Origin of the sequence: Roseateles chitinivorans, assembly GCF_002761755.1 — a bacterium.
In the GTDB taxonomy this organism is placed as follows: Bacteria; Pseudomonadota; Gammaproteobacteria; order Burkholderiales; family Burkholderiaceae_C; genus Roseateles; species Roseateles chitinivorans.
Genome location: NZ_PEOG01000046.1, coordinates 1 through 46,678, shown reverse-complemented (window position 1 = coordinate 46,678; position 46,678 = coordinate 1). Strand labels below are relative to the sequence as shown.

The 46,678-nt window shown below is 69.4% G+C and carries 38 protein-coding genes and 2 pseudogenes; 25 read left to right on the top strand and 15 right to left on the bottom strand.

Annotated elements, in window-relative coordinates; genetic code table 11:
- The 5 genes from CS062_RS16735 to glk form a co-directional block, all read left to right on the top strand.
- A partial coding sequence (locus tag CS062_RS16735; RefSeq protein WP_199174269.1) for an extracellular solute-binding protein occupies nt 1–1,167 on the top strand: 1,167 nt, incomplete at its 5' end.
- Between the two features lie 12 nt (nt 1,168–1,179).
- Nucleotides 1,180–2,187 carry a carbohydrate ABC transporter permease gene (locus CS062_RS16730; RefSeq protein WP_099862724.1) on the top strand — a complete coding sequence of 336 codons (1,008 nt, stop codon included), beginning with the start codon at nt 1,180–1,182 and terminating at the stop codon, nt 2,185–2,187.
- On the top strand, nt 2,174–3,064 hold the full coding sequence (locus tag CS062_RS16725; RefSeq protein WP_233218102.1) for a carbohydrate ABC transporter permease: 891 nt from the start codon (nt 2,174–2,176) through the stop codon (nt 3,062–3,064). Before CS062_RS16730 ends, CS062_RS16725 begins: the two co-directional genes overlap by 14 nt.
- Nucleotides 3,065–3,210: 146 nt before the next feature.
- Nucleotides 3,211–4,587, top strand: coding sequence for a GH1 family beta-glucosidase (locus CS062_RS16720; RefSeq protein WP_099862723.1), 1,377 nt, complete (start codon nt 3,211–3,213; stop codon nt 4,585–4,587).
- A gap of 152 nt (nt 4,588–4,739) precedes the next feature.
- Nucleotides 4,740–5,735 carry a glucokinase gene (glk, locus tag CS062_RS16715; RefSeq protein ID WP_099862722.1) on the top strand — a complete coding sequence of 332 codons (996 nt, stop codon included), beginning with the start codon at nt 4,740–4,742 and terminating at the stop codon, nt 5,733–5,735.
- 112 nt (nt 5,736–5,847) lie between these two features.
- On the opposite strand, the gene CS062_RS16710 is transcribed toward glk, so the two are convergent.
- Both CS062_RS16710 and CS062_RS16705 read right to left on the bottom strand, forming a co-directional pair.
- On the bottom strand, nt 5,848–7,869 hold the full coding sequence (locus CS062_RS16710) for a M13 family metallopeptidase (RefSeq protein WP_099862721.1): 2,022 nt from the start codon (nt 7,867–7,869) through the stop codon (nt 5,848–5,850).
- A gap of 135 nt (nt 7,870–8,004) precedes the next feature.
- Nucleotides 8,005–8,979: a DMT family transporter gene (locus CS062_RS16705; protein WP_233218101.1), complete on the bottom strand. Its 975-nt coding sequence runs from the start codon at nt 8,977–8,979 to the stop codon at nt 8,005–8,007.
- Between the two features lie 137 nt (nt 8,980–9,116).
- Here CS062_RS16705 and CS062_RS16700 point away from each other — a divergent pair, with 137 nt between their 5' ends.
- From CS062_RS16700 to CS062_RS16690, 3 genes are all read left to right on the top strand, one after another.
- Nucleotides 9,117–9,995 carry a LysR family transcriptional regulator gene (locus tag CS062_RS16700; protein WP_099862720.1) on the top strand — a complete coding sequence of 293 codons (879 nt, stop codon included), beginning with the start codon at nt 9,117–9,119 and terminating at the stop codon, nt 9,993–9,995.
- Nucleotides 9,996–10,104: 109 nt separating this feature from the next.
- On the top strand, nt 10,105–10,899 hold the full coding sequence (locus tag CS062_RS16695; protein WP_099862730.1) for an enoyl-CoA hydratase-related protein: 795 nt from the start codon (nt 10,105–10,107) through the stop codon (nt 10,897–10,899).
- Nucleotides 10,900–11,009: 110 nt separating this feature from the next.
- Nucleotides 11,010–12,542, top strand: coding sequence for a 3-hydroxyacyl-CoA dehydrogenase (locus CS062_RS16690; protein ID WP_099862719.1), 1,533 nt, complete (start codon nt 11,010–11,012; stop codon nt 12,540–12,542).
- 111 nt (nt 12,543–12,653) lie between these two features.
- Here CS062_RS16690 and CS062_RS16685 read toward each other — a convergent pair whose 3' ends face one another.
- The gene (locus CS062_RS16685) at nt 12,654–13,490 is read right to left on the bottom strand and encodes an IclR family transcriptional regulator domain-containing protein (RefSeq protein ID WP_099862718.1); all 837 of its coding nucleotides are present in this window, start codon (nt 13,488–13,490) and stop codon (nt 12,654–12,656) included.
- A 582-nt stretch (nt 13,491–14,072) separates the two neighbouring features.
- Nucleotides 14,073–15,272, bottom strand: a complete 1,200-nt coding sequence (gene pcaF, locus CS062_RS16680; RefSeq protein ID WP_099862717.1) for a 3-oxoadipyl-CoA thiolase — start codon at nt 15,270–15,272, stop codon at nt 14,073–14,075.
- Between the two features lie 198 nt (nt 15,273–15,470).
- On the opposite strand from pcaF, the gene CS062_RS16675 reads away from it, so the two are divergent.
- The 6 genes from CS062_RS16675 (at nt 15,471) to CS062_RS16650 (ending at nt 22,299) form a co-directional block, all read left to right on the top strand.
- The gene (locus CS062_RS16675) at nt 15,471–16,772 is read left to right on the top strand and encodes an HD-GYP domain-containing protein (protein WP_099862716.1); all 1,302 of its coding nucleotides are present in this window, start codon (nt 15,471–15,473) and stop codon (nt 16,770–16,772) included.
- Nucleotides 16,773–16,789: 17 nt separating this feature from the next.
- Nucleotides 16,790–18,931, top strand: coding sequence for a putative bifunctional diguanylate cyclase/phosphodiesterase (locus CS062_RS16670; RefSeq protein WP_099862729.1), 2,142 nt, complete (start codon nt 16,790–16,792; stop codon nt 18,929–18,931).
- A gap of 104 nt (nt 18,932–19,035) precedes the next feature.
- Entirely contained in the window at nt 19,036–19,359 is a 324-nt protein-coding gene (locus CS062_RS16665; RefSeq protein ID WP_099862728.1) for a DUF1840 domain-containing protein, read from the top strand.
- Entirely contained in the window at nt 19,360–20,037 is a 678-nt protein-coding gene (locus tag CS062_RS16660; RefSeq protein ID WP_099862715.1) for a histidine phosphatase family protein, read from the top strand.
- 94 nt (nt 20,038–20,131) lie between these two features.
- A complete protein-coding gene (locus tag CS062_RS16655) occupies nt 20,132–21,208 on the top strand; it encodes a sterol desaturase family protein (RefSeq protein ID WP_099862714.1) in 1,077 nt (358 codons plus the stop codon).
- A 125-nt stretch (nt 21,209–21,333) separates the two neighbouring features.
- On the top strand, nt 21,334–22,299 hold the full coding sequence (locus tag CS062_RS16650) for a porin (RefSeq protein ID WP_099862713.1): 966 nt from the start codon (nt 21,334–21,336) through the stop codon (nt 22,297–22,299).
- Between the two features lie 138 nt (nt 22,300–22,437).
- Here the strand turns inward: CS062_RS16650 and ruvB are convergent, their stop codons facing one another.
- The 4 genes from ruvB to CS062_RS27300 all read right to left on the bottom strand — a co-directional run bounded on the left by ruvB (nt 22,438) and on the right by CS062_RS27300 (nt 26,580).
- Entirely contained in the window at nt 22,438–23,502 is a 1,065-nt protein-coding gene (ruvB, locus tag CS062_RS16645) for a Holliday junction branch migration DNA helicase RuvB (RefSeq protein WP_091731215.1), read from the bottom strand.
- A gap of 28 nt (nt 23,503–23,530) precedes the next feature.
- Nucleotides 23,531–24,100 (bottom strand): Holliday junction branch migration protein RuvA, encoded by a 570-nt coding sequence (ruvA, locus tag CS062_RS16640; protein WP_091731218.1) that lies wholly within the window; start codon nt 24,098–24,100, stop codon nt 23,531–23,533.
- Between the two features lie 108 nt (nt 24,101–24,208).
- Nucleotides 24,209–24,862, bottom strand: coding sequence for a response regulator (locus CS062_RS16635; protein ID WP_099862712.1), 654 nt, complete (start codon nt 24,860–24,862; stop codon nt 24,209–24,211).
- A gap of 239 nt (nt 24,863–25,101) precedes the next feature.
- Nucleotides 25,102–26,580 (bottom strand): sensor histidine kinase, encoded by a 1,479-nt coding sequence (locus CS062_RS27300; RefSeq protein WP_303645160.1) that lies wholly within the window; start codon nt 26,578–26,580, stop codon nt 25,102–25,104.
- 92 nt (nt 26,581–26,672) lie between these two features.
- Here CS062_RS27300 and CS062_RS16625 point away from each other — a divergent pair.
- Together CS062_RS16625 and ybeY are read left to right on the top strand one after the other, a co-directional pair.
- A pseudogene (locus CS062_RS16625) lies at nt 26,673–27,620 on the top strand (PhoH family protein); the annotation flags it as partial.
- Nucleotides 27,621–27,916: 296 nt separating this feature from the next.
- A complete protein-coding gene (gene ybeY, locus CS062_RS16620) occupies nt 27,917–28,465 on the top strand; it encodes an rRNA maturation RNase YbeY (RefSeq protein ID WP_099862711.1) in 549 nt (182 codons plus the stop codon).
- A 15-nt stretch (nt 28,466–28,480) separates the two neighbouring features.
- Here ybeY and CS062_RS16615 read toward each other — a convergent pair whose 3' ends face one another.
- Complete coding sequence (locus CS062_RS16615; protein ID WP_099862710.1) at nt 28,481–29,575, bottom strand: magnesium transporter CorA family protein; 1,095 nt, start codon at nt 29,573–29,575, stop codon at nt 28,481–28,483.
- Between the two features lie 31 nt (nt 29,576–29,606).
- The gene (gene hemB / locus CS062_RS16610; protein ID WP_099862709.1) at nt 29,607–30,614 is read right to left on the bottom strand and encodes a porphobilinogen synthase; all 1,008 of its coding nucleotides are present in this window, start codon (nt 30,612–30,614) and stop codon (nt 29,607–29,609) included.
- Between the two features lie 218 nt (nt 30,615–30,832).
- Between hemB and CS062_RS16605 the strand changes: the two genes are divergently transcribed.
- The 7 genes from CS062_RS16605 to CS062_RS16575 all read left to right on the top strand — a co-directional run bounded on the left by CS062_RS16605 (nt 30,833) and on the right by CS062_RS16575 (nt 35,938).
- The gene (locus CS062_RS16605) at nt 30,833–31,261 is read left to right on the top strand and encodes a CopD family protein (RefSeq protein WP_099862708.1); all 429 of its coding nucleotides are present in this window, start codon (nt 30,833–30,835) and stop codon (nt 31,259–31,261) included.
- Nucleotides 31,262–31,268: 7 nt separating this feature from the next.
- Complete coding sequence (locus CS062_RS16600; protein ID WP_099862707.1) at nt 31,269–32,468, top strand: VanZ family protein; 1,200 nt, start codon at nt 31,269–31,271, stop codon at nt 32,466–32,468.
- Nucleotides 32,468–32,800 carry a (2Fe-2S) ferredoxin domain-containing protein gene (locus CS062_RS16595; protein WP_091731244.1) on the top strand — a complete coding sequence of 111 codons (333 nt, stop codon included), beginning with the start codon at nt 32,468–32,470 and terminating at the stop codon, nt 32,798–32,800. Before CS062_RS16600 ends, CS062_RS16595 begins: the two co-directional genes overlap by 1 nt.
- Nucleotides 32,801–32,815: 15 nt before the next feature.
- Nucleotides 32,816–33,451: an alpha/beta hydrolase gene (locus CS062_RS16590; protein ID WP_099862706.1), complete on the top strand. Its 636-nt coding sequence runs from the start codon at nt 32,816–32,818 to the stop codon at nt 33,449–33,451.
- A 13-nt stretch (nt 33,452–33,464) separates the two neighbouring features.
- A complete protein-coding gene (locus CS062_RS16585; RefSeq protein ID WP_099862705.1) occupies nt 33,465–34,634 on the top strand; it encodes a D-alanyl-D-alanine carboxypeptidase family protein in 1,170 nt (389 codons plus the stop codon).
- A 107-nt stretch (nt 34,635–34,741) separates the two neighbouring features.
- On the top strand, nt 34,742–35,623 hold the full coding sequence (locus CS062_RS16580) for a D-amino acid aminotransferase (protein ID WP_099862704.1): 882 nt from the start codon (nt 34,742–34,744) through the stop codon (nt 35,621–35,623).
- A gap of 24 nt (nt 35,624–35,647) precedes the next feature.
- Nucleotides 35,648–35,938 (top strand): DUF493 family protein, encoded by a 291-nt coding sequence (locus CS062_RS16575; RefSeq protein ID WP_099862703.1) that lies wholly within the window; start codon nt 35,648–35,650, stop codon nt 35,936–35,938.
- Here the strand turns inward: CS062_RS16575 and CS062_RS16570 are convergent, their stop codons facing one another.
- Nucleotides 35,939–36,634 carry a tetratricopeptide repeat protein gene (locus CS062_RS16570; protein WP_099862702.1) on the bottom strand — a complete coding sequence of 232 codons (696 nt, stop codon included), beginning with the start codon at nt 36,632–36,634 and terminating at the stop codon, nt 35,939–35,941.
- Nucleotides 36,635–36,702: 68 nt separating this feature from the next.
- On the opposite strand from CS062_RS16570, the gene lipB reads away from it, so the two are divergent.
- A complete protein-coding gene (lipB, locus tag CS062_RS16565; protein ID WP_099862701.1) occupies nt 36,703–37,371 on the top strand; it encodes a lipoyl(octanoyl) transferase LipB in 669 nt (222 codons plus the stop codon).
- 31 nt (nt 37,372–37,402) lie between these two features.
- Nucleotides 37,403–38,413 (top strand): lipoyl synthase, encoded by a 1,011-nt coding sequence (lipA, locus tag CS062_RS16560; protein ID WP_099862700.1) that lies wholly within the window; start codon nt 37,403–37,405, stop codon nt 38,411–38,413.
- A 90-nt stretch (nt 38,414–38,503) separates the two neighbouring features.
- Here the strand turns inward: lipA and CS062_RS16555 are convergent, their stop codons facing one another.
- The 4 genes and pseudogenes from CS062_RS16555 to CS062_RS26250 form a co-directional block, all read right to left on the bottom strand.
- Nucleotides 38,504–39,877: an efflux transporter outer membrane subunit gene (locus CS062_RS16555; protein WP_438270482.1), complete on the bottom strand. Its 1,374-nt coding sequence runs from the start codon at nt 39,875–39,877 to the stop codon at nt 38,504–38,506.
- Nucleotides 39,878–40,015: 138 nt separating this feature from the next.
- Nucleotides 40,016–43,192 carry a multidrug efflux RND transporter permease subunit gene (locus tag CS062_RS16550; RefSeq protein WP_099862699.1) on the bottom strand — a complete coding sequence of 1,059 codons (3,177 nt, stop codon included), beginning with the start codon at nt 43,190–43,192 and terminating at the stop codon, nt 40,016–40,018.
- The gene (locus CS062_RS16545) at nt 43,189–46,410 is read right to left on the bottom strand and encodes an MdtB/MuxB family multidrug efflux RND transporter permease subunit (protein ID WP_099862725.1); all 3,222 of its coding nucleotides are present in this window, start codon (nt 46,408–46,410) and stop codon (nt 43,189–43,191) included. Before CS062_RS16545 ends, CS062_RS16550 begins: the two co-directional genes overlap by 4 nt.
- 25 nt (nt 46,411–46,435) lie before the next feature.
- Nucleotides 46,436–46,678: pseudogene (locus CS062_RS26250) on the bottom strand (hypothetical protein); the annotation flags it as partial.

Below are 46,678 nucleotides of genomic sequence, written 5' to 3'. Positions count from 1 at the left end.
GTCGCCACCTTTCCCGATCTCGACCGGGCCGCGATCGCCGCGGCGCCGCGGTGGCGCGCGCGCCATCCGGCGGTCGAGCTCAAGCTGCTGTCGATGCAGTACGCCGATCACCACCTGTCGATGACGACGGCGCTGGCGACCGGCTCCGGCCTGCCCGACGTGATGGCGATCGACCTGCGCTATATCGGCAAGTTCGCCGGCTCGGGCGGCTTCGTCGATCTCAACCAGGCGCCTTACCTGGCCGCGTCGCATGCCGACGACTATGTCCGCTTCGCGATGGCGCAGGGCGCCGGACCGGGCGGCACGCAGGTGGCGATTCCCGCCGACATCGGCCCCGGCACGCTGATCTACCGCAAGGACCTGCTCGACCGTGCCGGCGTCGGCGAGGCCGAGATCACCCGCGACTGGTCCGCCTACCTGGCCGCGGGCGAGCGCATCCGCAAGGCCACCGGCGCCTACCTGATGGCCGACGCCGCCGACCTGCGCGACATCGCGCTGCGGCAGGGATTGCAGGACGGCGAAGGCCTGTACTTCGACGCCGACGGCCGTGTGCTGGTCGAGTCGGCGCGCTTTCGCCAGGCCTTCGAACTGGGCCGTGCCGCGCGCCGTGCCGGCCTGGACGCCCGCGCGATCGCCTGGACCAACGACTGGGCGGCCGGCTTCAAGCAGGGCCGCATCGCCACCCAGATGATCGGCGCGTGGCTCGTCGGTCAGCTGCGCAACTGGATCGCGCCGGCGACCTCGGGCCTGTGGCGCTCGGCGCCGCTGCCCGGCGGCGTCCAGGCCGCCTACGGCGGCTCCTTCTATGCGATCCCGAAGAAGGCGGCCAACAAGGCTGCCGCCTGGGATTTCATCCGACTGATGACGGCCGATGCCGCGGTGCAGCGCGAGAGCCTGAAGGCGCTCGACAGCTTCCCGGCGATGCGGGCGGTCCTCGACGACCCGGTGATGGACGAGCCGATCGAGTTCCTCGGCGGGCAGCGCGCGCGCCAGCTGTGGCGCGAGACCGCGGTCCGCATTCCCGCGATCCCGGTCAACCGCTTCGACGCGCTCGCCACGACGGTGATCCGCGACGAGTTCGAACGGGTCGTCGCCCGGGGCAAGGCCATTCCCGAGGCGCTGGCCGACGCCCGTCGCCTGATCGAGCGCCGCGCGCGTCGTCGCTGAGGAGGCCGGACCATGTCCCCGACGTCAAGCGCCTCCCGACCGCGCCGCCTGTCCTGGCTGCCGCGTCTGCCGGCGCTGCGATCGCGCCGGATCGCGCCCTACCTGTTCATCGCGCCGTTCTTCGCGCTGTTCCTGGTGTTCGGCCTGTTCCCGCTGCTGTTCTCGATCTACCTGTCGCTGCAGCAGTGGAACCCCGCCGAGGGCCTGCACACGATGCACTGGGTCGGGCTCGAGAACTACGGCTATGCGCTCACCGACCCGTGGTTCTGGGATGCGCTCTACAACACGGCCTGGTTCGCGCTGGTCTCGGGCCTGCCGCAGCACCTGGTGGCGCTGCCGCTGGCCTTCTTCATCCACCGCCGCTTCAAGCGCGGCCGCGACCTGGTCGTCGGCGCCTACTTCGTCCCGTACATCACCTCCAGCGTCGCGATCGCATTGATCTTCACCACGCTGTACTCCAAGGATTACGGCCTGATCAACGCCGCGCTCGCGGAACTGACGCGCATCCCGTTCATCGGCAGCCCGCTGGCCTCGCTGACGGCGCTGCGGGAGGGCGGCATCGACTGGCTCGGCGACGCCGACGTCACCCGGCCCGCCGTCGCCTTCGTCGTGTTCTGGCGCTACCTGGGCTGGAACCTGGTGCTCTACCTGTCGGCGCTGCAGGTCATCGACAAGGACCTCTACGAGGCCGCGACGCTGGACGGCGCGAGCGAATGGCAGCAGTTCCGCCATGTCACGCTGCCGCTCCTCAAGCCGATGATGTTCTTCGCGGTGACGCTGACGATCATCGGCAACCTGCAGCTGTTCGAGGAGCCCTTCATCCTGGTGGATGGCGAGAAGGGCGTCGCCTCGTCGGTGATGACCACGGCAATCTTCATGTATCGCACCGCCTTCTCCGATGGCGACTTCGGCACCGCGTCGGCGATGTCCTGGTTGATGTTCGTGCTGATCGCCGCGCTGACCTGGCTCAATGCGAAGCTGTTCGGCCGCGACCCGGGAGGCCGCCATGGCGCGCGCTGACGGCCTGCCCATGGGGCCCGCGCCGACGCGCGAGGGGCGCGCGACGCGCGCGCGCCGCTCCGCGGGCCGGCCGTGGCTCGCCTGGGGCCTGGTGATTGCCGGCGCGCTGGTGCTGGTCTCGCCGCTGTACTTCACCTTCGTCTTCGCGACGCAGGACCGCGCGGCCATCTTCGACACGCCGCCGCCGCTGTGGTTCGGCGACGCGGCGCCGTCCAACCTGCGGCTGCTGCAGGAGCGCCTGCCGTTCTGGCGCAACCTCGGGATGAGCCTGTACGTCGCGTCGATGACGACGGCGCTGAACCTGCTGCTGTGCTCGCTGGCCGGCTACGCCTTCGCGATCTACGAGTTCCGCTTCAAGCGCGCGCTCTTCGCGGTGGTGCTGGGCTCGATGATGCTGCCGGCCTTCCTGCACATGATCCCCAGCTTCATGGTCATGGACGCGCTGGGCTGGATCGACGAACCGCGCGCGCTCTACGTGCCGGCGGCCGCCAGCGCGCTGGGCATCTTCCTGATGCGGCAGTACATCGGCTCGGCCATCCCGCCGGACCTGATCGACGCCGCGCGCATCGACGGCTGCGGCGAGTTCCGCATCTTCTGGTCCATCGTGCTGCCGCTGCTCACGCCGGCGCTGGGCACGCTGGGCCTGATCACCTTCATCGCGAGCTGGAACAACTTCGTCGCGCCGCTGGTGGTGATGCGCTCGGCCGAGCACTACACGCTGCCGCTGGCGCTGCGCTCGATGCAGGCGCCGAACAACACCGAATGGGGCGCGCTGATGATCGGCAGCGCCATCGCGATGCTGCCGCTGCTGGTGGCCTACCTCTTCAGCGCCCGGCGGCTGGTCGCCGGGCTGACCTCCGGCGCCGTGCGCGGCTGACCGCACCGCCACCGACCGACCACCCTCCGACCATGCCCGCCGCCTCGACGCCCACCGGACCTGCGATGCCCCCGGCCCGCCCGACGTCCGCCAGTGATCGCGGCGACGCTTCCTCCACGATTTCCACGACAACGACGCCGACCACCATGCACGCGAACGACGCCAATCCCGCCGCCGATACCGCCACCTTCCAATCGCTGATCCGGTCGCTGCCCGCGGACTTCCAGTGGGGTTCCGCGACCAGCGCCGCGCAGATCGAGGGCGCCGGCCGCGAGGACGGCAAGGGCGAGTCCATCTGGGACCGCTTCTGCGCCCAGCCGGGCCGCATCAAGGACGGCTCCAACATCGACATCGCCTGTGACCACTACCGCCGCTATCCCGAGGATGTGAAGCTGATGCGATGGCTGGGCCTGGACGCCTACCGCTTCTCCTTCTCTTGGCCGCGAGTGCAGCCGCTGGGTCGCGGCGCCTGGAACGAGGCCGGATTCGACTTCTACGACCGCCTGATCGACGAACTGCTGCAGGCCGGCATCAAGCCCAACGCGACGCTGTACCACTGGGACCTGCCGCAGGCGCTGGACGATGCCATCGGCGGGCTGCTGTCGCGCGAGGTGGTGCCGCTGTTCGCCGACTACGCCGCCGAGATCGCGCGCCGCTTCGGCGACCGGCTGTCGACGATCGCCACGCTGAACGAGCCCTGGTGCTCGGCGACGCTGGGCTACGAGACCGCGCAGTTCGCGCCCGGCCACACCAGCCGCGCGGAGGCCTACCAGGTCTCGCACCACCTGCTGATGATGCATGGCGCGGCGATGCAGGCCATGCGCGCGGTCGGCCCGAAGGCGCAGCTGGGCATCGTGCTCAACCACACGCCGTCCTTCCCGGCCGACCCGCTCAGCGAGGAGGATCGACGCGCCGCGCGCATCGACGACGGCACCAATGTGCGCTGGTACATGGACCCGGTGTTCCGCGGCCAGTACCCGGCCGACATCGTCGAGTACCTCGGCGCCGATGCGCCGCGGGTGCAGGACGGCGACCTGGCGCTGATCCAGCAGCCGCTGGACTTCCTGGGCATCAACTTCTACACCCGCAGCGTGCTCAACGGCCGGCAGCAATTCGTGACGCCGCCGGGGGAACTGGGCTTCACCGACATGGGCTGGGAGATCTATCCGCAGGCGCTCACCCAGCACCTGCTGCGCATCACCCGCGAGTACACGCCGCCGCCGCTGGTCATCACCGAGAACGGCATGGCCAATGCCGACAGCGTGGTCGACGGCCGGGTGCCCGACGCGGCGCGCATCGCCTACCTGCGCGGCCACCTCGAGGCGCTGGCCCAGGCGGTGGCGCTGGGCGCCGACGTGCGGGGCTACTTCTACTGGAGCCTGCTCGACAACTTCGAATGGAACTCGGGCTACCAGAAGCGCTTCGGCCTGTTCCACGTCGACTATGCGTCCCAGCAGCGCCTGGCCAAGGACAGCGCCCACTGGTACCGCGACGCGATCGCCGCCTTCAAGGCCGCGCGTTGAGCGCCATGGACTGAACATCGGGCGCCGCGGCGCCCGTCGGGTCCGGCCGCGGGTGGACTGTGGCAGCATCCGGGGCTTTGGCGCGCGGGGCGGGCACGGCTCCTGCCGCGTGGAGACGGGATGCGCGATGCATCGGTGAAGGAGCAGAAGGCATGAGTCAGGGCGGAACGACGCCAATGCGGTTGCTGGCGGACGTGGGCGCGACGCATGTGCGCTTCGCCAGCCAGGGGGGAACGGCGGAGCCGCTGGAACACGTCGCGCGCTACCTGTGCCGCGACTTCGACACGCTCGCGGACGCGATCTTCTATCACCTGCATCGCGAGGGCCTGCCGCGGCCGCGCAGTTGCGCGATCGGCATCGCCACGGCCGTCACCGGCGACCATGTGCGCATGACCAACCACCACTGGAGCTTCTCCACCCGGGCGCTGCAATCGGCGCTGGGCGCGGAGCGGGTGCTGGTGATCAACGACTTCACCGCGCTGGCGCTGGCGCTGCCGGCGCTGGGACCGCAGTCGATGCGCAAGGTCGGCGGCGGCGAACCGGTGGCCGGCGCGGCCAAGGGCCTGGTCGGCCCCGGGACCGGACTGGGGGTGTCGGGCCTGCTGCGGTCCGACGACGGTGCCACGCTGGTCGCGGTCGGCGGGGAGGGCGGGCATGCCACGCTGTCCTCCTACGAGCCCGAGGAGCGGGCCGTGCTCGACCTGCTGCACCGGCGCTTCGGTCATGTGTCGGCGGAACGGGCGGTGTCGGGCCCGGGCCTGGAGAACCTCTACATGGCGCTGGCCGAGTTGCGCGGCCTCAAGCTCGCCCCGGGCGAAGGCCGCGCCGCGCCGGCGATCACCGCGGCGGCGCTGGCGGGCGAGCCCTTCAGCAGCGAAGTCGTCACCATGTTCTGCGCGCTGCTGGGCGACGTCGCCGGGCATGTGGCGCTCACGCTCGGCGCGCGCGGCGGGCTCTACATCGGCGGCGGCATCGTGCCGCGCCTGGGGGACTGGTTCGACCGCAGCCCGTTCCGGGCGCGCTTCGAGTCCTGCGGCCGGTTGACGTCCTACCTGCGGGCGATTCCGACCTACGTCGTGCAGGAGGCCGACCAGGCGCCGTTGCTCGGGGCCAGCCGGGCCTTGGATCGGGATGTGCTGACGCACTGAGACCGCCTGCGCGCGCCCTGCCGTTCCCGATCACCGGCTGACTCGCTCGATCCGGGTCGGCGCGGAAATGAAAAAGCGGCCGGAGACCGGCCGCTTCGTCGGGAGCCCCGGATCACCAGATCCGGATGCGGTCCTCGCTGGGCTTGAACATCTTGTCGCCCGGCTTGGTCTTGAAGGCTTCGTGGAAGCCGTCGTGGTTGACGGCCGCGCCATTGGCCCGGAACTCCGGCGGCGAGTGCGGGTCGATGGTCAGCAGCTGCAGCTTGCGCTCTTCGCGCGCCTTCTCGCGCCAGGCCTGCGACCAGCCCATGAAGAAGCGCTGCTCGCCGGTGTAGCCGTCGATCACCGGCGCCGGCTTGCCGCCCAGCGAGCGCAGGTAGGCCTTGTAGGCGATCTGCAGGCCGGACAGGTCGGCGATGTTCTCGCCCAGCGTCAGCTTGCCGTTCAGGTGCTTGCCCGGGATCGGCTCGTAGCCCTCGTACTGCGCGACCAGCTTCGCGCCGATGGCGTCGAAGGCCTTGCGGTCGTCGTCGGTCCACCAGTTGCGCAGCTTGCCGTCGCCGTCGAACTGGCTACCCTGGTCGTCGAAGCCGTGGCTGATCTCATGCCCGATCACCGCGCCGATCGCGCCGTAGTTCACCGCGTCGTCGGCCTTGGTGTTGTAGAAGGGCGGCTGCAGGATGGCGGCGGGGAAGACGATCTCGTTGAGCGTCGGGTTGTAGTACGCGTTGACCGTCTGCGGCGTCATCAGCCATTCGCGCCGATCGACCGGCTTGCTGGCCTTGGCGGCCTGGCGCTTCCACTCGAAACTGGCCGCGCGCAGGTTGTTGCCCACCGGGTCGCCGGCCTTGACCTCCAGCGCGCCGTAGTCGCGCCAGACATCGGGGTAGCCGATCTTGACCATGTACTTGGACAGCTTGTCCTGGGCCTGCGCCTTGGTCGCGGGCGTCATCCAGCTGAGCTTGTCGATGGACTCCTTGTAGGAGGCCAGCAGGTTGTTGACCAGCTGCAGCATCCGGGCCTTGTCGGCGGCCGGGAAGTAGCGCTTGACGTAGACCTCGCCGACCGCCTCGCCCAGCGCGCCGTTGACGTTGCCCACCGCCTGCTGCCAGCGCGGCAGCGGGCTCTTCGCGCCGGTCAGCGCCGCGCCGTGGAACTGGAAATGGGCGTCGCGGTAGACCTTGGGCAGGGTGGTGGCGTTGGCGTCGATCGCGCGGAAGCTCAGGTAGAGCTTGAGGTCCTCCAGCGGTGCCTCGCCCAGGATCCTGGCCGCGCCGGTGAGGTAGCTCGGCTGCGACGCGGACAGCTTGTCCAGGCCCGGCAGCGAGGCCGCGGTGAAGAAGGCGTTCCAGTCGAAGCCCGGCGCCTTCTGCGCCAGCTCGGCCGGCGTCATCGGGTTGTAGGTCTTCTGCGGATCACGCAGCGCGACCTTGTCCCACTGCACCTCGGCCAGGCGCTCCTCAAGCGCCAGCACCCGCTGCGCGCTGCCGGCCGGATCGGCGATGCCGGCGGCCTTGGCCAGCGTCTGCAGGTAGTCGACGTAGGCGGCGCGCGCCTTGGCCAGGCGCTCGTCCTCCTTCTTGAGGTAGTAGTCGCGGTCGGGCAGGCCCAGGCCGCCCTGCCAGGTCTGCAGGCGGTTGATGGTCGGGTCCTGGTAGTCGGCCTCGATGCCCAGCGGCACCGGGGTATCGACGACGCCGGTCTGCGCGCCCAGCCAGGTCGCGAGCTGCGCGCGCGTCTGGATCGCGGCGATGCTGTCCAGCAGCGGCTTGATCGGGGCCAGGCCGGCCTTGTCGATCGCGGCGGTGTTCATGTAGGCGGCGTAGTAGTCGCCGATCTTCTGCTCGACGGTGCCGCCCTGGGCCTTCTTCTTCGACAGGTCCTCGATGATCGAGCGGGCGCGCTTGTCGGACAGGTCCGCCAGCAGGTGGAAGGCGCCGTAGGACGACTTGTCGGCGGGGATCTCGGTCGTCGACAGCCAGTGGCCGTTGGCGGCGCGGAACAGGTCGTCCTGGGGACGCACGGTCTTGTCGTAGCCCTTCAGGTCGAGGCCCGATTGCGGCTGCGCCGCCATCGCGAGGCCGCCCAGCTGCATCAGCAGGGCGAGGGTGGTGAGGCGGAGGGCGTTCTTCATCGCAAGCTGGTCTGGAGCGCGGGCCGGGCCCGTCGGAGCCGGAAGCCTATGCCACAAGACAGACCCATGACAAAAGCCATGAGGCCGCTTGTGGCGGCCGTCGCACCGGGGCTTTCCAGCTTGCCGCGCGGCTCGTCAAGTGGCTGGACAACGCCCGTCGGCACCGACCGCCGCCCTGGTCTTCACGCCTTCTTGAGCGGGCGGACGACGCCCCGGTGCCGGCGACCGCGTGCTCAGCGTCAGTGCCGCGATCACCAGTGCCGCGCCGATCCACTCCTGCGCCGCCGGATGCTGGCCGAGCGCGACGCTCATCAGCAGCGCCGACACCGGGACGCCATTCAGGAACAGGGTGCCGCGCGACGCGCCCAGTTGCCGCACGCCGAAGTTGAAGGCCACGACCGCGGCGACCGTCGGCACCGCCGCGATGTAGAGCAGATGCGGCGCGACTGGCGTCAGGTCCTGCCAGGTGGGCGCGTCGACCCAGCCGGCGGCCGTCATGGCGACGGCGAACAGCAGTTGCCATGGCAGCGCCGCGATCGCGGTCAACCCGGTGTACTCCAGCGGGCTCAATGCGGGGAGCCGGGCCGCGCCCCGGGTGTAGAGCACCCAGCCGATCGTGCCCAGCAGCGTCAGCGCGTCGCCCAGCAGCATATGCGGCGGGCCGTCGGTGCGCCCGAGCACGCCGGACACCAGCACCACGCCGCTCAGCGCCAGCACCGCCGCGCCGGCCACGCCCAGGCCGGGCCGGTGGCCGTCCAGCAGCCAGCGCAGCAGGATCGTCGTCATCGGCATCGTGGCCATCAGCACCGCGCCGTGCGAGGGCAGCGACAGCTTCAGGCCCTCCAGCACCAGCACGCCGAAGAAGCCGTAGCCCAGCACGCCGTGGCCGGTCAGCGTGCCCCAATGCGCCTTGAGCTTGGCCCAGGGGCGCTGGCCAAAGCGCATCACCAGCAGCGTCATGCCGACACCGGCCAGCAGGTAGCGCACCGCGGTGAACCAGACCGGGTCGAGGCGGCCCAGCACCGGCTTGCCGACGAGGAACAGGCTGCCCCAGGAGATCGCGGCGAACAGCATCGCGATGGTGGCGGCCAGGGGAGAGGTGGGAGTCACGGCGACCGACCCTTCTTGAAGACTGCGATGGGACGGCAGTCTGGGCGTCGCCTCGCGCGGGGTCCATGCGCATGTTTGGAACAGGCGTTTGAAGAATCCGAACGTGGCCGGTGCGGCGGCTGGTCACAATCCGGCCCATGGAGCTGTACCAGCTGAAGAGCTTTCTGGCCGTCGTGGCCGAACGGAACCTGACCCGCGCCGCGGAGAAGGTGTTCACCAGCGTGCCCGCCGTCAGCGCCCAGATCAAGGCGCTGGAGGAGGAACTGGGCGTGCAGCTGTTCGAGCGCAGCTCGCGCGGCATGACCCTGACGGCCGCCGGCGAGAAGCTCGCCGAGGAGGCGCGCCGCACGCTCGACGCGGCGCAGCGCCTGCGCCAGGCCGCCGCGCAGATCCGTGGCGAGGTGCAGGGGCGGCTGCGCATGGGGACCGTCACCGACCCGCTGGCGCTGCGCCTGGGCGAGGTGCTGGTGAAGCTGGCGGAGCGCCATCCCGGCATCGGGCTGCAGCTGATGCAGCGCCTGTCGCTGCACAGCGTGCAGGCGCTGCGCCGCGGCGAGGTCGACTGCGCTTATGTGCTCTACGACGGCGAAGCCGCCGACGGCCTGGTGGTCGAGCGCCTGCGCCGGATGGAACTGGCTGTGGCGGTGCCACGCCGCTTCGCCGACCGCGAGTGGCCGGTGTCGCGGGAGGCGCTGCTGTCGCTGCCCTGGATCGGCACGCCGCCGGACTGCGGCTTGCGGCCGGCCGCCGAGCGGCTGTTCCAGAGCGCTGGCCAGGAACCGCCGCACAGCCTGATGGCCGAGACCGAGGCGGCCGTGCGCGGCATGGTCGCCAGCGGCCTGGGCGCCGCGGTGCTTCGCAAGGACCAGGCCCAGGCGGCGGTCGAGGCCGGCGAACTGCGCATCTGGCCGCATTGGCAGGACGAGACCTGGCTGTGCTGGCTTCAGCAGGAACAGGCCGAGGACCACGCGCTGCACGCGCTGCACGAGCTGGTGCGCGAGGTCTGGCAGGACTGATCCCGCCCGGCGGCAAGCGCCGCCCTGGGAGGGGGGTATTTTCGACCGACCGGTCGGGCTGCGATACTCCGCCGATCACAACGGAGACTCGCACGTGGAAACCCTGCAGATGGCGACCGATGCGCGCGGCGTGACGCGCGTGACGATGAACCGGCCCGAGGTGTTCAACGCCTTCGACGAGGCCATGATCGCGGACCTCGATGCCGCCTTCGACCGCCTGGGCCGGGACCCGGCCGTGCGGATCATCGTGCTCGAGGGCGCCGGCAAGGCCTTCAGCGCCGGTGCCGACCTCCAATGGATGAAGCGCGCGTCGGAAGCGACGCAGGACTGGAACGTCGCGGACGCGCGCCGCTTCGCCGGCATGCTCGACCGCATCGCGCGCTGCCCCAAGCCGACGATCGCCAAGGTCCACGGCGTGGCGCTGGGCGGCGGCGTCGGCCTCACCCTCGCCTGCGACATCGCGGTCGCCGCGGCGGGCGCGCAGTTCGCGGTCAGCGAGGCCCGCTTCGGCATCCTGCCGTCGGTCATCGGTCCCTACGTGATCAATGCGGTCGGGCCGCGCGAGGCGCGCCGGCTTGCGCTCACCGCCAGCCGGATTCCCGCCGCCGAGGCGCTGCGCATCGGCTTGCTGCACGAGGTCGTGGAGAGCGACGCCGCTGGCGGGCTCGATGCGGCCGTCGAGCGCTGGGTCGCGGAACTGCTGATGAACGGGCCACAGGCACAGGCCGAGATCAAGGCGCTGTTCGCGCAACTCGAGGTGGGTCCGGTGGACGGCGAGGTCCGTGAACTGACCGCGCAGACGATCGCACGGGTGCGCATGGGTGCCGAAGCTCGGGAGGGCTTCGCGGCTTTCCTCGGCAAGCGGCCCGCGGCCTGGGTGCCGAAGGGCGACACGGCGTCCTGAGGCCCGCGTCGTCACCTGGTGCGCCATTGGCGCGCCACGCCCATGACGCCCGCGGGACTGACGCAAGGCGTTCCCGCGCACTAGATTCGAAGCAGATGACGGAGACAGCAATGACGGAATCGACGGGATCCTGGCGCGTTGCCACGCCACCGGCGGCGCAGGCGCCGGTGGCGGTGATCGGCGCCGGCGTGATGGGCGCGGGCATCGCGCAGGTGGCGGCTCAGGCCGGCCATCCGGTGCAACTGATGGACCTGCGCGAGGGCGCGGCCGCCGCCGCGATCGCGCAGATCGGCAAGGCACTGGATGGGCTGGTGGCCAAGGGCCGCCTGGAAGCGGCCGAGCGCGAGGCGGTGATGGGCCGGCTGTCCGCCGCCAGCGCGGTGGCCGAGCTGCGCGACGCGGCGCTGGTGATCGAGGTGATCGTCGAGAAGCTCGAGCCCAAGCAGGCGCTGCTGCGCGAGCTCGACGCGCTGCTGCCGGCCGATGCGCTGATCGCATCCAACACCTCGTCGATCAGCCTGACCGCGCTGGCCAACGGGATGACGAATCCGCGGCGGCTCGTCGGCATGCACTTCTTCAATCCGGTGCCGCTGATGAAGCTGGTCGAGGTCGTCTGGGGCGCCGAGACCGACCCGAGCGCGGCGCAGGCGATCGAGCAGCTCGCGCGCCGCTGGGGCAAGACGCCGGTGCATGCGAAGTCGACGCCCGGGTTCATCGTCAATCGCATCGCGCGGCCGTATTACGCCGAGACCCTCGCGTTGCTGCAGGAGCAGGCCGGCACGCCGGCCCAGCTCGATCGCGCGCTGCGCGGCGCCGGTTTCCGCATGGGCCCCTGCGAGCTGATGGACCTCATCGGCCACGACACCAATTACCTGGTGACGCAGTCCGTCTTCGAGGCGAACTACGGCGACAAGCGCTATCAGCCCTCACTGGTGCAGAAGGCGCTGGTGGACGGCGGGCGGCTGGGACGCAAGGTCGGCAAGGGCTTCTACGACGGAGTGCCGGCGGCGACCGTGTCGGTGACGGTCGGGGAGAGCGACGACGAGGCGGTCGGCGCCGTGACGCTGGTCGGGCGGGGTCCGCTGGTCGAGCGGCTCGGCCAGTGGCTGGGCACGCGGGGTCTGGTCTTCGCGCGGGATGAGTCGGCCGACTGGAACGGCGTCGCGGTCGAAGGCCTGCAACTGCACATCACGCGCGGCCGCTGCGCCGCGCAGCTTGCGCATGAGCGCCGCCAACTGGGACTCGCGGTGATCGACTGGCCGCTGGCACCGGACCGGATCGACGGGCTGGCCATGGCCTTCGCGCCGCGGGTGGACGCCGCGCCGCGCGCGCGGGCCGAAGCGCTGCTGCGCCGCCTCGGCTGGGAGCCGCTGGTGCTGCGCGATGTGCCGGGACTGGTCGTCGCGCGCACGATCGCGATGCTGGTCAACGAGGGCGCCGATGCCGTCTGGCAAGGCGTCTGCGACGAGGCCGGCGCGGACACCGCGATGAAGCTGGGCGTCAACTATCCGGCTGGCCCCTTCGAGTGGCTCGCACTGCTGGGCGCGGACACCGTCGTCGATGTGCTCGATGGCCTGTTCGACGCCTGCCGCAGCGAGCGCTATCGGGTCAGCCCGCTGCTGCGCCATCGCGTCTGGGCGTGAGCGCCCCGGTGCGACCGCGGATCGAGCCCGGCGATCGGGCATGAAAAAAGCGACCCGCGGGTCGCTTCTTCGTCGGAGGCGGTGCCTGGAACACCGCGCGGCGCGGTGGCCTCAGAGCAGCATGCGCAGGTGGGCTTGCGCCTGCAGCAGCGGGGGCAGGCAGTGCTCGACCATCTGCTCCATGCTCATGCGGGTGGCGTGGACGCTGATGGCCATCGCGGCGACGGTGTCGCCCTTGTAGTTCTTCAGCGGCACGGCCACCGAGCGCAGGCCTTGCTCCAGCTCCTGATCGATCAGCGCATAGCCCTGGGCGCGGGCGCGGGCGATCTCGATGCGCAGGCGCTCGGGATGGGTGATCGTGTGCGGGGTCAGCGCGCTCAGCTCCTGGCGAGCGATGAAGGCATCGACTTCCGCCTGCGGCTGCGCCGCCAGCAGCACACGGCCGTTGCCGGTGCAGTAGGCCGGCACGCGGGTGCCCGGTTGCAGGGTCGGTGAGACCACGCGGCCGGCACTCGTCGCCGAGATGCAGATCACATCGTTGCCATCGAGCACGCCGGCCGACGATGCTTCCTTCATCGCGTAGGCCAGCTTGTGCAGCTCGGGTTCGATGATGCGGGGCAGGCGCGCCGAGTGCATGTAGCTCTGGCCCAGGCGCAGCACCTTGGGGGTCAGCGCAAACATCTTGCGGTCCTGCGAGACGAAGCCCAGGTGGGTCAGCGTCAGCAGGTAGCGGCGGGCGGCGGCGCGCGTCAGGCCAGTGCGGCCGGCGACTTCGCTGATGGTCAGGCGGGGACGTTCCTGATCGAAGGCTTCGATCACGGCCAGGCCTTTTTCCAGACCGGCAACCAGGTCGCGTTTCAGCGGACCGGTGCGGACTTCAGCTTCGGGGGTGGGGACGACCGCCTGAAGGGCGGTCAATTCGTCGTCGTGAGCTCGAGCAGCGGACATGGTGGGGAGGTGGTCGTGCGTTTGACGCCCAAATCTGCTGGGCGTAAGCAGGTGATGTCCAAAACTATAGGGACAACCCTGTGAAGAATGTTTGCCAGGGCAATTGTTTTGTTCCGCTATTCGCACCTACATGCATTAATTTGGTGCATTGACTGCGCAGAACGCCCCACCGCTAGCGTCGGGCGGTGTGGTCGGGCGGTCAGCGGGAAAAAGGTGCGCGGAATCGCGATCGAAGCGTCGCTAAGCAAGCCGTCAATAGTCAGACATCATGCCTGTGGCGCTACGCCCTACATATATGAGCGGTATGCGCCATCAAACTCGGTCAGTATCCCACGCGATGTGCGATTGGCGCCTACGTGGTCCTACGGGCGCCCATGACTATTTCTTTATCGCCCCCAACTTTTGGATATGGGCGGATCGCCACACAACGGCGCTCTGGGAGGAAGGTCTGCACCAAAAAGAGGTCAGACAACCGCCCTATCGGAGGGAAATCGTCTGACTAATTGAAAACGGCCGCGCCGAACTGATCGGACGCGGCCGTTAACCGGCGCGAGACCCGCGCTCGGCGCGCGGGCGAGCAACTCAGACGCGCTCGACCACCACCGCGATGCCCTGGCCAACGCCGATGCACATCGTGCACAGCGCATACCGGCCGTTCGAGCGATGCAACTGGTTGATCGCCGTCATGACCAGCCGGGCGCCGCTGGCGCCGAGTGGGTGGCCCAGCGCGATCGCGCCCCCGTTGGGGTTGACCCGCGGATCGTCGTCGCGCAGGCCCAGGTCGCGCAGCACCGCCAGGCCCTGGGCGGCGAAGGCCTCGTTCAACTCGATCACGTCCATTTGCGCGAGCGTCAGCCCGACCTGCGCCAACACCTTGCGGGCCGCCGGCGCCGGGCCGATGCCCATGATGCGCGGCGCCACGCCCGCAGTCGCCATGCCCAGGACCCGCGCCCGCGGCGTGAGCCCATGCCGGGTGATCGCCGCCTCGCTGGCCATCAGCAACGCGCAGGCGCCGTCATTGACGCCCGACGCGTTACCAGCCGTCACGCTACCGTCCGGTCGGACGACGCCCTTCAGCCTCGCCAACGCTTCCAGACTGGTCTCGCGCGGGTGCTCGTCCTGACGCACGACCACCGGCTCGCCCTTCTTCTGGGGAATCGTGACCGGACAGATCTCCGCGTCGAAGAAACCGCTGCGCTGCGCTGCCAGCGCCTTCGTCTGGCTGGCCAGCGCCATGCGGTCCTGCGCCTCGCGCTCGATGCCGAAGTCGACGGCGACGTTCTCTGCGGTCTCCGGCATCGCGTCGACGCCGTACTGGGCCTTCATCTTCGGATTGATGAAGCGCCAGCCGATGGTCGTGTCGTAGATCGCGTTCGCCCGCGAGAAGGCGCTTTCCGCCTTGGGCATCACGAAGGGTGCGCGGCTCATGCTCTCGACGCCGCCGGCGATCAGCAGCTGCGCCTCGCCCGCGCGGATCGCCCGGGCCGCGGTGCCGACGGCATCCATCCCGGAGCCGCACAGGCGGTTCAGCGTCACCCCTGGCACGGCGATCGGCAGGCCGGCCAACAGCGCCGACATGCGCGCCACATTGCGGTTGTCCTCGCCCGCCTGGTTGGCGCATCCATAGAACACGTCATCGAGCGCTTCCCAATCCAGCGACGCGTGGCGGGTCATCAAGGCCTGGATCGGCACCGCCCCCAGGTCGTCCGCCCGGACCGTCGACAAGGCGCCGCCGTACCGCCCGAAAGGGGTGCGCTGCGCATCGCAAACAAAGGCATGCATGAAAGTCTCCTGAATATTTATGAGAATGCGGGTTGCGCGGGATCATAGAGGCCCTCCGGAAAAACCCGTGACAAGTTGCACGCTCACTCCGCGATCATGCGCGGCGCCGCGCGGGGGACGCGCTTTTCATTTAAGTTGTGGCCCTGGGCAGCCGAAGCTGCTGACGAAGGCGCCTGAACCGGGCGCGGAACTACAAGAATGAAGGACAGATCGGCCGATCCGCTCATCGATGTGAACCAGCTGAAAGTGGGGATGTTCATCCATCTCGACCTCGGCTGGATGTCACATCCCTTTCCGCTCAGCAGTTTCAAGCTGAGTTCGGAAGAGCAGCTGCTGATCCTGCGTCGACTGGGCTTGAAGCAGGTGCGCTGGAGCCCGGGCAAGAGCGACCTCCCGCTGGACGCCACGCCGATGCCGCCGCCGGCCGCCGCTCCGGCCGTAGCCGCCGAGCCGCCCCATGACGCCGAGGACGATGCGCGCGAGCGTCATCGCCGGCTGCTGGCCGAGCAGCGCGAGGCGCTGCTGCTGTGCGAGCGCCAGTACGCCGAGGCGGCCACCGCCCTGCGCGACCTGATCGACCTGGTGCCGCGCGAGCCGACCGACGCCCGCGACCGCTCCGCCGCGCTGTCCCGCGCGCTGCTGGACAAGATGCTGGTCGAGGGCGACATCAACATCCGCCTGCTCAACGAGGGCGCCGGCGACCGCGGCACCGCGCATGCGCTGAACGTCGCGGTGATCGCGATGCTGCTGGGCCGGGCCTTCGGCCTGGGGCGCGACGAGATGCTGGACCTGGGCCAGGGCGCGCTGCTGCACGACATCGGCAAGATGGAGCTGACGCCGCGCTTCCGCCATCGCGACGACAGCTTCACCGCCGCCGAGGTCGCGGCCTATCAGCAGCACGTCGCCAAGGGCGTGATGGTGGGCCAGAAGATGGGCGTCGGCGCCGGCCCGCTGCTGATCATTGCCCAGCACCATGAGCATGCCGACGGCAGCGGCTTCCCGCAGCGGCTGAACGCCGACCGCATGAGCATCGGCGCCCGCATCGTGGCGCTGGTCAACCGCTTCGACGGGCTGTGCAATCCGCTGCTCAGTTCCAAGGCGATGACGCCGCATGAGGCGCTCTCGCTGATGTTCGCGCAGGGGCGCAGCCGTTTCGACGCCACCATGCTCAACGCCTTCATCCGCATGATGGGCGTGTATCCGCCGGGCTCGGTGGTGCAGTTGACCGACGACCGCTACGCGCTGGTCGTGGCGGTGAATTCATCGCGGCCGCTCAAGCCCCGGGTCATGGTCCATGACGCCAAGGTGCCGCGCGAGGAAGCCCTGGTGCTGAACCTGGAAGAGCTGCCCGACCTTGGCATCCGCCGCAGCGTCAAGCCGCAGCAACTGCCGCGCGCGTCGCTGGATTACCTCAGCCCGCGCAGCCGCATCGCCTATTTCTTCGAGTCGGCCGGTCCGCTGTCCACACCGCCCTCGCCGCCCGGGGAGATGGCCGCGTGAACCTGCCTGCCCGGTCCGTGACGCCCGCGCCCGCGGCGTTCAACACCGCCTTCCTTCCCTTGATCGACGGATTGCAGGAAGCCGTGTGGCTGGTGGATGCCCGCACGCACTGCGTGGTCGCGGTGAACGCCGCGTCGCAGCAGTTGCTGGGCCTGCCGGCGAAGGACCTGGTCGGCGCGAGCGTCGAGTCGCTGGCGTCGACGCCGGAGGATGCGCTGTTCTGGATGGATGCCGCCATCGGTCGACGCGAGAGCCTGCACACCGACACGATGATGCGCCATGCCGATGGCCGCATGCTCTGGGTCTCGCGCCGCATCAGCCATGTGGCGCAGCCGCAGGGCGATGGACTGTGGCTGGTCGCCATGCGCGACCAGACGCAGCAGCGCCAGCATGACGAGGAGCGGGAGACGCTGCTCGCCGAACTGCGCGCGACGCTCGAATCGACCGCCGACGGCATCCTGGTGACCGACCTGGCCGGACGCATCCGCAGCTTCAACCAGCGGCTGGCGTCGCTGTGGGGCATTCCCGAGGACCTGCTCAACGATCGCAACGACGAGGCCGTGCAGGCCTGGATGCGCCGCAGCGTCGTCGACGGCGCGGCCTACGCGATGCGTCTGGGCGCGATCCAGGAATCGCCGCTGCTGCACACCAGCGACAACCTCAAGCTCATCGACGGCCGCGTGCTGGAGCGTGTGTCGCTGCCGCAGTGGAGCCGCGGTCGGCCGATCGGCCGCGTGTACTCCTTCCGTGACTTGAGCGAAAAGCTCGCCGCGCACCAGCGCATCGAGGAGCTGTCCCACAACGACATGCTCACCGGCCTGCCCAACCGACGTGCGCTGATGGAGCGCGTCGACTACGCGCAGGCCATGGCGCGGCGCGAGACGACGCCGTTCGCGCTGCTCAACGTCGATCTGGACCGCTTCAAGCAGATCAACGACACGCTGGGCCACTCCTATGGCGACCGCGTCCTCAAGGAAGTCGCGCTGCGTCTGAAGGAGTCGCTGCGAGAGGTCGACACGGTCGCCCGGCTGGACGGCGACGAGTTCGCGCTGCTGATCCACCAGGCCGATGCCCGAGGCGCGGAGCACGCGGCCCGTCGCGTGCAGGAGGCGATGTCGCGACCGTTCTGCTTCGACACCTTGAGCTTCACCGTCACCTGCAGCACGGGGATCGCGCTGTTCCCGGGCGACGGCGGCAGCGCCGAGGAACTGCTCGCCAGTGCCGAGCGCGCGATGCACTGGGTCAAGGAAAGCGGCCGCAGCGCGTTTCGCTTCCACCAGCCGCGCAAGGACGTGGACCTGCTGTCGCGCATGCGGCTGGACCACGCGATGCGCCAAGCCCTGCAGGAGCGCGAGTTCCGGCTGCACTTCCAGCCGCAGGTGTCGCTCGAGACTGGCGAGCTGATCGGCGCTGAAGCGCTGATCCGCTGGCGCGATCCGCTGCGCGGTGACGTGCCGCCGTCCGAGTTCATCCCGGTTGCCGAGGAGAGCGGCTTCATCGTCGCGATCGGCCAGTGGGTGCTGCAGCAGGCGGTGGCGCAGGCGGCGGCGTGGCTCAAGAAGGGCCTGCGCGTGCCGGTGGCGGTCAACGTGTCGGCGCTGCAGTTCCAGCAGACGCAGTTCGTCGAGCAGGTCGCCCAGGCCTTGCGCGCCTATGACCTGCCGCCGTCGCTGCTGGAGCTGGAGCTGACCGAATCCGTCCTGCTGCGCGACGCGGAGGAGGCGCTGCATCGCATGCAGGCGCTGTCGGAGCTCGGCGTGCTGATGGCGATCGACGACTTCGGCACCGGCTATTCCAGCCTCGGGTACCTCAAGCGCTTTCCGATCCAGCGCCTCAAGATCGACCGCAGCTTCGTCAAGGGACTGCCGGGCGACGCCAGCGACGCCGGCATCGTCAACGCGATCGTGCAGATGGGCCGCGCGCTGAACCTGCAGGTCATCGCCGAGGGCGTCGAGACCGACGCGCAGCGCGACTTCCTCGCCCGCTGCGGATGCCACGAGTACCAGGGCTTCCTGTGCGCGCCGGCGCTGGAGACGCGTGCCTTCGAAGAGCGCCATGCCCAGATCGCCGCGCAGGCCCAGGCCGGGCAGGCCGCTCGCGCGCAGACCGCGGCGCTGCGCCCGGCGCGCGCATCGGTGCACCTGCTGCGCGGCGCCTGACGCGGACCGCAGCGCTCGGGGCGGATCGGGAGACCTCTCCACTGGCCTTGCAGCCAGGACGGCACAATGCGCCGGTGGCCGCCGTCGACGGCCGGGAGACAAGCGTGCTGTACAAGTTCAAGTCGAAGGCGGGCGCCGACGTCATCATGCTGGCGGCCCATGGCGATCAGGCCCTGAAGGCGCTGGGACGCGATCCCGCGGCGCAGGGCATCTTCCAGGCGGCGGATCTGCCGGCGCTGATCGCGCGCGGCGAGGCGGCCATCGCCGAGGAGCAGCAGGCGCTGGACCGCGCCGCGGAGGAGGCGCAGGCCGAGGGCCGCAAGGCGCCGCCCAAGCCCGAGGTGATGCTGCGTCAGCGGCTGTGGCCGCTGCTCGAGTTGCTGCGCGCCGCGCGGTCCGCCGACACCGATGTGGTCTGGGGCGTCTGAGTGGACTCGACCCAGATCCTGGCCATCCGGCACGGCGAGACCGCATGGAACCGTGAAGGCCGCCTGCAAGGTCACCTCGACCTGCCGCTGAACGCGATGGGGATCCGCCAGGCCGAGCGGCTCGGTGCGGCGCTGGCCGACCATGCGATCGATGCGATCTACGCCAGCGACCTGTCGCGGGCCGCGGTGACCGCCCGGCATGTCGCGGCGCCGCACGGGCTGGAGGTTCGCCACGACACGCGCCTGCGCGAGCGCGCGTTCGGCGTCCATGAAGGCAAGCTCTGGACCGAGATCGAGGCCGCATTCCCCGAGGACGCGCTGCGCTGGCGCCGCCGCGATCCGGACTTCGAGCCGCCCGGTGGAGAAAGCCTGACCGCGCTCTACGCCCGCTGCATCGCCGTGGTGTCGGAGCTGGCCGCGGCGCATGCCGGGCAGACGATCGCCATCGTGGCGCACGGGGGCGTGATGGACTGCCTGTACCGTGCCGCGACCCGCATCGACCTGCGGGCACCGCGCAGCTGGGTCCTGGGCAACGCCAGCATCAACCGGCTGCTGCATTCGCCGGAGGGCTTCAGTCTGGTGGGCTGGAACGACGACCATCACCTGCACGGCCTGGCGCTGGACGATCCTGGCGTCCCCGGCTTCCTGCCCAACGCGCCGCAGGCGGCCAGGGCCTGACCCCGCGGATCGACGCCACCGGACGCTCGAGGCGCCGGACCGCGACCGCCGACATCGACAGAAGCGCCGCATCGAGCGCTCATCGAGGAGACACATGACCGACGCACAGATCATCGTGCTGGCCACGCCGGTGTTCTTCGCCCTGATCGGGCTTGAGTACTGGATCGGCGTGCGCCGCGGCCGCAACACCTACCGGCTCAACGATGCGATCAGCAGCATCGCGCTGGGCATGCTCAGCCAGGTGGTGGGCGTGCTGACCAAGCTCTTCACCCTCGGCATCTACACCTGGGTGTTCGAGCATGCGGCGCTGACGCGGCTGGAGGCCGGCGCCTGGTGGGTCTGGCTGGTGGGACTGCTGTTCTACGACTTCCTCTATTACTGGCATCACCGGCTCGGCCACACCACGGCGCTCCTGTGGGCGGCCCATGCGGTGCATCACCAGAGCGAGGACTACAACCTGTCCACCGCGCTGCGCCAGACCGGCAGTGGCTGGCTCGTCGGCTGGATCTTCTACATGCCGATGGCGATCCTGGGCTTCCCGCCACTGGTCTACGCCGTCGTCGCCCTGATCGATCTGCTGTACCAGTTCTGGGTGCACACCCAGCAGATCGGCAAGCTCGGCTGGTTCGATCGCTGGTTCTGCTCGCCGTCGAACCACCGCGTGCATCACGCCGTCAACGACCCCTATCTTGATCGCAACTACGGCGGAATCCTCGTGATCTGGGACCGTCTGTTCGGCAGCTTCCAGGAGGAACTGGACGGCGAACCCTGCGTCTATGGCACCCGCGACGCGCTGCGGAGCTGGAATCCGTGGACCGCCAACGTCCAGGTCTACGCCAGGCTGATCGGCAAGATGCGGCGCACACCGCGCTGGCGGGACAAATTGCGACTCTGGTGGGAACCGGCCCATTGGGAGCCCGGCGTCGGCGCCCGCATAGCGCCCGGTTACGACCCTCGGGCGCGGGCGCTCTTCGATCCGGCGATCGCGCCCTCGCACGCGTGGGCGGCGGCGGCGATGTTCCTGTTGATGCTCGCTGCGGTGGCGTTGTTCCTCTGGAACGCCCACCGGCTCGGGGCTGCGGGCCAACTCGCCGTGCTGGCGGGACTGCTCGGGGGCCAGGTGCTGATGGCCCGTCTGCTTACACCTTCGCCGCGTGGATCCCACCCCTAACGGGGAACTGTTGCAATTTCGCGTCGAGTGTTATGGGTGCGTGCAACGCACTTCTATACTCCGCACACCTTGCAGTACCGCCATTGAGCCAGACCGGCTGAAACCTCCAACTGATGAAGGTGGATATGAAGAAGATTGCAATCGCTGCGGCCATCGCGGCTCTCTCCGCACCGGTGTTCGCGCAAAGCTCCGTCACGCTCTGGGGCCGCATCAACACCTCCGTGGAAAGCATCAAGACCGGCAACCGCGACCGCGTTGCCTCGGTGATCAACAACAACTCCCGTCTGGGCTTCAAGGGCACGGAAGACCTGGGCAGCGGCCTGAAGGCCAGCTTCGCCCTGGAGCACGGCCTGAACTCGGATGACGGTCGCCAGACCGACGTCAACGCCAACGGCACGGCCCGCGCGTTCTGGAACCGCGAAGCCAGCGTGCAGCTGTCCGGCGACTTCGGCGCGGTCCGTCTGGGCCGTTGGACCCCGGGCTCCTACTACGCCACCGCCGACTACGTGTCGATGCACAACCACGACACCGGCACGTCGGAAGACAAGCTGTACTCGGGTGCCGGCTTCACGCAGACCAACAAGGTCGGCTACTTCACCCCGAACGTCAGCGGCTTCAACGCCGAGTTCGCGCTGCACGCCGGCGAAGGCGTCGATCCGCGCGGCTACGACGTGGCGCTGAACTACGACCAGGGCCCGCTGCACCTGGGCGCTGGCTACAGCAAGCAGGGCGACGCCAACCAGTGGGCCATCCGCGGCCTGTACGAACTGGGCGCCTTCACCTTCGGCGGCTACGCGCAGCGTGAAGACGACTCGCGCTCGCTGGGCAAGGACAAGCGCTGGATCGGCCGCGCTGCCGTGATGTACACGATGGGCCAGTCGGAATTCCACCTGAACGTCGGTGGCACCAAGGCCGGTGGCTCCTCGTTCAACAGCGGCCGCAACGGCGGCAAGCAGTACACGCTGGCCTACAACTACAACCTGAGCAAGCGCACCAAGCTGTACGCCTTCTACACCGCCGTGGACGCGACCACCGCGAACAAGGTCGACGACCTGAACTCGTTCGCTCTGGGCATTCGCCACAACTTCTGATCCTCGGATCAGGAACGACAAAGGCGCTCTTCGGAGCGCCTTTTTCATTGCTGCGTTGATAGGTGGCCGGCGCGGGCGAGTCGACTGAGCCAACGCCGGGTCAGCCGGCCCGAAGTCGCGTGGCGCGCCACGCGCGGCTCACTCGAGGTCGAACAGCTGCCCCGCCTGCTTCGGCGGCGCCACCCCGAGGTGGCGGTAGGCCGCCAGCGTGGCAATCCGTCCCCGGGGCGTGCGCTGCAGGAAGCCTTGCTGGATCAGGTAGGGCTCGATGACGTCCTCGATGGTGCCCGGCTCCTCGCCGATGGCGGCGGCGACGTTGTCCAGTCCCACCGGGCCGCCGTCGAAGCGGTGCACCACCGCTTCCAGCAGCTTGCGGTCCATCAGGTCGAAGCCGAGCGGATCGACGTCCAGCATCGCCAGCGCCTTCTCCGCGATCGTGCGGGTGATGGTGCCGTCGCTCTTGACCTCGGCATAGTCGCGCACACGGCGCAGCAGCCGGTTGGCGATGCGCGGCGTGCCGCGTGAGCGCCGCGCCACCTCGAGCGCGCCGGCCGGCTCGATCGCCGCGCCCAGCAGCGAGGCCGAGCGCGTCACGATGCGCTGCAACTCGTCCGCCGTGTAGAACTCGAGCCGCGCCACGATGCCGAAGCGGTCACGCAGCGGGTTGGTCAGCATGCCGGCGCGCGTTGTCGCGCCGACCAGCGTGAACGGCTGCAGGTCCAGCTTGATCGAGCGGGCCGCCGGGCCCTCGCCGATCATGATGTCGATCTGATAGTCCTCCAGCGCCGGATACAGGATTTCCTCGACGACCGGCGACAGCCGGTGGATCTCGTCGATGAACAGCACATCGTTGCGCTCGAGGTTGGTCAGGATGGCCGCCAGGTCCTTGGGCTTCTCCAGCACCGGGCCGCTGGTCTGGCGCAGGTTCACGCCCAGCTCGGCGGCGACGATGTGGCTCAGCGTCGTCTTGCCCAGGCCGGGCGGTCCGAACAGCAGCACATGGTCGAGCGCCTCGCGGCGCTTCTTGGCGGCGCCGATGAAGATCTCCAGCTGCTCGCGCGCCTTGGCCTGGCCGACGTATTCATCGAGCAGCTTCGGCCGCAGCGCGCGTTCGATCGCGTCCTCGTTGGGCGAAGCCGGATGCGCGCTGATCAGACGAGCCTGCTGCGGCGCGGGGGTGAAGTCGTCGGTCTGGATGCTCATGGCAGAGGGCGGGGCAGCGGGGAGCCGATCATGACAGGTGCTTCATCGCCAGCTTGATGCCGTCGCTGACGCCGACGTCCGCCGGCAGCGTCTTGAGCGCGGCGCCGGCTTCCTTCTCGCTGTAGCCCAGGGCCACCAGCGCCTGCAGGATGTCCGCCTGCGCGTCGTTGGCGATGGCCACCGGCTGCGACAGGTCGGGGCTGAGCTTGCCCTTGAGTTCCAGCAGCAGCCGCTCGGCCGTCTTCTTGCCGATGCCCGGCACCTTCACCAGGCGTCCGGCCTCCTGGCGCGACACCGCCTGCGCCAGATCGCCCACCGACATGCCCGACAGCAGCGACAACGCCATCTTCGGACCCACGCCGCTGATCTTGATCAGCAGCCGGAAGGTGGCGCGCTCCTCGGCGGTCAGGAAGCCGAACAGCACATGGGCGTCTTCGCGGATGCTGAGGTGCGTCAACAGCGTGGCGCGCTCGCCCAGGTTCGGCAGGTTGAAGAAGGTGCTCATCGGCACGTCGACTTCATAGCCGACGCCTTGCACGTCGATGAGAACCTGCGGGGGCGACTTTTCCGCGATGACGCCGGTGAGCTTGCCGATCATGGGCGCGGATTATCCGCGTTCGGCGGCGGTCGGCGGGTATTTTGCTGGATGTTTGTCCAGTATTTTCCCGAGGCCGACCTCACCCGGCCGGCGCCGTCGGCGCTGCGCTCAGTTGCGGCCGAACAGGCCCAGCCGCTGCGCTTCCAGCGCGGCCTCGGCACGCGAACTCACGTTCAGCTTGCGGTAGATCTGCTTGACGTAATCCGCGATCGTGTGGCGCGACAGGCCTAGCTGCACGCCGATCTCGGGCAGGGTGAAGCCCTTGGCGACGCGCAGCAGCACCTCGGTTTCGCGGTCGGTCAGCGAGACCTCGTGCAAGACCTGCGCCGCCTGCGGCCGACGCTGCGAGGTGAAGTAGGCGATGACCTTGCGCGCGATCGACGGCGACAGCGGCGGCTCGCCCTGGCTGATGCGCTGCAGCTGCTCGACCAGCAGCTCGCGCGACTGTTCCTTGAGCAGGTAGCCGAAGGCACCGGCCTGCAGCGCGGGGAAGAGGTGCTCGTCGTCGTCGTGGATGGTGACGATGACCGACTGGACCTCCGGCTGCTTCTCCCGCAGCGCCGAGATCACGTCGACGCCGGAGCCGTCGGGCAGGCCCAGGTCCAGCAGCGCCAGGGTGAATCGCTGGGTGTTGACCTGCTGCAGCGCGTCCTGCACCCGCGAGCATTCGGTGACCACCGCGTTGGCGAAGACCTGTTTCACCAGGACCTTGAGCCAGGCGCGGATTTCGGGAATGTCTTCGAGCAGCAGGATGTGGTTCATGGCGCGGGATTCTTGCTCAGGAATGAAGCCCCGGCAGCCGGCCTGGCGGGTGTTTGCAACGGTACGGCTTTCTCGGCGAGCTGACCATCCTGATCGACGCGGGAGTGTGGCGTCGTCGGCAATGGATCACGCCCGAGGCGGCCTTGCGGCGAGCCGCGGCGGGATGTCGACCGGCGTGCGGACCGGTTTTGGCTCGATGGGCACGGGCCCGGCGCCTCGGCGGCCGCCGCCGGCGATCGTCAAAGCGGGATGGTCAGCCGGATCACCGTGCCCCAGCCGGGGCCCGACTCGACCAGGCACTGGCCATGCATCTGCTTGGCGCGCGCCTTCATGCTGGCCATGCCGTGTCCCTTGTCCAGGCGACCTTCCAACTCGAGCGGGATGCCCTGGCCGTTGTCCTGGATGACGACCGAGAAGTAGCCGTCCTGGGCCGAGCAGCTGATCACGCAATGCGTCGCGCCGCTGTGCTTGATGATGTTGCTGACCGACTCGCGCAGAATGCGCGTCGTCTGCACGTAGGCGCGCGCCGGGAAGGTGTGCTCGATGTCTTCGGCCGGCGATTTCCATTCCGCCAGGATGTTGGCCTGGGCCAGCCGGGACACCACCTCGGCGCGCCAGTCGCCGAGCGCGTCCAGCAGCTGGACCGGCTTGCCGGTCAGGCCGCGCACCGACAGCCGCATTTCCTCGAGCGCCTCGCGCGCCAGCGTCGAGATGCGGTCCGACTCGCTGGTGTGGACGATGGTCAGCAGCTTGGCGCCGAGGTCGTCGTGCAGGTCGGCGGCGATGCGCTTGCGCTCGCGCTCGGTGACCTGCTCCAGCTTGGCCTCGGCGACCTGATCGAAGTGGCGCTCCAGTTCTGCGATGCGCTCCTGCAAGCGCAGTTCCCCCTGCAGCACGGCAAGCTCCGACTGCGTCAGCGCCCGGGCGAACTCGCGCACGCGGTGCAGGCCCAGGCCCAGCAGCGACAGCGGGCCGAGGATGCCGGGCAGTCCGCTGCCCGGCAGGAACCAGGCCGACAGAACGGCCAGAGCGCCGAAGCCGATCAGCACACAGCTCAGGACGAAGTCGAAGCGGGGATAGCGCTCCTCGAGCGTCGGCAGGAACATGTCCTGCCACAGCTGCCAGAGATGCCAACCCATGGACACCAGCAGTTGCGCGCCCAGCCACCACAGCGCGAAGCCGGCCACGCGCGAGGCCGGCACCGGCAGCAGCAAGGCGGCCGGGAACATCAGCGCCTGGGCCAGCAGCAGGCGATGCAGGCGCCGGTCGCGCCGCCGCATGCGACGCATCAGGTAGTGAACCGCGCACCAGAGCAGCCACGGCGCCAGGACCACCGCGATCGCCGTCTGCCAGGACGACAGCGGCGACAGGCCGACCATGACCACCCAGCCCGGCATCAGCGCCAGCAGCCAGGCGATGTGACGCTGGGCGCGGCGCTGCCAGATCAGCAGGCCCAGGGCGAAGGCCATCAGCACCAGCGCCGACTGCAGGCCATAGGCCAGTTGCGGCGCGAGCTTGCTCCACAGCGTCGCGAAGGGCCAGGCGGAGAGGCCCTCGGCGTTGGCGGCCGCCGCGCCCGCCACTTGCGCAAGGCAGACGGGCACCGCCAAGGTCAAGGCGGCTGCGGTGCCGGCCGCGAATTGCCTGGCGGCTCCCGGCGCCGACGCGGCGCTGTTGCGGCCGGTGGCGTCCCCTTGTTGTTCTGTGGTCCGGTGCATGGGGCGCGATTGTGCAGGCGCGGCACGCGCGTGGCGCATCGACGCGCGACAATACCGCCCTCAACCCCCCTGAATACGGAGCTTCCTCCGCCTTGAACCTGCGCCACGCCTTCACCCCCGCCGACAACCGGCGTCTGTCGCACCTGTGCGGCCCGCTGGACGAGCATCTCCGCCAGATCGAGGCGGCCCTGTCCGTGCGGATCACCCATCGTGCCGAGCACTTCAACATCGAGGGCGAACGCGTCGCGGCGCAGCGCACGCTGGCCTTGATGGAGTCGCTCTACGCCCGGGCCGATCGGGCCATTCCCGGCGAGACGCTGCGGCTGGCGATCGTCGAGGCGGCCAACGACGTGAGCGCGCCGGCCCGGTCCGGTGGCGCCGCCCCCGACGACGAGGACAACGTCGTGCTGCGCACGCGCCGCGCCGATCTGGCCGGACGCACGCCCAACCAGCATCACTACCTGCGCCGGATCCTGTCGCACGACATCAGTTTCGGCATCGGCCCGGCGGGCACCGGCAAGACCTTCCTCGCGGTGGCTTGCGCGGTGGATGCGCTGGAGCGCTCGACGGTGCAGCGCATCATCCTGACGCGTCCGGCCGTGGAGGCCGGCGAGCGGCTGGGCTTCCTGCCCGGTGACCTGACCCAGAAGGTCGATCCCTACCTGCGCCCGCTGTACGACGCGCTTTATGACCTGATGGGTTTCGACCGCGTGACCAAGGCCTTCGAGAAGGGCCAGCTCGAGATCGCGCCGCTGGCCTTCATGCGGGGACGCACGCTGAATCACGCGTTCGTCATCCTCGACGAGGCGCAGAACACCACGCCTGAGCAGATGAAGATGTTCCTGACCCGCATCGGTTTCGGCAGCAAGTGCGTGGTGACGGGCGACACCAGCCAGATCGACCTGCCGCGTGGCATGCACAGCGGACTGGTCGATGCCGAGCAGGTGCTGGACGGCGTGGATGGCATCGCGGTCACGCGCTTCAACCGGACCGACGTCGTGCGGCATCCGCTGGTGGCACGCATCGTCCAGGCGTACGAGGACCGGGACGAGGAACAGGCCCGCGAGGAAGCGCGTGCGCAGCAGGCGCGCGAGGCCGAGTTCGCCATGGAGCGCGAGGAGCGCCGCCTGCGCGCCATCCAACTGCGCGAGGCCTCGGCCCGCTTCGACGACGAACCCGCGCCAGCGCCCGCGAAGCCTGCTGCGAAGAAGCCGGCCGCAAAGAAGCCGGCGGCAAAGCAGTCGGTCGCCAGGAAGGCCGTCGCCAAGGCGCCTGCGGTGAAGAAGCCGGCCATCAAGAAGCCCGCGGCGAAGCCGGCTCGCAAGGGAGTCGCCCGATGAGTCGTCCCGAACTGAGTCTGTCGCTGCAATTCGCCGACCCGCGGCACAAGGCGCTGCTGCCGCGGCACAAGGTGGTCCGATGGATGCGCGCGGCGCTGGAACTGCCGGGCGAGATCACCGTCCGGATCGTCGATGCGGAGGAGGGGCAGTCGCTCAATCGCGAGTACCGTTCGAAGGACTACGCGACCAACGTGCTGACCTTCGACTACACCCATGAGCCGGTCGTGGCGGCGGATCTGGTCATCTGCGCCGAGGTCGTCGAGCGCGAAGCGAAGGAGATGGGCCTGGACCTGGTCGCGCATTACGCGCACATGCTGGTCCACGGCACGCTGCACGCGCAGGGCTATGACCACGAGGAGGACGACGAGGCCGAATGCATGGAGGCGCGCGAGACCGAGGTGATGCTCGGACTGGGTTTCGCGGACCCGTACGCTGCCGCGAAATCGTCCACCCGCCCGGGCGAAAAGCCGGTGGCCGGCAAGGCAGCGAAGAAGACTGCGAAAACGTCGAAAGCGGCGAAAGCGGCGAAAGCGGCGAAGCGCTGAGGCCTCGCCGCGGCTTCACTGCTGCGAGCCGAGATAGCGCTTGCGCCAGAAGAAGGCGCCGAGTGCCAGCGCGGTGACCACCATCACGCCGACCGCGATCCAGAAGCCGGTGGCGGCATGGATCAGCGGCAGGTTGTCGAAATTCATGCCGAAGATGCCGGTGATCAGGTTCAGCGGCAGGAAGATGGCCGTGAGCACCGTCAGCGTCCGCATGATGTTGTTGGTGCGTTCGCCGGTGAGCGAGAAGTGCATCTGCACCGAGGTTTCCGCGGACGTCTCCAGCCGCCGGACATGGGTCAGCACCCGCTCGACATGCTCGAGCACGTCCCGCGAGCGCACCCGCAGCAACTCCCGCTCGCGCTCCGCGCGGGCGTCGCCGACCGGCCACTCGCCCAGCGCGTCGATCCACTCCTGCACCGCGCTGCGCTGGTCCTCGCAGAGGTCCTCCAGCCGCGAGAGCGTGTCCCGCGCATGCAGGACCACGGACCAGTCGCGGAAGTGGCCGCGGCGGTCCAGCAGCAGGCCCTGCAGCGTCGTCAGCTGGCGGGTCAGCAGCCGGCGCAGGTCCAGGTAGCTGTCCACCATGTGGTTGACCATCCGCAGCATCAGCTCGGCCGGGCTGGTCGGCAGCCGCGTGCTGCCGCGGAGATCGCGGCCTTCCTGCTGCGCGCCGAGCTTGCCGGCGAAGTAGTCGCGCAACGAGCACTCGCCCGGATGCACGGTGATCAGGACGCGGTCGAACACGGCGAAACCGACGGGGCTGGTGTCGATCGCCTTCAGCGCTTCGTTGACGCCCGCGGCGTTGCGGGGCTCGTCATCGGCCAGGTACTGCTGGCTGCCCGGCATCGTCGCCAGCCGGCGGAAGACCATCAGGTCGTACCAGCTGGTGTAGTCGAAGTGCGAGGGCAGCTGCGGGTTCATGAGGTCCGAGACATGCAGGTCGAGCAGTTGCGCGCCCGTCCAGCGCGCCAGCCGCTGCTGCAGCGCGCCGAGTTGCAGTTCGAACTCGCGCCGCGGCAGGCCGATCCACAGGAAGCCCTCCGCGGGCAGGTCCTCGGGCAGCGCAGCGAGTTCCTCGTAGACCGCGTCGCTGAGATGGAAGATGCGCATGCGCTGGCCGGGCAGTCCGCGTGCCGCGGGATCAGGCACCGGCGCGCAGCAGGCGCGCCGCGTCCATCGCGAAGTAGGTCAGGATGCCGTCGGCACCGGCGCGCTTGAAGGCCAGCAGCGCCTCGAGCATCACCGCGTCGTGGTCCAGCCAGCCATTGGCGGCGGCGGCCTTGATCATGGCGTACTCGCCGCTGACCTGATAGGCGAAGGTCGGCACTCGGAACTCCTGCTTCACCAGGCGCACGATGTCCAGGTAAGGCATGCCAGGCTTGACCATCACCATGTCGGCGCCCTCGGCCAAGTCCAGGCCGACCTCGCGCAGCGCCTCGTCGCTGTTGCCCGGGTCCATCTGGTAGGTCTTCTTGTCCGCCTTGCCGAGGTTGGTGCGCGAGCCCACCGCGTCGCGGAACGGACCGTAGAAGGCGCTGGCGTACTTGGCGCTGTAGGCCATGATCCGCGTGTGGATGTGGTCGTCGGCCTCCAGCGCGGCGCGGATCGCGCCGATGCGGCCGTCCATCATGTCGCTGGGCGCGACGATGTCCACGCCCGCGCGTGCCTGGACCAGCGCCTGCGCCTTGAGCAGTTCCACCGTGCGGTCGTTCAGGATGTAGCCCTGTTCGTCCAGGACGCCGTCCTGCCCATGGCTGGTGTAGGGGTCGAGCGCGACGTCGGTCAGCACGCCCAGGCCGGGAACCCGCTCCTTCAGGGCCCGCACGACACGCGGGATCAGGCCGTCGGGATTGGTCGCCTCGATGCCGTCAGGCGTCTTCAGCGCCGGATCGATCGCCGGGAACAGCGCCATCACCGGGATGCCCAGCTCGACGCACTCCTCGGCGACGGGGATCAGCCGGTCCAGGCTGAGGCGGGAGACGCCGGGCATCGAGGCGATCGGCTCGACGCGGTTTTCGCCCTCATGGACGAAGACCGGAAAGATCAAGTCGCTGGCGTGCAGGTGGTGTTCGCGGACCAGCGCCCGGGTGTAGGCATCGCGACGCAGGCGACGGGGGCGGCTGGCGGGATAGGGGGCGGGAAGTTGCATGGTTTCCGAGAAATACCACCGGGTTGGGGGGCGCTAGGGGAAAGCCGAGATTTCGAAATTCGGCAGATCTGTTAAAGTCGCTCCTGAATGATAGCCGTTCGGCTGTCGTTCCCTGCTTTTCCTCCCTGAGCAGGAGCCTTAGCGTGATGACAGCGATAAGGCTTTCCGACCCCGGCTGTGAAGCCGGGGTTTTTTTTCGCGCCCTCCATAATGCCGTGATGCTCTGGATCAAAGCGCTTCACATCATTTTCGTCGCCGCGTGGTTCGCCGGCCTGTTCTACCTGCCACGGATCTTCGTGAACCTGGCCATGGTGCCCGCCGACAGCCACGCCGAACGTGAGCGGCTGCTGCTGATGGCCTTGAAGCTCTACCGCTTCAGCAGCGGGCTGATGCTGCTGGCGCTGCTCTTCGGCGGCATTCTCTGGCTTTATTACGGCATCGGTCGCGGCCCGGGCAATGGCTGGATGCATGCCAAGCTGGCGCTGGTGGTGGCGGTGATCGGCTACCACCACGTGTGCCGCGCCTTCCTGCGCAAGTTCGAGCTGATCGCCAACCGCCGCAGCCACAAGTGGTTCCGCGTGTTCAACGAGGTCTCGGTGCTGCTGTTCGCGGCGATCGTGATCCTGGTCGTCGTCAAGCCCTTCTGATCCCGTGATGCAGCGGCGCAGCTCCGCCACCTGGCTGGCCCTGTGCTACGCCGTGCTGGTGGTCTACGCCAGCCTCTACCCCTTCTGGCCCTGGCGAATGCCGCCGAGCCTGCCCTGGCCCGGCGTCATCGGCCTGCCCTGGCCACGCTACTGGGGCAGGTTCGACCTCTGGATCAACGTCGCCGGCTACTGGCCGCTGGGCCTGCTGTGCTTTTCCGCGGTGATCCGCAGCGGGGGCGGACTGTGGCGCGCGTTGCTGCTGACGCTGGTCGGGCTTCCGCTGCTCTCGTTCGCGATGGAGACGCTGCAGTACTTCCTGCCCGGGCGGGTGCCGTCGCTCGCGGACTTCCTGCTCAACAGCGCCGGCGCCTGGCTGGGCGCGCTCTGCGCCTGGATCGTGCTACGGCTGAATGGCCTGGCGCGCTGGAACGGCTGGCGCGAGCGCTGGTTCGTGCCTCACAGCGCCGGCGCGCTGGCGCTGCTGGCGCTGTGGCCGGTCGGGCTGCTGTATCCGGCACCGCTGCCGCTGGGCCTGGGACAACTGTTGCCGCGCCTGCGTGAATGGGCGGAGCTGCTGCTCGAGAACACGCCCTGGGAACTGGTGCCCAAGGAGCTCGCCGACGACCCGCCGCTGCCGCCCGGGCTGGAGGCGATCGCCATCGCGATGGGTTTGCTTGCCCCGTGCCTGCTGGCCCTGTCGGTGGCTCGGCCGGGTCGGCAGCGCGCGGTGCTGATCCTCGGCGCGGTGGCGATCGGCGTGACGACCACGGCCTGGTCGACGCTGCTGAATTTCGGGCCCGACCATGCCTGGGCCTGGCTGACGCCGACGACCGAGCCCGGCCTGATCGCCGGCGGCGTGCTGGCGTTGCTGGCGGCGTTCATGTCCCGGCGGGCCAATGCCGCCTGGGGCCTGGTGGTGCTGACCGCCCTGATCGCGCTGATGGCCGAGGCCCCGTCCGACCCCTACCTGCTGGAGAGCCTGCAGTTCTGGGAGCAGGGGCGCTTCGTCAACCTGTACGGCCTGGCGCAATGGGTGGGCTGGCTGTGGCCCTTCGCGGCGCTGGCCTGGCTGCTGTACGGGGTCACGCAGAGCGACCGGCCGCCACCGCCCGGGTCGCCGCCGGGCGGGCGCTCTGAAGGACAAGCAGGTCGTGACGGAACGCACGAACGGCCGGTCGGTGGAAACCCTGAAACTACAATCCCGTGATGAGCTCCACCAGCTACTACCAACGCCACATCTTCTTCTGCCTGAACCAGCGCGAGGGCGAGAACGCGTGCCTGCAGCACGACGCTCAGGCGGCCTTCGACCACTGCAAGCAGCGCGTCAAAGCGGAGAAACTCGCCGGCAAGGGCGGCGTGCGGGTGAACAAGGCGGGCTGCCTGGACCGCTGCGCCGGCGGGCCGGTGGCGGTGGTGTATCCGGACGCGGTCTGGTACTCCTTCGTCGACAACAGCGACATCGACGAGATCGTCGAGCGCCATCTCAAGCATGGCGAGGTCGTGGAGCGCCTGGTGCTGGACGATTCGGTCGGCCGCTGAGCGGGAGCTTCCTCGATGAATGCACAGACCCAGCGCCGGCAGATCGCCGGCCTCGCCGGCGAGATCGAATGCGCCATCGATGAACCCGCGGTCGACGCGGGCCCGCTGCGCGGCGTGGTGGTGATCTGCCATCCCAATCCGACGCAGGGCGGCACGATGGACAACAAGGTGGTGCAGACGATCGCGCGTGCCTTCGTGCACCTCGGCTATCGCACCGTGCGCTTCAACTTCCGCGGCATCGGCAAGTCGCAGGGCGGCTGGGACGAGGGCCGCGGCGAGGTCGACGACGCGCTGGCCGTGGTCGCCGCCTTCCGCGACGCGGCGCTGCCGCTGGCCCTGGCGGGCTTCTCGTTCGGCGGCTTCGTCGCCTCGCAGGCGGCGCTGCGGCTCGAGCAGCCGGCCGAGCGCCTGCTGCTGGTCGGTCCGGCCGCCAGCCGCTTCGGCGTGGCGACGGTGCCGGCCGACACCGTCGTGATCCACGGCGAACAGGACGATGTGGTGCCGCTGAGCGCGGTGCTGGACTGGGCGCGCCCGCAGGCGCTGCCGGTCATCGTGGTGCCCGGTGTCGGGCATTTCTTCCATGGGCAGTTGCCGCTGCTCAAGAACCTCGTGCTGCGCAGCTGGCATGCCGTCGGCGAAGCGCGCGCCTAAGGATTTCCCTCGAATGAAACGCTTCCTCGCTTCCCTGGCCCTCGGCGTGGGCCTGTCCAGCTTCGTGATGGTGACCGGCGCGTCCGCGCAGGCCCCGACGCCGCCCGAGATCGCGGCCCGCAACTTCGTCCTGCTGGACCTGACCACGAACCAGACGCTCGCCGAGCGCGATGCCGACACGCCGCAGGATCCCGCGTCGCTGACCAAGCTGATGACGGCCTACATCGTCTTCGACGCGCTCAAGGCCAAGCGCCTGACGCTGGAGCAGACGCTGACCGTGTCCAAGCGCGCCTGGGATGAACGCAAGGGCGATCCGTCGCTGATGTTCATCGACACGACGATGACGCCCAAGGTCGACGAGCTGATCCGCGGGATGATCATCCAGTCGGGCAACGACGCCTCGGTCGCGCTGGCCGAAGGCGTGGGCGGCACCGTCGAGCAGTTCGTTGCGATGATGAACAAGCAGGCGCAGGCCTGGGGCCTGAAGAACACCTCGTTCAAGAACGTCACCGGCATCACCGAGCCGGGCCACAAGACGAGCGCGCGCGACATCGCGGTCATCTTCTCGCATGTGATCCAGGACTTCCCGCAGTACTACGCCGAGTACTACTCCAAGCGCGAGTACACCTTCAACAAGATCCGCCAGTCCAACCGCAACATGCTGCTGGGCCGCGATCCGTCGGTGGACGGCGGCAAGACCGGCTACACCGATGCCGCCGGCTACTGCCTGGCCGCCAGCGCCCAGCGCGACGTGCCCAACGGCAAGCGCCGCCTGCTCAGCGTGGTGATGGGCACGGCCTCCAAAGAGGCCCGCGCGACGGAGAGCCAGAAGCTGCTGAACTGGGGCTATTCGGCCTTCGACGCGGTGCGCCTGTTCGAGAAGAACCAGCCCATCACCACGGTGAAGGTCTGGAAGGGCGCGGTGCCGGAAGCCAAGCTGGGCGCGGCGGACGCGGTGTTCGTCGCGGTGCCGCGCGGCGAGGGCGGCAAGCTCAAGACCGACATCCAGCGCACCGATCCGCTGGTCGCGCCGCTGGCGCTGAACCAGCGCGTGGGCACCCTGAAGGTGACGACCGCGGGCGGCGCACCGGTGGCCGAGGTGCCGCTGGTGGTGCAGCAGGAGGTGCCGCTGGCCGGCATCTTCGGCCGCGCCTGGGACGCGATCCGTCTCTGGATCAAGTAAGCCCCGCCTGGTCCCGGCCGCCAAGGCCCCTCGCTTGCCGGGGTTGGCGCGCCGGGCCGGCGGCGTACAGTCGACGGCTTGGGCGTGACCACTTGCGGGAGCCACCGATGACGATGCCCTGGACCGACCTGCCCTGCTACCTGAACGGCCACCTTGGCCGGCTCGGCGATGCCCGGGTGCCGGTGATGGATCGCGGCTTTCTGTTCGGCGATGGCGTCTACGAGGCCATCCCGGTCTACGGCCGGCGCCTGTTCCGGGTCGACGACCACCTCGACCGCCTCGGACGCAGCCTGAAGGCGCTGCGGATCGAGGATCCGTATGAGCGCGAGGCCTGGCTGGACCTGTTCCGCAGCCTGGTGGCCCACCTGCCGGAGGTCGAGGACCAGGCGATCTACCTGCAGGTCACGCGCGGCGTCGCGCCGCGCGGCCATGCGATGCCCAGGGACCTGGAGCCGACGGTGCTCGTCTACACGCAGCCGATGCAGGCGCTGACGCCCGAGCAGCGCCATCAGGGCTTGAGCTGCGTGACGGCCCGCGACTTCCGCTGGCAGCGCGGCGACATCAAGAGCATCTCGCTGCTGGGCAACGTGCTGGCGCGCCAGGTGGCGGTCGACCAGGGCGCCGACGAGACGCTGCTGATCCGCGACGGCTACCTGACCGAAGGCTCCAGCAGCAACGTCTGGATCGTGCGCGACGGCGCGCTGCTGACGCCGCCGCCCGGCGAGGCGCTGCTGGAGGGCGTGCGGGTGCGGTTGCTGCAGGAGCTGTGCGAGGAACTCGGCGTCGCCTGCAACCTGCGGCCGATCGCGGAGACCGAGTTGCCCACCGCGGACGAGATCCTGCTGACCTCCGCCAGCAAGGAGGTGGCCCCGGTCACGCGACTGGACCGCGAGCCGGTCGGTCACGGCGCGCTGCGCGGCAAGCCGGGGCCGGTCTACGCGAAGCTCCATGAGGCGTACCAGCGGGCCAAGCGCTTGCAAAGCCTGTGAGCATCCCCATTTGGATTCCCCATCATGACCTCGTTCACCAACGCCCCGATCCCGCCCGAGCAGTCGCTCATCGAGTACCCGTCGCGCTTCCCCATCAAGGTGATGGGCGCGCATGTGGAAGGCTTCGTCGAGGCGATCGTGAGCGTCGCCCGGCAGTTCGACCCCGGCTTCGATGCGTCCACCGTCGAGCAGCGCCCGAGCAAGGGCGGCAACTACCTCGGCCTGACCATCACCGTCACCGCGACCAGCCGCGAGCAGCTGGACGAGCTCTATCGCACACTGACCACCCACCCGATGGTCAAGGTCGTCCTGTAATCAGATCGTCCCCGCGCTGGCCGCGAGCTCCGCGTCGATCGCCTGGCGCTTGAACGGCGCCGCGTCGTCGCCATTGCGCGCGGCGGCGTCGTACCAGTAGCGCGCCAGACGCAGGTCCTTCTCCACGCCCAGGCCCCGCTCGTACATCGACGCGATCAGGTACTGCGCGCCCACATCGCCCGCCTTGGCCGCCTCCCGGTACCACTGCGCGGCGAGCGGGAAATCCTTCTCCGCGCCCCGACCCAGGTAGAACGCCGTGGCCACGGCGACCTGCGCGTCCACGCTGCCATGTTCCGCCGCCTTCAGGTACCAGGCCTGGGCCTGGACCAGATCCGGCTTGCCGCCGATGCCCTGCTCGTGGAACTCGCCCAGCGACAGCGCCGCGCGCACCAGGCCTCGCTCGGCCGCGCGCTCCAGCAGGCGCCTGGCCAGGTGAGCGTCGGGCTTGGGCACCTCGCCGCGGATGTGCATCATCGCCAGGTTGTAGTCGCCCAGCGCGAGTCCCTGCCTGGACAACTGCTGGAACTGCCGCTCCGCGCCGCGCAGATCGCCGCGCTCATAAGTCGCGAGCGCCTGATCGAGCGTGACCGTCGCCGGGGCCGTCGCGGCCTGGACCGTGAGCGGGCCGGTCGCCAGCGGCAGCGCCAGGGGAAGGGAGATGGCCAAGGTGGCGAGGGCCGCCGGAAGACGTCGCATGGTGGGGCTCCTGGTGCTGAATGTCCCGATGCGGCCGATGCTAGGTCCATCGCGGCTAGCATGCCGGCATGCTGATCAAGACCCTGGGCCGCGTCGACTATGCGGCCACGCTCGATGCGATGCGCGCCTTCACCGACGCGCGCGGTCCGGAGACGCCGGACGAGCTCTGGCTCTGCGAATTCGACCCCGTCTACACCCAGGGCCTGGCGGGTCAGGCCGACCATGTGCTCGACGCCCGGGGCATTCCCATCGTCCAGACCAACCGCGGCGGGCAGGTCACGTACCACGGGCCGGGACAGGTGGTCGCCTATCCGCTGGTCGACCTGAAGCGGCTGGGCATCTTCGTCAAGGAATACGTCTTCCGCCTGGAAACCGCCGTGATCCAGACGCTGGACGGCTTCGGCGTGACCGGCCATCGGGTGGCCGGCGCACCGGGCATCTACGTGCGACTGGACGACCCCGCGGCGCATGCCGCCCTGACCGGACCGGCCGATCCGACCGACCCATTCCGGGGGCTGGGCAAGGTCGCGGCGCTGGGCATCAAGATCAGCCGGCACTGCACGTACCACGGCGTCGCGCTCAATGTGGCGATGGACCTGAAGCCCTTCCTGGGCATCAATCCGTGCGGGTACGCAGGGCTCCAGACGGTGGACCTCGGTACACTCGGGGTTTTCACGGACTGGGCCACGGTGGCCCAGCGGTTCGCTGAGCGGCTCGCCGCGCAGCTGGAACCCTGAGGCTCGAACCCCGGAACCGAAAGAGCGCCCGATGGCAACCGAGAACGTCACCCACGAAGCCAAGAGCGCGTCCGAATACGACGCGACCGCCAAGCAGAAGGCGCAAGCCAAGACGGCACGGATCCCGATCAAGATCATCCCGGCCGAGCAGCTCAAGAAGCCGGACTGGATCCGGGTGAAGGCCGGCAGCCCGTCGACACGCTTCTACGAGATCAAGCAGATCCTGCGTGAGCACAAGCTGCACACCGTGTGCGAAGAGGCCTCCTGCCCCAACATCGGCGAGTGCTTCGGCAAGGGCACCGCGACCTTCATGATCATGGGCGACAAGTGCACCCGGCGCTGCCCGTTCTGCGATGTCGGCCACGGCCGGCCGGATCCGCTGGACGTCGACGAGCCGCTGAACCTGGCCAAGACGATCGCCGCGCTGAAGCTGAGCTACGTGGTGATCACGAGCGTGGACCGCGACGACCTGCGCGACGGCGGCGCCGGCCACTTCGCCGAGTGCATCCGCAAGGTGCGCGAGCTGAGTCCGACGACGCAGATCGAGGTGCTGGTGCCCGACTTCCGCGGCCGCATGGACCGTGCGCTGGACATCCTGAAGGCGGCACCGCCGGACGTGATGAACCACAACCTGGAAACCGCCCCGCGCCTGTACAAGGAAGCGCGCCCGGGCTCGGACTACCAGTTCAGCCTGAACCTGCTCAAGCGCTTCAAGGAAGAAGTGCCCGGCGTGCCGACCAAGAGCGGCATCATGGTCGGCCTGGGCGAGACCGACGAGGAGATCCTCCAGGTCATGCGCGACATGCGAGCCCACGACATCGACATGATCACGATCGGCCAGTACCTGGCGCCGTCGGGTCACCACCTGCCGGTGCGTCGCTATGTCCACCCGGACACCTTCAAGATGTTGGAGGAAGAGGCCTACAAGATGGGCTTCACCCATGCGGCGGTGGGCGCGATGGTGCGCTCCAGCTACCACGCCGACCAGCAGGCCCATGCCGCGCTCGAGAAGGTGGAAGCGGAGAAGGCCTCGGCGGCTTGAGTCGCTGGCGGCGCGGCGCGGTGAACGCGCCAAATGAACGACGGCTCCCGAGGGAGCCGTCTTCTTTTCCTGCTGACGCCGCCGTGGGGCTCAGGCCGGCGCCCATTTCCCCGCGACGTTCTTCAGCAGCAGACTGACCGCCGCCAGTTGCCGGTTGCGCACCGACAGCAGCGACGCCTCCGCGGTGAACGCGCTGTTCTGCGCGGTCGTGACCTCCAGGAAGGACACCGTGCCTGCGCGGTACTGGTCGGTGACCAGCGCCAGGTTGCGCTGCGCCGCATCCACGGCCTCCGCTTGCAGCCGGGCCTCCTCGCGCAGGTGGCTCGCGAGGATCAGGTTGTCCTCGACCTCCTGCAGCGCGGTGAGCACCGTCTGCCGGTAGGTGGAGGTCGCGACCTCCGCGCTCGTGCGGGCCTGCGCGCTCGCCAGCTTGCGCTGGCCGCCGTCGAAGATCGCCTGCGCCAGCGAGGGGCCGAGTGACCAGAACAGGTTGGGCGCCGACAGCAGATTGCTGAGCGTGCTGCCGCGGTAGCCACCGCTCCCCGACAGGGTCAACGACGGGAAATACGCCGCGTCGGCCACGCCGATCTGTGCGTAGGCCGACGCCACCCGGCGCTGCGCCGCCGCGATGTCGGGCCGGCGCTCCAGCAGTTGCGACGGCAGCATCGTCGGGACCTCGGGGGGCGTGGGCAGCGCGGCACTCTTCGAGAGGTCCAGCGCCGACGGCGGCAAGCCGAGCAGCACCGCGATCGCATGCTCCAGCTGGGCGCGCGTGGAGCGCGTCTCGAGCAGCTGCGCCTGTGCCGAGCGCAGCTGCGTCTGCGCCTGCAGCACATCGCTGCGCGCGGCCACGCCGCTCTGGTAGCGCGCCTGGGTCAGGTCCAGGAAGCGCTGATAGGCCTGCACGCTGCGGTCGTACAGCGCTTCCTGCGCCTCCGCGGTGCGCAGCGAGAAGTAGGTCTGCGCCAGCGTCGCCTGCGCGCTCAGCCGCGCCGCCGCCAGGTCATCCGCCGTCGCCTGCAGCGTCGCGCCGGCGCCTTCGCTGGCCAGGCGCAGCCGGCCCCACAGGTCCGGCTCCCAGCTGGCAGTGAGCGACGCCTGCACGCTGTTGGTCGGGCCACGGTTGATCGTCCCGTTGCTGACGTTCCCATCCGGACTCGCGCTGCGCGTGCCCGACAAGCCGACCGACAGCGTCGGGAACAGCGCCGAGCGGCTCGCCTCCAGCGCCGCGCGCGCGCCGGCCACCTGGGCCACCGCGGCCTTCAGGTTCTCGTTGCCGATCACCAGGCGGTGCTGGAGGTCGTTCAGCACCGCATCGTCGAACAGCGTCCACCACTGTTCCGGCACCGGTTCCGCGGAAGCGGGCCGGGCCTGCTTCCACAGCGCGTCCTCCTTGTACTGGGCCGGGGCCTGCAACGGCGCCGGCGGATCCACGCGCGTCACCGCGCAGCCGCTCATCAGCATCGTCAGCGCGAGCAGCGCCGCCCCGGCGGCGGCCGTCAGCCGGTGGCCCGAGGCGCGCTGCCCGGTCGCGCGCTCGTGCGGCAGCGGGGGCGTCGCGGGGGAGAGTGAGAGGCTCGTGGTCATCGCGGTCGGCATGTCTCAGCCCTGCAGGGTCGGAGCCGCGGGCGGCTCGGGATTCATCGGGGGCGCGTCGTGCGGCGGCTGGGCGGCCCCGGCGGCGCGCTTCGCCGCGCGGCGTCGCATCGCACGCTGGCGCAGCCGCTCCATCATCACGAACACGACCGGCGTCGTGTACAGCGTCAGCAACTGGCTCAGGATCAGGCCGCCGACGATCGCGATGCCCAGCGGCTTGCGGAGTTCCGCGCCGTCGCCGCTGCCGATGGCCAGCGGCACCGCGCCGAAGATCGCCGCGAAGGTCGTCATCAGGATCGGCCGCAGCCGCAGCTTGGCCGCGCGGAAGATCGCAGCGCCCGCCGTCAGGTGCGCCGTCGTGCGCTGCCGCGCGATGGCGAAGTCGATCATCATGATCGCGTTCTTCTTCACGATGCCGATCAGCAGGATCACGCCGATCAACGCGATGATCGAGAACTCGGTGTTGAACATCATCAGCGCCAGCAGCGCGCCCACGCCCGCCGACGGCAGCGTCGACAGGATGGTCACCGGATGCACGAGGCTCTCGTAGAGCATGCCCAGCACCAGGTAGATCGCGACGATGGCCGCGCCGATCAGGATGGGTTGCGACTTGAGCGCATCCTGGAAAGCATTGGCGGTGCCCGCGAAGGTCCCTCGCATCGACACCGGGACGCCCAGCTCCGCCATCGCGTTGTTGATCGCGTCGGTCGCCTGCGACAGGGACACGCCCTCGGGCAGGTTGAAGCTGATCGTCGAGGCCGGCGTGCCGCTCTGATGGTTCACCGACAGCGGCGTGTTGGTCGTCTCGAAGCGGCTGAACGCCGACAGCGGCACCTGCGCGCCGGCACTGCTGGTCACGTAGAGCTTGCGCAGCGTCTCCGGTCCCTGCAGGTACTCCGGCGCGAGCTCCATCACCACGCGGTACTGGTTCAGCGGGTTGTAGATCACGCCGACCTGGCGCTGGCCGAAGGCGTTGTTCAGCGTCGTGTCGATGGTGCTGACAGTGATGCCCAGCCGGGCCGCGGCGTCGCGGTCGATCACCAGCGAGGTCTGCATGCCCTTGTCCTGCTGATCGGTGTTGACGTCGGTCAGTTCGGGCAGGTTGGACAGGGCATTGCGCACCCGCGGTTCCCATTCGCGCAGCACCGCCAGGTCGTCCGCCTGCAGCGTGTACTGGTATTGCGCGTTGGCCTGCCGGCCACCGATGCGGATGTCCTGCACCGGCACCAGGAAGAGGTTGGCGCCAGGCTCGTGCGCCATCTTGTCGCGCAGCCGGTTCACGACCTGGTCGGCCGTGACCTGGCGTTCCTTCAGCGGCTTGAGGGTGATGTAGAAGTTGGCCGAGTTGCGCTGCCCGCCGCCGGTGTTGCCGTTGACGTTCTGCACCGCCGGATCCGACAGGATGATCTCCATGAAGCGGTCCACCCGCTTGCGCATCATCTCGAAGGAGCTGCCCTGGTCGGCCTGCACGCCGCCGATGAGCACGCCGGTGTCCTGCTGCGGGAAGAAGGTCTTGGGGATCACGCCGTACAGGTGCACGTTCAAGGCGATCACCGCCACCAGCGAGAGCAGGGCCACCGGCTGGTGACGCAGCGTCCACATCAGCGAGCGCCGGTAGCCTCGCGCCAGCGCGCGGTTGAAGCGGCCCGCCGCGCGCGCGAGCCGGCCCTGGGGCCGAGGCGCCGCGCCGGGCGCCGGCTCCTGGCGGGCCCGGAGCACCCGCGAGGCCATCATCGGTGTCGTCGTCAGCGACACCACCATCGACACCAGGATGGACGCCGACAGCACCACCGCGAACTCCCGGAACAGCCGTCCCACGACGCCGCCCATCAGCAGGATGGGAATGAACACCGCCACCAGCGACAGGCTGATCGAGATCACGGTGAAGCCGATCTCGCGCGCGCCGCGCAGCGCGGCCTCGACCGGCGTCAGGCCCTGCTCGATGTAGCGGGTGATGTTCTCGAGCACCACGATCGCATCGTCGACGACGAAGCCGGTGGCCACCGTCAGCGCCATCGCCGAAAGGTTGTCCAGGCTGTAGCCGCAGAGGTACATCACGCCGAAGGTGCCGGCCAGCGAGACCGGCACCGCCACCGCCGGCAGCAGCGTCGCGCGCCAGCTGCGCAGGAACAGCAGCACCACCAGGATCACCAGCCCGACCGCGATCGCCATCGCGCGCTGCACCTCGTCCAGCGAGGCCCGGATCGTCGGCGTGCGGTCGCTGATGACCTTGAGCTCGATCGCGGGCGGGATCGAGGCCTGGAGCCGCGGCAGCAGTTCGCGCACATGGGCGACGGTCTCGATGATGTTGGCGCCCGGCTCCTTCTGGATGAACAGCAGGATCGCCGGCTGGCCGTTGGAGGCGCCGTAGTTGCGCACGTCCTGCACCGAGTCGGTGACCTCGGCCACGTCGCGCAGCCGCAGCGCCGCGCCGTCGCGGTAGGACAGCACCACCGGCGCGTACTCCGCGGCGGAGCGGGCCTGGTCGTTGGCGCCGACCTGCCAGTAGCGGCCACCCTCTTCGACTGCGCCCTTGGGCCGGTTCGCGTTGGTGTTGGTGATGGCCTGGCGCACCTGGTCCAGGGCGATGCCGTTGGCCGCCAGCTTGTCCGGATTGAGCTCGACGCGCACCGCCGGCAGCGCGCCGCCGCCGACGTTGACCTGGCCGACACCATCCACCTGGGCCAGCCGCTGGGCGAGCACCGTGGACGCGGTGTCGTACATCTGGCCGCGGGTCAGCGTCTTCGAGGTCAGCGCCAGGATCATGATCGGCGCGTCCGCCGGATTGACCTTGCGGTAGGTCGGATTGCTGGGCATGCCGGAGGGCAACAGCGTGCGCGCCGCGTTGATCGCCGCCTGCACGTCGCGCGCGGCGCCGTTGATGTCGCGGCTCAGGTCGAACTGCAGCGTCACGTTGCTCGAGCCCAGCGACGAACGCGAGGTGATCTCGGTCACGCCGGCGATGCTGCCGAGCGCGCGCTCCAGCGGCGTGGCCACGGTCGCGGCCATCGTGTCGGGGCTGGCGCCGGGCAGCGAGGCGGACACCGAGATCGTCGGGAAGTCCACCTGCGGCAGCGGCGCGATCGGCAGGAAGTGATAGCCCAGCATCCCCGCCAGCGCGATGCCGATCGTGATCAGCGTCGTCGCGACCGGGCGTGCGATGAAGGGGGCCGAGATGTTCATCGCAGGTCTCCGCCCGGGCCCACCGGACCGACCGGTCCCGCCGGGTCCGCGACCTGCGGCGCGTCGGGGCCGCGCTCGGCCTCGGCCTGGCGCGTCTGGCGGCGTGCGTCGCGATGCTCGCGCCAGCGCAGCGACAGCCGCGCGAAGCCCAGATAGATCACCGGCGTGGTGAACAGCGTCAGCAACTGGCTCACGATCAGCCCGCCGACCATGGTGACTCCCAGCGGGTGTCGCAGTTCATGGCCCACGCCGGTGCCCAGCATCAGCGGGAGGGCGCCGAGCAGCGCAGCCATCGTGGTCATCAGGATCGGACGGAAGCGCAGCAGCGAGGCCTGGTGGATCGCCGCGCGCGGGTCCAGCCCCTGCTCGCGCTCCGCCTCGAGCGCGAAGTCGATCATCATGATCGCGTTCTTCTTCACGATGCCGATCAGCAGCACGATGCCGATGATCGCGATGATTCCCAGGTCCAGTCCGCCGATCAGCAGCGCCAGCAGCGCGCCCACGCCGGCCGAGGGCAGCGTCGACAGGATGGTCACCGGATGGATGTAGCTCTCGTAGAGCACGCCCAGCACGATGTACATCGTGACCACCGCGGCCAGGATCAGGAACAGCGTGCTGGACAGCGAGTTGCTGAACGCCTCCGCCGCGCCCTGGAAGCTGGTCTCGACGCTGATGGGCAGGTCGAGCCTGGCCTGCTCCGCCTTGATCGCCTGCACCGCGTCGCCCAGCGCGACGCCGGGCGGCAGGTTGAACGAGATCGTCGCGGCGGGGAACTGCGCCACATGGTTGATCGCCAGCGCGGCCGGGCGCTCGACGATCTGCGCCACCGAGCTCAGCGGTACCTGCACCGTCGTGGTGGTCGCCGTGCCGGTCGCGCCGGTCGTCGTCGTGCTGCCCGGCACGTACAGACCTTCGAGCGCGCGCGGGCCGCTGCGGAATTCTGGCGCCGCCTCCAGCACCACGCGGTACTGGCTGGCCTGGGTGTAGATCGTCGAGATCAGCCGCTGGCCGAAGGCGTTGTAGAGCGCGGTGTCGATCGAGGCGACCGTGACGCCGAGCCGGCCGGCCGCCTCGCGGTCGATCTGCACCCAGGCCTGCAGGCCCTGGTTCTGCAGGTCGCTGGCGACGTCGGCCAGCTGCGGCAGCTGCTTGAGCCGCTCCAGCAGCGCGTCGTTGGCCTTCTGCAGGTCGGTCGAGTCCGGCGAGCTCAGCAGGAACTGGTACTGCGTCTTCGAGACGCGGTCCTCGATGGTCAGGTCCTGGACCGGCTGCATGTAGGCGGTGATGCCGGGCACCTGGCGGTTCAGGTCATTGAGCCGCGCGATGACCTCCGATGCCGAGGCGCTGCGCTGAGCGAAGGGCTTCAGCGTGATCTGCATGCGGCCGGTATTGAGCGAGGCGTTCGCGCCGTCCACGCCGATGAAGGAGGCGATGTGGTCGACATCGGGATCCTTCAGGAAGACCTCGGCGAGCTTCTGCTGCCGCTCGCTCATCGCGTCGAAGGAGGTGCTCTGCGTCGCCTCGGTGATCACTTGCAACAGGCCGGTGTCCTGCACCGGGAAGAAGCCCTTGGGCACGACGACATACAGCAGCGCGGTCAGTCCCAGCGTGGCGGCGAAGCCCAGCAGCGTCAGCACCGGGCGGTCGAGCACCCAGTCCAGGCCGCGGCCATAGGCCCGGATCATCGCGTCGAACCGCTCGCCGAACCAGTTGCCGAGCCGCGAGTGCTTCTGCTCGGTCTCCGGCTTCAGCAGCCGCGCGCTCATCATCGGCGTCAGCGTCAGCGAGACGAAGGCCGAGATCAGGATGGCCACCGCCAGCGTGATCGCGAATTCATGGAACAGCCGGCCGACGACATCGCCCATGAACAGCAGCGGGATCAGCACCGCGATCAGCGAGACCGTCAGCGAGATGATGGTGAAGCCGATCTGCCGCGAGCCCTTGAAGGCCGCCTCCATCGGCGAGTCGCCTTCCTCGACGTAGCGGGCGATGTTCTCGATCATCACGATCGCGTCGTCGACGACGAAGCCGGTCGAGATGGTCAGCGCCATCAGCGTCAGGTTGTTGATCGAGAAGCCGGCCAGGTACATCACGCCGAAGGTGCCCACCAGCGACAGCGGCACCGCCACGCTGGGGATCAGCGTGGCGCTGCCGCTGCGCAGGAAGAGGAAGATCACCGCCACCACCAGCGCGATGGCGAGCAGCAGCTCGATCTCGGTGTCGTCGACCGAGGCGCGGATCGTGGTGGTGCGATCGGCCAGGATCCGCACGTCGACGGAGGCGGGCAGCGTGCCCTGCAGCTTGGGCAGCAGCGCCTTCACCCGGTCCACCGTCTGGATCACGTTGGCGCCGGGCTGGCGCTGCACGTTCAGGATCACGCCCGGCGTCGTGTCGGCCCAGGCGGCCAGGCGCAGGTTCTCGGCATCGTCGACGATCTCGGCGACATCGCTCAGCCGCAGCGGGTTGCCGTTCTTCCAGGCAATGATCAGGTTCTGGTACTCGGCGGCGGAGCGCAGCTGGTCGTTGGCATCGATGGTCGAGGCGCGCTGCGCGCCGTCGAAGCTGCCCTTGGCCTGGTTGACGTTGGCCGAGGCGATGGCGCTGCGCACGTCGTCCAGCGACAGCCCCAGCGCGGCCAGCGCGCTCGGGTTGGCCTGGATGCGCACCGCCGGCCGGCGGCCCCCCGCGATGCTCACCAGGCCCACCCCGTCGACCTGCGACAGCTTGGGCGCGAGGCGGTTCTCCACCAGGTCATGCACCTTGATGACCGGCAGGGAAGGCGACGTCACCGCGATCGTCATCACCGGCGCGTCGGCCGGGTTCACCTTGCTGTAGACCGGCGGCATCGGCAGGTCGCTGGGCAGCAGGTTGGAGCCGGCGTTGATCGCGGCCTGCACCTCCTGCTCGGCCACGTCCAGCGAGAGGCCCAGCGAGAAGCGCAGCGTGATCACCGAGGCGCCGCCCGAGCTCGACGAGGTCATCTGCCCCAGTCCCGGCATCTGGCCGAACTGCCGCTCCAGGGGCGCGGTGACGGTGGTGGAGATGACGTCGGGACTCGCCCCCGGGTAGAGCGTCGTGACCTGGATGGTGGGGTAGTCGACCTCGGGCAGCGCCGACAGCGGCAGCAGCCGGTAGGCCAGCAGGCCGGCCAGGAGGATGGCCACCATCAGCAGCGAGGTCGCGACCGGCCGCTCGATGAAGGGACGGGACGGGTTCATGGCCATGGCCTTGCCCTCGTCGCGATCAGCGGTCGCTGCCGGAGGCGGCCTGGCGCTTGGCGCGTTCGGCGCGCCGCTCGGCGATCCAGGCGTCCCGCTCGGCGGGGCTCATCTTCATGACCTTGTCCTGCAGATCCGGCGGCAGGCGGTCCAGCCAGGCCGGGCGCTCCCCGCCGGACTGGGCCGCGTCGTTGCGCGCCTCGGCCGTCGGCGCGCGCAGCGCTGCGTCGGCCGGATTGCCGCTGTCGCCTGGCGCTGCGGAGGTGCC

What these genes read in the sequence shown, in the direction of transcription:
- CS062_RS16730 (WP_099862724.1), top strand. Translation starts at nt 1,180, where the DNA reads ATGTCCCCGACGTCAAGCGCCTCCCGACCGCGCCGCCTGTCCTGGCTG.
- CS062_RS16725 (WP_233218102.1), top strand. Translation starts at nt 2,174, where the DNA reads ATGGCGCGCGCTGACGGCCTGCCCATGGGGCCCGCGCCGACGCGCGAG.
- CS062_RS16720 (WP_099862723.1), top strand. Translation starts at nt 3,211, where the DNA reads ATGCACGCGAACGACGCCAATCCCGCCGCCGATACCGCCACCTTCCAA.
- glk (WP_099862722.1), top strand. Translation starts at nt 4,740, where the DNA reads ATGAGTCAGGGCGGAACGACGCCAATGCGGTTGCTGGCGGACGTGGGC.
- CS062_RS16710 (WP_099862721.1), bottom strand. Translation starts at nt 7,869, where the DNA reads ATGAAGAACGCCCTCCGCCTCACCACCCTCGCCCTGCTGATGCAGCTG.
- CS062_RS16700 (WP_099862720.1), top strand. Translation starts at nt 9,117, where the DNA reads ATGGAGCTGTACCAGCTGAAGAGCTTTCTGGCCGTCGTGGCCGAACGG.
- CS062_RS16695 (WP_099862730.1), top strand. Translation starts at nt 10,105, where the DNA reads ATGGCGACCGATGCGCGCGGCGTGACGCGCGTGACGATGAACCGGCCC.
- CS062_RS16690 (WP_099862719.1), top strand. Translation starts at nt 11,010, where the DNA reads ATGACGGAATCGACGGGATCCTGGCGCGTTGCCACGCCACCGGCGGCG.
- CS062_RS16685 (WP_099862718.1), bottom strand. Translation starts at nt 13,490, where the DNA reads ATGTCCGCTGCTCGAGCTCACGACGACGAATTGACCGCCCTTCAGGCG.
- pcaF (WP_099862717.1), bottom strand. Translation starts at nt 15,272, where the DNA reads ATGCATGCCTTTGTTTGCGATGCGCAGCGCACCCCTTTCGGGCGGTAC.
- CS062_RS16675 (WP_099862716.1), top strand. Translation starts at nt 15,471, where the DNA reads ATGAAGGACAGATCGGCCGATCCGCTCATCGATGTGAACCAGCTGAAA.
- CS062_RS16655 (WP_099862714.1), top strand. Translation starts at nt 20,132, where the DNA reads ATGACCGACGCACAGATCATCGTGCTGGCCACGCCGGTGTTCTTCGCC.
- CS062_RS16650 (WP_099862713.1), top strand. Translation starts at nt 21,334, where the DNA reads ATGAAGAAGATTGCAATCGCTGCGGCCATCGCGGCTCTCTCCGCACCG.
- ruvB (WP_091731215.1), bottom strand. Translation starts at nt 23,502, where the DNA reads ATGAGCATCCAGACCGACGACTTCACCCCCGCGCCGCAGCAGGCTCGT.
- ruvA (WP_091731218.1), bottom strand. Translation starts at nt 24,100, where the DNA reads ATGATCGGCAAGCTCACCGGCGTCATCGCGGAAAAGTCGCCCCCGCAG.
- CS062_RS16635 (WP_099862712.1), bottom strand. Translation starts at nt 24,862, where the DNA reads ATGAACCACATCCTGCTGCTCGAAGACATTCCCGAAATCCGCGCCTGG.
- CS062_RS27300 (WP_303645160.1), bottom strand. Translation starts at nt 26,580, where the DNA reads ATGCACCGGACCACAGAACAACAAGGGGACGCCACCGGCCGCAACAGC.
- ybeY (WP_099862711.1), top strand. Translation starts at nt 27,917, where the DNA reads ATGAGTCGTCCCGAACTGAGTCTGTCGCTGCAATTCGCCGACCCGCGG.
- CS062_RS16615 (WP_099862710.1), bottom strand. Translation starts at nt 29,575, where the DNA reads ATGCGCATCTTCCATCTCAGCGACGCGGTCTACGAGGAACTCGCTGCG.
- hemB (WP_099862709.1), bottom strand. Translation starts at nt 30,614, where the DNA reads ATGCAACTTCCCGCCCCCTATCCCGCCAGCCGCCCCCGTCGCCTGCGT.
- CS062_RS16605 (WP_099862708.1), top strand. Translation starts at nt 30,833, where the DNA reads ATGCTCTGGATCAAAGCGCTTCACATCATTTTCGTCGCCGCGTGGTTC.
- CS062_RS16600 (WP_099862707.1), top strand. Translation starts at nt 31,269, where the DNA reads ATGCAGCGGCGCAGCTCCGCCACCTGGCTGGCCCTGTGCTACGCCGTG.
- CS062_RS16595 (WP_091731244.1), top strand. Translation starts at nt 32,468, where the DNA reads ATGAGCTCCACCAGCTACTACCAACGCCACATCTTCTTCTGCCTGAAC.
- CS062_RS16590 (WP_099862706.1), top strand. Translation starts at nt 32,816, where the DNA reads ATGAATGCACAGACCCAGCGCCGGCAGATCGCCGGCCTCGCCGGCGAG.
- CS062_RS16585 (WP_099862705.1), top strand. Translation starts at nt 33,465, where the DNA reads ATGAAACGCTTCCTCGCTTCCCTGGCCCTCGGCGTGGGCCTGTCCAGC.
- CS062_RS16580 (WP_099862704.1), top strand. Translation starts at nt 34,742, where the DNA reads ATGACGATGCCCTGGACCGACCTGCCCTGCTACCTGAACGGCCACCTT.
- CS062_RS16575 (WP_099862703.1), top strand. Translation starts at nt 35,648, where the DNA reads ATGACCTCGTTCACCAACGCCCCGATCCCGCCCGAGCAGTCGCTCATC.
- CS062_RS16570 (WP_099862702.1), bottom strand. Translation starts at nt 36,634, where the DNA reads ATGCGACGTCTTCCGGCGGCCCTCGCCACCTTGGCCATCTCCCTTCCC.
- lipB (WP_099862701.1), top strand. Translation starts at nt 36,703, where the DNA reads ATGCTGATCAAGACCCTGGGCCGCGTCGACTATGCGGCCACGCTCGAT.
- lipA (WP_099862700.1), top strand. Translation starts at nt 37,403, where the DNA reads ATGGCAACCGAGAACGTCACCCACGAAGCCAAGAGCGCGTCCGAATAC.
- CS062_RS16555 (WP_438270482.1), bottom strand. Translation starts at nt 39,877, where the DNA reads ATGCTGATGAGCGGCTGCGCGGTGACGCGCGTGGATCCGCCGGCGCCG.
- CS062_RS16550 (WP_099862699.1), bottom strand. Translation starts at nt 43,192, where the DNA reads ATGAACATCTCGGCCCCCTTCATCGCACGCCCGGTCGCGACGACGCTG.
- CS062_RS16545 (WP_099862725.1), bottom strand. Translation starts at nt 46,410, where the DNA reads ATGAACCCGTCCCGTCCCTTCATCGAGCGGCCGGTCGCGACCTCGCTG.